Raw genomic sequence first — 56,983 nt, 5'->3', positions numbered from 1 at the left:
GCCAATGCGTCCAATGTCGTCGATCTTCAGGCGGCCTACGAGACGGAGATGGCGACCTGGGGGGCAGTGCTCGGCGGCGCGAACCTCGTCTATCACGCTGCCGGATGGCTCGAAGGCGGACTGACGGCATCCTATGAAAAACTCGTGCTCGATGTCGAGATACTGCAGAACATGATGAGTTTCCTTGAGCCCATGCCCTTCTCCGAGGACGATCTTGGCTTCGAAGCCATCAAATCGGTGCCGGCCGGCGGGCATTTTTTCGGCTCCGAGCACACGATGGCGCGATACGAGACGGCGTTCTATCAACCGATCCTTTCCAACTGGCAGAACTATGGCAGCTGGCAGGAGGCGGGGGGACGCGATGCGCTGGACCGCGCCACCGACGTCTGGCAGCAAGCCTTGCGGGAGTACGAGGAGCCGCCGCTCGACCCGGCCGTGCGTGAGGAACTCGATGCCTACATGGCAAGGCGACGCGTGGAGATCGGGGCGGGCGAACCCTAGCAGCACCGCGACCTTCCGGGCCGCTTCCGCGTTTGGGGGCTTGATGTCACGCATGTCGTTACCGCAAATCCGCTGCATGGTTTTGCGCGACATGCCCAGAGGAGACGAAGATGAAGGATACGCATGAAATCCGCTTTGCGGTTTTGATGTTTCCGAACTTCCCGCTGATGGCCTTCAGTTCCATCATCGAACCTCTGCGGGCGGCCAATACGCTTTCCGGCAAACGTCACTATTCGTGGATAACCGTTGCGGCGGCCGAGAAAATAAAGGCGTCGAACGGCATCAGCATCGAGCCGGACTACCATGTGCGCAATGCGCCTGAAGTCGATCGGATCGTCGTGTGCTCCGGCGGCGATGCCGAACACCTGGTTGCCGAGGAGGAGATGGCATGGGTCCGGAGGAATCTTCGATCCGGCGCGCGGCTCGGCGCCGTCGCGGACGCGGCTTTCTTCCTTGCCCGCAAGGGCCTGCTCGACGATCACGCCTGCACGCTCCACTGGACCAGCCAGCCGGCGTTCAAGGAGGCCTTTCCGCATCTCGATATGCGCACGGATCTCTATGTTATCGACCGCCGCCGCTTCACGTCGGTCGGCGGCATCGGCAGCCTGGACATGATGCTTGAGATGATCGCTCGGGACTATGGCGCTCAGCTCGCCGATAGTGTTGCCGGCTGGTACATGCACAGTCCACTACGGCCGGATGCCGATCGCCGGATGCTGACACTGCGCATCCGCAGCGGCATCGCCGACGACCTCGTGCTTTCGGCTGTTGCCATGATGGAGGACGCTATCGAGGACGTGTTGCGGATCGAGGATCTGGCCAGTCGTCTCAATGTCTCGCCCGACAAGCTCGGGCGCTCGTTCAAGGCGGAAGTGGGCATGTCGCCCAATGCCTACTACCGCACTCTGCGGCTCGGACATGCGGCGGGCATGTTGACGCATTCGAACCTTCCCGTGAATGAGGTTGCCGTCGCCTGCGGTTTCGAGAACGCGGCGAATTTTTCCCGCGCCTTCAAGCAGCAGTTCGGCTATGTGCCGCATAGCCTGCGCCGTCGCGTCTCGCGCGCGGGCGAGGCACCGCGCGTCATCGCGGGGCTGAAACAATGAGCGCGTGCGGATTCCAGCATAGAAATTGCGGAATTCACGCAACTGCATGCCTTGGCCATTCTCCATTCTGCTGGAAAAGGAGACCGTCATGAGCATTGTTGTATTTGACCCCGACAGCGTCGAAGATGTGGATTTCAAGGATCGGATGCGCCATCCGGCAGCGGCCGATCCGTCCGGCGGCATGTGGCTTTCGGACACGGAACCGTCATTCATCGACACGGATGCGCTCCGCAAGGGGCGGTTGAAGAAGCTTCGCGACTGGATGCGGGCGGCCGGCTATGGAGCCGTGGTCCTCTTCGATCCCTACAATCAGCGCTATGCGACGGGATCGCGCAACATGTTCGGCTACTTCCTGCGCAATTCCACGCGCTATTTCTTCATTCCCACGGAAGGCCCGATCGTCCTGTTCGAATATCCGCAGAGCTACCATGTCTCGATGGTTCTCGACACGGTGGACGAAGCACGCCCCTCGAAGCTCGTCTGGTCGTCGGTATCCGGCAAGGACGACGAGACCGCCGGCCCGTTCGCCGATGAAATCACCGAATTGCTGAAGCAGCACGGCGGCGGGTCGATGAAGCTCGGCCTCGACCGCTGCAGCCATCTGCAGGCTCTCGCGCTTGAAAAGCGCGGTTGCGAGGTAAAGGACTGCCAGGGCGAGATCCTTGCCGTCAGAGCCGTCAAGACACCGGAAGAGGTCAAGTGCCTTCAGGTCTCGATGGCCGGTGCGGAAGCGGCTGTTTCCGCCGTTCGCGAAGCGATCAAGCCGGGGGTCTCGGAAACCGAACTTTTCGCAATCATGTATCACGAGGTCATCCGGCAGGGAGGCGAGTTTATCGAGACGCGCCTTCTGAGTTCCGGCCAACGCACCAATCCCTGGTTCAACGAGGCGAGCGGCCGCAAGATCCGGCCGGGGGAACTGGTCGCGCTCGATACCGACACCATCGGCTGCTACGGCTACTATTCCGATTTCTCACGCACCTTCCGCTGTGGCCCGGGAAAGCCGTCGCCTTACCAGAAATCCCTCTACCGGATGGCCTACGAGCAGGTTCAGCACAATATGGCCCTGGTCAAGCCGGGCATGGCCTTCCGTGAGATCGCCGAAAAGGCATGGAAAATCCCCGACCGCTTTGTCGACCAGCGATATACGTCGGTCATGCATGGTGTCGGCATGCATGGCGAAACACCCTTCATTGCCCATGCGATTGACTACGATACCTACGGCCGCGACGGTCATATCGTCCCGGGCATGGTGATTTCCGTCGAAAGCTATATCGGCGAGAAGGGCGGGCGCGAGGGCGTGAAACTTGAAGACGAGATTCTCATCACGGAAAACGGCACCGAGCTTTTGTCGCGCTTTCCCTATGAGGATGAATTCCTGAGCGGGGAGATTTGATGAGGAAGCCGTTGCGGATCGAGCGTGCGAAGGTTGCGAGCCTTTTCATCGACCTCCAGGAGGAACATCGCCACGACGAACGTTATCTCGTCGAAGGATACGACACGATCCTTGGCAATGCTGCTCGCCTGCAGGAGGCCGCGCGCCGAAACGGCATCCCGGTCCTGCATTGCGCCTACATCGTTGATCTCGCCGATCATGCCCGTCCGTTCCATCCGCTCGGGCCGGACGGCCGCTCCGCGTTCAGCGACAAGGACGATCCGTTGACCGCGATCTGTCCCGAGGTCGCCCCGCGCGCCTCGGAGCGGGTGCTTGTCAAGAACGAAGCCAGCGCCTTCGGTAAAAGCCCGCTGATCGGCGAGCTGCGGGATGCCGGCGTCGAATGGCTGGTGATTGCCGGTGTCTGGACCGAAGCCTGTGTCGACGCGACGGTGAAGGATGCGATCACCCTTGGCCTGCGCGTACTGCTGGTCAAGGACGCCTGCGGCAGCGGCGGTCTTGCGATGCACCAGACGGGTATCCTCAATCTTGCGAACCGCCTCTATGGTGGCGCGGTCGTCGATACGCAAGCCGCATGCGCCCTGCTGGACGGACACACCGTCGAGGCGTGGCATATCGAGGGTTCGGTGCCCCTGCGCTTCACGTTCGAAAATGCCGTCAATCTGTATGCGGAACTCTAGGCAGGGAAAGGCAGGCGATAACGAATGGAGATCGTTCGATTCATCATCGACAATCTGGATATCATCGGCGCGCGGGCGATCGAGCATATTTCGATCGTCTTCTTGGCGGTCGGCATCGCTATCGTAACGGCGGTTCCCATCGGGATTGCCATCACGCAGTCGAAGAGCACGGCGGATACCGTTCTCTATCTTGCATCGATGATGATCACGGTTCCCTCGATCGCGCTGTTCGGCCTGATGATCCCGCTGTTGTCACCGGTCGGGCACGGCATCGGCTATGTCCCGGCGGTCGTGGCCGTCGTTCTCTATTCGCAGCTCCCCATCATTCGAAATACCTATACGGCGATCACCAATGTCGATCCAGCGCTGCGCGAGGCCGCCAAGGGGATGGGAATGAGCACCTGGCAACGTCTCAGGCAGGTCGAAATACCGCTCGCCATTCCGGTCATCATGGCCGGCGTGCGCACGGCCGTCGTGATGAACATCGGCGTGACGGCGATTGCGGCCTATATCGGCGCGGGCGGCCTCGGCACCTTCATTTCGCGGGGCATCAGCCAATCCGATCCCCGGCAGCTGGTGACCGGCGCGCTGGCGGTCTCGCTGCTGGCGATCGCTGCCGACCTCTTCCTCGCGCTGGTGCAGCGCCTTCTCACCTCACGCGGTATCCAGGGGGACGCTACGCAATGATCCGGCTTGAGAACCTGACGAAACACTATGGCCCCGCGCACGATCCCTTGGTCGCGGTCGACAATATCAGCCTCGATCTTCCCACCGGCGAGATCTGCGTGCTCCTTGGCCCGTCTGGCTGCGGCAAGACGACGACGATGAAGATGATCAACCAGCTGGTCCGTCCGACAAGCGGCAAGGTGTTCATCGACGGCAAGGATACCAGTACCGTCGATCCGATCGAACTTCGGCGGTCCATCGGCTACGTGATCCAGCAGATCGGCCTGTTCCCGAACAAGACGGTCGAGGAGAACATCTGTGTCGTGCCCGACCTTCTCGGCTGGGATCGGCGGAAATCTCGGGTCCGTGCGCAGGAACTCCTGGAACTCGTGGGTCTTCAGCCCGATCTCTTTCTCAAACGCTATCCGAAGGAGCTTTCGGGCGGGCAACAACAGCGCGTCGGCGTCCTGCGCGCGCTGGCGGCCGATCCGCCGGTCATGCTGATGGACGAGCCATTTGGCGCGATCGATCCCATCAACCGCGAAGTCATCCAGGAAGAGTTCCTGAAGATGCAGCAATCGATCCGCAAGACGATCATCTTCGTGTCGCACGATCTCGACGAGGCGGTGAAGATGGCGGACAAGATCGCAATCTTCCGCAGCGGAAAACTTGAGCAGTTTGCCGCCCCCGATGATCTTCTCGCACGTCCCGCCAACAGCTTCATCGAGGATTTCCTCGGCTCGGACCGGGCGCTGAAACGCCTCAGGCTCATCTCTGTTCGCGACGCCATGGAAACCGATTTCATCACGGTCCTGGCTTCGGATTCCATCGAGGACGCCGTCCGGCGCATGCGTGCGTCGCGCAGTGTCGCCGCCTTTGTCCTCAACGCGGACGGCGCTCCGCAATTCGTTCTGGGCGAGCAGGTGGCCGACACGCGCACCGGCACGGTCAGCGACCACGCCGAACCCGTGAAGTGCACGGTGCCGCGAACCGGCGATCTCCGGCAGGCGGTGTCGCTGATGTTCGCCCACGATATGCCGTTGCTGCCCTGTGTCGATGAAGACGGCAGGATGGCGGGCGTGATGAGCTATCGCTCGATCGTTCACAATCTCGGTCACGGGGAGGACGCATGAGCGCTCCCGCTACCCTGGCCGCACCCCGGCAAGGCCGCCGTCCCGCGGTCGCGCCGGTCCTCGTCCTGGCCGTGCTGGCCGGGGTGATCGCCTGGCTGTGGGCGAGCGGTATGGCGGCTGAGATTCTCACCTATTCCGACGATATTTCCTATCTCGCGATGCAGCATCTGGAACTCGTCGCCTGGGCTGGGGGACTGGCAATCCTTACGGCCGTGCCGGTGGGCATCGTGCTGTCCCGGCCTGCTTTCCGTTCCATTTCGGAGGCGGTGATGCAGGTCTTCAATATCGGCAGTACCGTGCCGACGCTGGCGATCCTTGCGCTTTCCATGACGCTGCTTGGCATCGGGACGGTGCCCGCGGTGTTCGGTCTTTGGGCCGCCACCCTCCTTCCGATCGTCCGCAACACCTATGCGGGCCTGCACGCCGTCCCGGCCCACCTCGTGGAGGCGGCAACCGGCATGGGCATGACCCCGCGGCAGGTTCTGTGGCGGGTTGAACTTCCAAATGCCCTCTTCGTGATGTTCGGCGGCATTCGCACGGCACTCGCGATCTGCGTCGGCTCGGCGCCGCTGGTCTTTCTGATCGGCGCGGGCGGGCTTGGCGAATTGATCTTCACCGGGATCGCACTGGACGAGCTCCCGATGATGATGGCCGGGGCGATACCCACGGCACTGATTGCGGTCGCGGTCGATTTCGTCTTCGGCCAGATCCAGTACCACCTCGTTCCACGGGGCATAAACCCACTGCGATAACAAAAAAGAGAGAGAGGAACTGAAATGACCTTCATGCCGAAATTTGCCAAGACCCTGCTGTCGGCGGCCGCCGTCGCCCTTGTCGCGACGTCCGCTTGGGCCGCGACGCTCACAGTGGGGGGGAAGAACTTCACCGAGCAGCTGATCATCGCGGAAATCACCAAGCAGCTCCTCGAGAGCAAGGGCTACACCGTCGACAAGAAGGACGGCATGGGCACCAAGATCGTCCGGGCCGCGCTTGAGAACGGCGAAGTCGATCTCTACTGGGAATATACGGGCACCTCGCTCATCACCTTCAACAAGGTGACGGAACGTCTTTCCCCGGAAGAGACCTACAACCGCGTAAAGGAACTGGACGGTGAAAAGGGCCTGGTCTGGCTGGCTCCGTCCACGGCCAACAATACCTATGCCTATGTCATCAAGCCGGACAATGCCAAGACCGAGGGCCTGCAGACGATCTCCGATCTCGCCAAGGCGTATAACGACGGCAAGGACATCCTCATGGGCACGACGGCCGAATTTCCGAAGCGCCCGGACGGCCTGATCGGCCTGGAGAAAGTCTACGGTTTCGAGACTGGCCGCGCCAATATCCGGCCGATGGATCTCGGCCTAGCCTATAACGCACTCGCCAACGGCGATCTCGACACGATCGCCGCGCAGGCAACCGACGGCCAGATCGCGGCACTCGGTCTGAAGACGCTCAAGGACGACAAGGGCTTCTTCCCGAACTATGCGCTGACACCCGTCGTGCGCAAAGAAGTGCTCGATGAGCACCCGGATCTCAAGGAAACGCTCGAAGCGGTTTCGGCCAAGCTGGACGATGCCACGATGCAGCGTTTGAACAGCGAGGTCGATGTCGAGAAGAAGACGATCGAAACCGTGGCCGCCGACTATCTGAAGTCGCTCGGCATGTAAGCAGACGCTATCGCGTCCTATCGAATAGCCCGGCCGCCTGCAGGTTTCCCGCAGGCGGGTGGGGAGAGGTGTGCCGGAACCGGCCGCCAAACGCATGGAGCCGGATAATGCCGGCCGTCTTTCGAGGAACTCCGGGAATGGTCAAGATATCAAGCATCCGCGTCCGTCCGCTGGTGCTGCCGCTGAAGCAGCCCTACCACTGGTCATACGGCATTCGTGAATCCTTTGCCGTCAATCTCATCGAGATCGAGGCGGATGATGGCACCGTCGGTATCGGCGAATGCACGGTTGCGCCGGACCAGACCGGTACCGCTGCGATCCTCCATCGCCTCGCAAAACATCTCGTCGGCCATTCGCCCCACGATGTGACGCCGCTCATTGCCCGCATCTTCCATCAGGAATATCTCGGGCACGGCGCCAACATCATGCGGGCCGCCAACCAGATGTTCGCCGGCATCGACATGGCCATGTGGGACCTTCAAGGCAAGCTTGCCGGCCTGCCCGTGCACCAGCTGCTCGGCGGCGCTCATCGGAAGGCAGTCGGTTACTTCTACTTTCTCCAGGGCGAGACGGCCGAGGATCTTGCGCGCGACGCTGCCGCCGGCCACGCCAATGGCGAGCGGATCTTCTATCTCAAGGTGGGTCGCGGCGAGAAGCTCGACCTGGAAATCACCGCTGCGGTCCGTCGCGAGATCGGAGATGCGCGCCTGCGCCTCGATGCCAACGAGGGCTGGAGCGTGCATGACGCGATCAACATGTGCCGCAAGCTCGAGAAATACGACATCGAATTCATCGAGCAGCCGACGGTGAGCTGGAGCATTCCCGCCATGGCGCATGTGCGCGAAAAGGTCGGCATTCCGATCGTCGCGGACCAGGCCGCCTTCACGCTCTACGACGTCTACGAGATCTGCCGCCAACGGGCCGCCGACATGATCTGCATCGGCCCGCGCGAGATCGGCGGTATCCAGCCGATGATGAAGGCCGCTGCCGTGGCGGAATCCGCGGGGCTGAAGATCTGCATCCATTCCTCCTTCACCACCGGGATAACCACCTGCGCCGAGCATCATATCGGACTTGCCATTCCCAATCTCGACGATGGCAACCAGATCATGTGGCAGCTCGTGCAGAAGGATATCGTCTCCTCGCCCGACCTCGCTCCGAAGAACGGCTGGATCGATGCCTTCAGGAAGCCTGGTCTCGGCTTCCAGCTCGCCGACGACCTCGTCGCCGATGGCGAAAGACGCTACGCGGCCAGTCGATGAGCACGATCGAGACATCCCGCGAAGCGATCGAGGCGGTTTGCCTATCGGCGCTGGTGCTCCACGGAGCGACCGCCGACAACGCCCGTCCCGTCGCACGCGCGATCGCCAGGGCGGAAGCGGACGGCAACCGTGTCTGCGGCCTGTACTACCTGCCGATCTTCTGCCGGCATCTGACGGTCGGCAAGATCGACGGAGGGGCCGCTCCCGACGTTGTCACGCGCGGTGGCACGGTGATGGTCGATGCGCGATCCGGCTTTGCGCATCCGGCGATAGCGGCCGGCACGCCGGCTTTGGTCGCCGCCGCCCGCCGATCCGGCATCGCCGCCATGGCGGTGCGCAATTCCTACAATTGCCTGGCGCTCGCCCATCACGTCCTCCCGCTTGCGGAAAGTGGCCTCATCGGCATCTGCCTGTCGAACGCGCCGGCCTCCGTCGCGCCGCCGGGGGCCACGCGGGCGCTCTTCGGGACCAATCCGCTCGCGTTTGCCGTCCCGACGAAAGACGGCGCGCCTCCCATCGTCGTCGATCAGAGCATGAGTGCTGTTACCAAGACGGAGATGATCCTGCGAGGCAATCGCGGCGAGACGATCCCCACCGGCTGGGCGCAGGACAGGAACGGGCAGCCGACGACCGATCCGGCCACCGGCCTGGAAGGTTCGCTACTGCCGGCCGGTGGCCGCAAGGGGGCAAATATTGCCTTGCTCATCGAAATTCTTGCCGCGGCGCTGACCGGCTCGGCCCTCAGCACGGAGGCGAGCGCCTTCGGAAACGACGAGGGCGGACCGCCGCGCGTCGGGCAGTTTCTCATCGCGATAGATCCCGGCCATTTCTCCGCGGATCACTTCACTGATGCCCTCGGCGGGCTGGTCGCAACGCATGAGGACGCGGGGGTGAGGCTTCCGGGGCGCTCCAGAGAAAATCACCCCGTCTGCGTCGATGCCGATCTCTGGGAAACGGCTTTGGGGCTTTCGAGCCCGGCAGACGCCCGGGAGCCTCGAACGAGCTGAACAACCACGGAACGAAGGAAGCAAGCAATGTCCATCATCGATATCCTCCGGAATGCCGTCCAGGCCGCTGTGGTCGCCGGTCTCGCCATGACAGGCACCAGCGCGGCGGCGCAGGACATCAAGGTCGGCGGCAAGGATTTCACCGAGCAGTTCCTGCTTGCCGAAATGACGACACAACTTCTGCAAAAGAACGGCTTCACGGTGAGCAAGCGGGACGGCATGGGCACCAATATCGTGCGTGCCGCATTGGAAAACGGCGAGGTCGATGTCTACTGGGAATATACCGGCACGGCGCTCGTGAACTTCAACAAGATCACCGATCGCCTGACGCCCGAGGAGACCTACAAGATCGTCAAGGAAAAGGATGCCGAGCGCGGCATCACCTGGCTGGCGCCGTCGCGTGCAAACAACACCTATGCGCTGGCGATCCGCAAGGACAATCCGACGACCGACGGCATGGTGAGCCTGTCGGACCTGGCCGCTGCCTACAGTGCCGGGAAGAGCCCGCTGATGGCGACGACCGCCGAATTTCCCAAGCGGCAGGACGGACTGCTCGGTCTCCAGGAAACCTACGGCTTCGAGGCGAAGCGGAGGAATATCAGGCCGATGGACATCGGACTGGTTTTTCCCGCCCTTCAGAACGGTGACGTCGATCTTGCCGTCGTCGCTGCAACGGATGGCCGGATTGCAGCCATGGACCTCGTCCTGCTCAAGGACGACAAGCATTTCTTTCCCGACTACGCCCTCGTGCCGACGATCCGGACCGAGACCCTGGACGCCAACCCCAGGCTCGGCGAACTGCTGGATCAACTTTCCGCCAAGCTGGACGATGCGACCATGCAGCGGTTGAACGGTGAGATCGATGTTGAAAGGAAGTCGGTCGAAGAGGTGGCAACCGCCTTCCTGACGTCGAGCGGCCTCCTCTAGCTCCCCTGTCGGGCGCTTTGCCCGACTTTCTCGCCGCGCTGACAGCAATGCCGGCGCGGCACTTTTCCCGGGAAAACAAGATGGATTATCGGCTCGACCCAGACCTCCAGGCCTTTGTGGACAGGGTGGCGGCATTCTATCCGCCCGACACGCTTGCCTTGCCGATCGGTGATAACCGTAGGATCTACGACGGCATGTGCGACGCCCTTCGTCAGCCGCATCCCGAGGGAGTGAGCCGCACCGATCGTCTGGCGGAAGATTCCGGGCGCAGGGTTGACGTCCGAGAATATCGGGCCGATGCGGAACACCGGTCGGATCGCCCGGTTATCCTGTACTTTCATGGCGGCGGTTTCATTCTTGGCGGCCTTGAAAGCCATGACGACATCTGCGCCGAATTCTGCGCGAGGACCGGCCTGTCCGTCGTTTCGGTGGACTATCGGTTGGCACCGGAACATCTTCATCCCGCGCCATTCGAAGATGCCCTGTGCGCATTCCGATGGGCCGGCAGGCATTTTGATGCTCCACTCCTCGTCGTCGGGGAATCCGCCGGCGGTAACATAGCCGCCTGCCTTTGCCATGCGATGAGGGATGCAGCACACCGGACAGTGGGTCAGCTTCTGATCTATCCGGCCATGTCCGTACCATGGATCGGTGAGAGCCATAAGCGGCATGCCAGGGCGCCCTTGCTCTCGCATGACGAGGTCAAGGCCTATGACGCCCTACGGTCGGGCGGCGTGGCGCCCTATGACGACCCGCGCTTCAGCCCCTTTGCGTCCGGTGATTTTCGCGGGCTGCCTCCGACCGTTGTTTTCACCGCGGAGTATGACCCGTTGGCATCGGAAGGAGCGGCCTACTGCGAGGCCATCGGCGTGGCCGGCGGCACGGCCGTGCTGGAACCGGGCGAGGCCCTCCCGCACGGTTACCTGCGTGCGCGTGGCCACTCCGCCCGGGCAAGTCGTTCGTTTGACCGGATCGTCAGCCAGATGGCACGGCTTGCGATCGGGCCGGTATTCTCTTCCGCAGACTAGAGATATTCCGCGCACATCAGGGCGAGGTCATCCCAAAGGGCCGCTGCAAAGCCGCGCAGGACGGTGATTTCGAAAGCCTCGTTATCGAGGCGCGTGAGGTGGGCCGAAACATGGCCGACCAGCGTCGCCGCCGTGGTGCCCGGCGGAAAGACGGTTGGATCGAGATCGACAGCCGTGCCCTTGGACAACACGGCGGCGGCCATGGGGCCTTCCATAAGCATGCGCACCCGGCCATGGCTTTGGTCGATGCCGCTGGCATCTGGTTCGAGCATGGCGAGCAGGCGTCGCATATCCTGGTGTGCTGTCGGCCGGTTTCCGACGAGAAACCATTGACCGGGTGCGATGGCGCGCGCCACGAGCCCCGCCTCCCCGGCGAGACGGGTAAGGTCGGGCGTTTTCGGGCCGGCGATCACCTGCAGCACCGTGCCTTCGGGAAGCGCAGACAGCGTGACCTGTGGCGACGTTAGGGGCCGACGGTCGGCAAGAGCGGGGAGGGAGCGGATGTCAGCCATGGAGCCTCTCATTGGCCGGATCGAAGAATATCGGCGCGCAGAGACGGGCGGCCGTGAACTCGTCGCGCAGTCCGTTCCAGATGGTAACCTCCTCGCCATGGCGCTCATTCCCGCGTTTGACGAGCGCCAGCCCGATGGTCGAGCCGATATGGGGGGAGAAAGCGCTGGAGGTGACGTAGCCCTGATCGTTCTCCAGCGTCGCGGCTGCGTGCTTGGCGAGAATATGCGCGCCGCTGCGGAAGGAGTGGCCCGGATCGAGCGGCACGACGCCGACGAGGCGCGGCCGGTCGGCCGCGGTGAGCCCCTCACGTTGCAGCATGGCCTTGCCGATGAAATCGGGCTTGGCCGTCGAGGCCATCCTGCCGAAGCCGAGATCGGTCGGCACGACGGTGCCGTTGATCTCGTTGTGGGTGACATGGCCCTTTTCGATGCGCAGCACGCTGAGCGCTTCGACGCCGTAGGGCATCAGGCCGTCCGTTCGGCCCGCCTCCATCAGCGCTTCCGCGACATCGTCGCCAAAGGCGGCAGGGACGGCAAGCTCGTAGGCGAGTTCACCGGAGAAGGAGATGCGGAAGAGCCGGCCCTGCAGCGCGCCGCCGAACAGGGAGACGTCCCGCGCGCAGAGATAGGGAAAGGCCTCGTTGCCGATATCCTCGTCGATGATGGTCTGCAGGATTTTCCGCGATTTGGGGCCGGCGATTGCCATCTGCGCCCATTGGTCGGTGACGGAGGCGAGGCGCACGTCAAGCTCCGGCCACAGTGTCTGGGCGCAGAATTCGAGATGGTTCAGGACGCCGGCGGCATGGGCGGTCGTGGTCGTCATGAAGAAACGGTTTTCCGCGATCCGGTTTGTTGTGCCGTCGTCATAGATCATGCCGTCCTCGCGCAGCATCAGCCCGTAGCGCGCCTTGCCGACCGGAAGTTTCAGGAAGGCGTTGCAGTAGACGCGGTTGAGGAGCTCGGCGGCATCCGGCCCGCAGATTTCGATCTTGCCGAGCATGGAGACGTCGCAGATGCCGGCATTGCTGCGGACGTTGAGAACCTCGCGATCGACGCTTTCGCGCCATCCCTGTTCTCCCTGGCGCGGGAACCAGGCGGAGCGGTACCACAGGCCGGTCTCGACGAAGACCGCGCCATGGCGCTCCGCCCAGCCATGCAGCGGCGAGCGTCGTACCGGCTGGAAGTGACGCCCGTGAGAGGCGCCCGACAGCGCACCGAAGGAGACGGGGGTATAGAAGGGACGGAAGGTGGTGGTGCCGACCTCGGCGGGTGAGACGCCGCGGGCTTCGGCGAGAAGCCCGATGGCGTTCAGGTTTGAAAGCTTGCCCTGGTCGGTTGCCATGCCGCTGGTGGTGTAGCGCTTGGCCAGTTCCACATGGCCGTAGCCTTCCTTTACGGCCAGTCCCAGATCCTTGCTGTGCACGTCGTTCTGGTAGTCGACGAAGGCCTTGCCCCTGGCACCGGGGGTCGACCAGAGCACTTTGGCGGGAGTGGCTGACGCATCGCCCGCGATCGCGCCGAAAGTAGCCGGGGTGGCCGCAAAGCCGAGCGAGACGGCCAGGTCAGCGCCCCGTTGCGCGCCATCGGCAAGGCAGGCTGCAAGATCGATGAGCCCGCAGGCCGCGCCGGCGGGCTCAAGGCCCTGCAGGCCGGCGGGGGGCAGGAAAGCAGAGGTTTCATCTGACCAGACCGGCTTGCCGCCGCGATGGCACGCAAGATGGATGATCGGGCTGAAACCGCCGGACATGGCGAGCGCATCGACCTTCAATCGTTCGGTGCCGTTGCCGGTGCGGATATCGATTGCCGAAAGGCTCTTTCCGCCATGGGCATCGGTGACCATCGCATTGCGCAGCAGGCGCGCCTTTCCCGTATAGGTCTCGCCGCCATTCTCGCGAGGATCGATGATGGCGGTGACGTCGATGCCTTTCTCTTCGAGGTTGCGGGCCAGCGCATAGCCGCTGTCATTGGTGGTGAAGATTGCCGTCGATCTGCCGGGCGCGACGGCGTGGCGGTTGAGATAGCTGCGCATGGCGCCGGCCATCATCACGCCCGGAATATCGTTGCCGCCGAAGACCAGCGGCCGTTCTTCCGCGCCGCTCGCCAGGATCGCGCCCTTGGCGATGATGCGCCAGAGGCGTTCGACCGGCACCGAAGAGACGGGCTCGGCGACATGTTTCTGCACCCGTTCAACCGCGCCGAAGACATTGCCGTCATACCAGCCGAAAACGGTGGTGCGGGTGAGCATGGTGACGTTCGGCAGGGATTGCAACTCGGCGATGCATTGCCGCGCGAAGGCGGGCGCCGGTTCGCCGCCGATGGTGGCGGTCTCGGAAAGCAGCGTTCCGCCGGCCATGGCCTGTTCGTCGGCGACGATGATGCGCGCCCCGGCACGAGCGGCCGTGAGCGCCGCGGCAAGGCCCGCGGGTCCGGCGCCGATGACGAGCAGGTCGCAGTGCGCCCAGCGCTTGTCGTAGCTGTCGGGATCGGCCTCGTGCGTTGCCTTGCCCAGACCGGCAGCCCTGCGGATGAAGGGCTCGTAGACCTTTTCCCAGAAGGCGGCGGGCCACATGAAGGTCTTGTAGTAGAAACCGGCGCCGAGGAAGGGCGAGAGGAGGCCATTCAGCGCGCCGATGTCGAAGGCGAGCGACGGCCAGCGGTTCTGGCTGCGCGCCTCGAGGCCCGCATGGAGTTCCTGCATGGTGGCGCGGATATTGGGCTCGGTGCGCGCGCCGCGACCGATGGTCATCAGCGCGTTCGGCTCGGCGGCCCCGGCGGTCAGGATGCCGCGTGGACGGTGGTATTTGAAGCTGCGGCCAACGAGCCGGCAGCCATTGGCAAGCAAGGCGGAGGCGAGGCTGTCGCCCTCGAATCCGAGCATCGGCTTTCCGTCGAAGGCAAAGGAGAGCGGCTTGCTGCGATCGATCAGGCCGCCCTGCGGCAGTCGATAGGAGGTCATGCGCCGTGCTCCTTCGCCGAAGCGGAGGCCGCATCGCGGCAGGATGTCACCTGGTGGGTCGCGGTGTCGCGGTCGACAATCAGCCAGCGGCGGCAGCCGGCGGTGTGATGCCAATATTCCTCGTAACCGCCGCGTGGATTGTCGCGCAGATAGACATAATCGAACCATGCGTCTGCTCCCGCCTCGGGAGAAGGGCGCTTCAGCGCCGCGCCCTTGACGGTGAATTCTTCTTTTGGTCGTGATCCGCAATGCGGGCAGGGCACGAGGCTTGCCATGTCAAGGCTCCGTCAATGAAGGTTGGGTTGGGCGCCCTGGCCCTTTTCGTCAATGAGATAGCCGCGCTGGAAACGGTCGAGGCGGAAGGCCGTCGCCGTCTCGTGCGGGGCATTGCGCGCGATGAGATGCGCGAAGCAGAACCCGGAGGCGGGTGTCGCCTTGAAGCCGCCGTAGCACCAGCCGGCATTGAGGTAGAGATTGTCGATCAGCGTGCGGTCGATGATCGGCGAACCGTCCATGGACATATCCATGATGCCCCCCCATGAACGCAGCACGCGCAGCCGCGACAGCGCCGGGATCATTGCCTTGCCGGCCTCGGCCACATGCTCGACGGTCGCCAGGTTGCCACGCTGGGCGTAGGAGTTGTAGCCGTCGATATCGCCGCCGAAGACCAGGCCGCCCTTGTCGGACTGCGAGACATAGAAATGCCCGGCGCCGAAGGTGATGACGCCGTCGATGAAGGGTTTCAGTCCTTCGGATACGAAGGCTTGCAGCACATGGCTTTCGAGCGGCAGCTTGAGATCGGCCATGCGGGCGACCTGCGAGGAATTACCCGCCGCCGCCAGTGCCAGCTTGCCGCAGCCGATGAAGCCGCGGCTGGTCTCGACGCCGGTGACGCGGCCGTTCTCGCGGCGGATGCCGGTGACCTCGCAGCCCTGGATGATATCGACGTCGCGGCTGTCGGCGCCACGCGCATAGCCCCAGGCGACCGCATCATGGCGCACGGTGCCGCCACGACGCTGCAATAGCCCGCCCTTGATGGGAAAGCGGGCATTGTCGAAATCGAGAAAGGGCACCATCCGACGCACCTCGTCGGTATCGAGCAGCTCGGCATCGACGCCGTGCAGGCGCATGGCATTGCCGCGCCGCATGTTGGCGTCGCGCTGCGCATCGGAATGGTAGAGATTGAGCACGCCGCGCTGCGAGACCATGGCGTTGAAGTTGAAATCCCGCTCCAGTCCTTCCCACAGCTTCATCGACAGTTCGTAGAAGGGGTTGTTGCCGGGCAGCAGATAATTGGAGCGGATGATCGTCGTGTTGCGGCCGACATTGCCGGAGCCGATATAGTTCTTTTCCAGCACCGCGATATTGGCGATGCCGAATTCCTTGGCGAGGTAATAGGCCGTCGCCAGCCCGTGCCCGCCGCCACCGACGATGATCACGTCATAATGCGGTTTCGGCTGCGGCTGGCGCCAGGCCGGCTTCCAGTCGCGATTGCCACGAAGGCCGTTCCAAAGGAGGGAGAGGGCGGAGTAGCGCATCGTTGTCGCTTTTCGTGAAGGATGCCGATGTGCCTGCATATCAAGGAATGGTTGGGTCTCATTGCATGAAGGAGACATTTTGAACTAGATTTAGGACATGCAAATATCCGATCCCCGCAACCTGCAACGCATCGGCTTCGTGCTGCTGCCGAATTTCGCGCTGATGTCCTATGCCTCGGCAATCGAGCCGTTGCGTGCCGCGAACCTCATTGCCGGAAGTCCGCTCTACGAGGTGGTGCCGCTGTCGGCAGATGGCCGGCCGGTCAGAAGCTCGGCCGATCTGGAAATCGCCTGCGGCCGGCTGTCGGATCTCGGTGGCGCCTGCCATACGCTCTATGTCTGTGCCGGCGGCAATCCGGCTGACTGGCAGGCAAGTTCCGCTTTGCACGCGCCCTTGCGGAAATTCGCGCGGGACGGCATTCGCATCGGCGGGATTTCGAGCGGTGCCTATGTGCTGGCGGCGGCCGGCCTGCTCGATGCCTGCGACTTCACCATCCACTGGGAGCATGCGGCCCTGCTGCGCGAAACATTCCCGCATCTCGTCCCGCATCAGGCGCGCTTCGTCGTCGGTGGCGAACGGGTCACCTGCGGTGGCGGGGTGGCGCCGCTTGACATGATGCATGCGGTCATCGCCGAGCGCATGGGTGCGGATTTCGCGCGCCGTGTCAGCGACTGGTATCTCCATACTGCGGTTGCCGAACCGGCCGATCCGCAGCGCGGTTCGGTGGCGGAGCGCTTCGGCACCAACCATCCTGCCTTGCTGAGCGTGCTCGAAAAGATGGAAACGGCCATCGAGAACCCGCTGACGCGGGCCGAGATGGCGCGACTAGCCGGCATCAGCTCGCGCCATCTCGGCCGGCTCTTCATCGCCCACCGCGGGCAAAGTTTCCTCGATAGCTATCGCATGATCCGCCTCGCGCACGGCCGGCGCCTGCTGGAACAGAGCCCGCTTTCCATCGCCGAGATCGCCTATGCCACCGGGTTTTCCAGTGCCGGACATTTTTCCCGCGCCTTCAAGGCTGCCTATGGGGAAACGCCCGCCAGCGCGCGACGGGGGCAGTAAGTTTGAAGCCGTTCAAAATTCTCTCCTGTTTCGACGTGCGCGGACCCGGTCTAGTTTCGTATTACTTGATTTTGCCGACGTGATGCTGCATTGCAAAATGACGACGCGGCAATCCGGCGGCGTGCTCTCAATGCGATAGCGGTATGAAACCGAGCGGACTGAACGTACTGGTCATAGACGAAAATCGCATCCGCGCGGCCATTATCGAGGATGGACTGCGCGATGCCGGTTATGACCGGGTCACCGTCATCGACAACATGCATGGCCTTGCGCGTTGCATTGCCAATCGCAACCCCGATGTCATCGTCATCGATCTTGAAAATCCCAACCGCGACATGCTGGAAAGCATGTTCCAGCTTTCGCGCGCCGTAAAGCGCCCGATCGCCATGTTCGTCGACAAGTCCGACGAGGCCTCCATCGAGGCGGCGGTCGAGGCGGGAGTTTCGGCCTATATCGTCGATGGGCTGAAACAGGAGCGGGTGCGGCCGATCCTGAAAATGGCGATCAGCCGCTTCAACGCCTTCTCGCGCCTCAGCCGCGAACTGGAAGAAACACGCGGCGAACTGGAAAACCGCAAGATCGTCGACCGTGCCAAGGGGCTCCTGATGCGTTCGCGCGGAATCTCCGAAGAGGAGGCCTATGCGCTGCTGCGCCGCACGGCGATGAACCAGAACCGCAAGATCGTCGAGATCGCCCAGAGCCTCGTCACTGCGGCCAGCCTGCTCGATCCGGGAGGGAAGGAATGACGACGCGCCACGCCATCACCGCTGGTTTCGTGCCCTTGCTCGACAGCGCGCTCCTCGTCGTCGCCCGCGAAATGGGCTTTGCCGAGGAACAGGCCATCGACCTCACGCTCTTGCGCGAACGCTCCTGGGCGAGCATTCGCGACCGGCTTGCCGTCCGGCATATCGATGTCGCGCACATTCTCGGCCCCATGCCGATCGCCTGCAATCTGGGGCTCAACGTCCCGGCTCCCGACATGATCGTGCCGATGGCGCTCGGGCTCGGTGGCAATGCGGTGACGGTCTCTTCCGCGCTCTGGCAGGCGATGGCGGACAATGGCGCAAAGGCGGATCTCGACGCGCGCGTGAACGGCGCGGCCCTGCGCCGGGTCATTGATCGGCGTGCAGGCCCGCCGCTGCGCTTCGGGGTCGTACATCCCTATTCCGGGCACAATTACGAACTGCGTTACTGGCTGGCGGCCAGCGGCATAAATCCGGATCGCGATATCGAGATCGCCGTCCTGCCGCCGCCGGATATGGGCAATGCGCTCGCCGAAGGCGTGATTGACGGTTATTGCGCGGGCGAACCCTGGAACAGTTTCGGCGTGCTTCGTCGCGGTGGGCATCTTGCGACCGTCAAGGCGGCGATTTGGCGGTCGAGCCCGGAAAAGGTGCTTGGCGTCGATGCACGCTGGGCCAAGACCAATCCGGAGGCGATGGCTGCCCTGCTTGTGGCGCTCCAGCAGGCCTCGCTCTGGTGTTCCCAGCCGGAGAACCATCCGGCGCTTGCCGCGCTTCTGGCAAAGCCAGCCTTTGTCGGGCTCGATGCGGATCTGCTCCTTCCTGCCCTTAGCGGCAATCTTCCGGTCGGCGGCGGGGTGGTGCAGACTGTCGGGGATTTCTTCGTTCCGAACGCGAAGGCCGCGACCTTCCCATGGAAGAGCCATGCCCTGTGGTTTTACACCCAGATGGTCCGCTGGCGGCAGATCGGGCACACGGCGGATCGCCAGCGCATTGCGGCGGAGACCTATCGGCCGGATATCTACCGCGCCGCATTGAAGGACCACGGCATTGCCATGCCGTCGGCAAGCGCGAAGGTTGAAGGCGCCTTGATCGTGACGACACCTGTAGGGTCCTCCGGTGCTTTGACGCTGGGACCGGATGGCTTCTTCGACGGCGGGCGCTTCGACCCCGACGACATCGATGCCTATATCGCTTCCCAATCGACCGGCTGACCAGGTCGCGCTTAATTTATGCGCACTGCACAAAAATTGGCTTTGCGTCTGCACGAACTAAACGCCGGCGCCAGTCTGCTTCACTGCGTGTAGTTTATTTTTTCTTTTAAAATCAAAAGACTGCCAAAACTGGCATGCCGATTGCTTATCTATAGGAAGGCCCTCGGGCCAGAAGATCGGCGTCCAATGACGGGCGCCTTGCCAGCAAAGCCGCTGATCAGGATTCCGTGCGCATGGACGTAGCCATGCCGCGTGCACCTGGCCAGCGGCTTTTTGTTTTCAATCCCAAGATGGAGCGGCACGACCTTGTCGGGCCTCGGAGAAGCCATGTCTGAGAGCAAGCAGTCTTTATCCGCCAGCGAACCTGGCACGGCCCTGTGGATGTCCACCTTCGCATTCACCATCTGTTTCGCCGTGTGGACGATCTTCGCGATCATCGGCATCAGCATCAGCCAAGATCTCGCTCTCAGCGAGGCGCAATTCGGTCTCCTTGTCGGCACGCCCATCCTGACCGGCTCGCTGGTGCGCATTCTGCTGGGGGTCTGGACGGGTCGTTATGGCGGTCGCCTCGTCTACACGCTGACCATGCTGGCCGCGGCGCTCGCCACCTTCCTGCTCGCCCATGCAACGACATATCCGCAGATGCTGCTCGCCGGCCTCGGTGTCGGTCTTGCCGGCGGCTCCTTTGCCGTGGGTGTCGCCTATGTCTCGCCGTTCTTTCCGCCGGAAAAGCAGGGCACCGTGCTCGGCATCTTCGGCGCTGGCAATGTCGGCGCGGCGGTGACGAAATTCCTCGCGCCCTTCGTGCTCCTCGCCTGGGGCTGGCAGGCGGTGGCGGAAATCTGGGCTGGCGTGCTTGTCATCACGGCGCTCATCTTCTGGTTCACGACAAGCGATGACCCGGCCTTCCGCGACCGCCGCCAGCGCCAGGTGCCACAGCGCAGCCTCGCCCAGGAGTTCGCGCCGCTCGGGAGCCCGCAGGTCTGGCGCTTCTCGCTCTATTATTTCTTTGCCTTCGGCGGCTTCGTCGCCCTGTCGCTGTGGCTGCCGCGCTATCTCGTCGGTGTCTATGGCTTCGATATCGCCGCAGCCGGGATGATCGCGGCCTGCTATTCCGTTCCGGGCAGCCTGTTCCGCGCCTTCGGCGGCGTGCTTTCCGATCGCAAGGGCGCCCGCAGCGTCATGTACTGGATGCTCGGCGTCTCGGCGGTGGCGACGCTCATCCTTTCGCTGCCGGTTGCGAGCGAGGAGGGCGGCTTCGGCATCACGCCGGCGATCTTCATCGTCACCGTCTTCGTGCTCGGCTTCGTCATGAGCCTCGGCAAGGCCGCCGTCTACAAGCATATCCCTGCCTACTATCCGGACAGCATCGGCGCGGTCGGCGGCATCGTCGGTATGGTTGGCGGGCTTGGCGGCTTCGTGCTGCCCATCGCCTTCGGACTTCTCAAGGATGCGACCGGCCTCTGGTCGAGCTGTTTCCTGCTTCTCCTCGCAATCGTCGCTGTGGCGCTCCTGTGGATGCATCTCTCGATCCGCCAGATGGAGCGCCGCGCGCTTTCCCTGCCGACGGCTTCGGCCGCATGAACAGACAAGGACAGACCATGACCGAGAAACTCGTCATCATCGGCAATGGCATGGCGCCGGGGCGCATGCTGGAGCACCTCCTCGAAAAGGCCCCTGGCCGTTACCAGGTCACCATCTTCAACGCCGAGCCGCGGGTGAACTACGACCGCATCATGCTCTCGCCGGTTCTTTCCGGCGAGAAGGAATACGAAGAGATCATCATCCACGGCGACGGCTGGTACATCAAACACGGCATCACCCTCTACAAGGGCCATCGCATCGTCGCCATCGACCGTAACGCCAAGACCGTCACCTCCGACCATGGCGTGACCGAGAGCTACGACAAGCTGGTGATCGCCACCGGCTCCGTGCCGTTCATCCTGCCCGTGCCGGGCAAGGATATGCGCGGCGTGATCACCTATCGCGACCTCGATGACGTGCAGGCCATGCTGCTTGCCGCCCAGTCGCGCGAAAAGGCCGTCGTCATCGGCGGCGGCCTGCTTGGGCTGGAAGCCGCCGCCGGCCTTGCCGGCCGCGGCATGGATGTCACGGTCCTCCATGTCATGCCGACGCTGATGGATCGGCAGCTCGATCCCGCCGCCGGCTATCTGCTGCAGAAGGAACTGGAAGGGCGCGGCATCAAGATCGTCTGCAAGGCAAATACCAAGGCCATCGTCGGCGATGGTAGGGTCGAGGGTATCGAACTGGACGACGGCCGCATCATACCGGCGACGCTCGTCGTCATGGCCGTCGGCATCCGCCCGAGCGTCGGGCTCGCGGTACAGGCCGGGCTCGCCGTCAACCGGGGTATTGTCGTCGATCACGGCATGCGGACCTCCGACGGCAGCATCCTGGCACTCGGCGAGTGCGCCGAAGTCTCAGGCCAGGTCTATGGCCTCGTCGCCCCGCTTTACGAGATGGCCCGTGTCGCCGCCTCGCATCTGGCGGGCGAAACCACGGCCGCCTTCGTGCATTCCGATACGCCCACCAAGCTCAAGGTCACGGGCATCGAGCTCTTCTCGCTCGGCGATTTCGCCGATGGTGACGACCGCGAGGAAATCGTGCTGCGCGATGCCTCTGCCGGTGTCTACAAGCGGGTGGTGCTGAAGGGGAACCGGATCATCGGCACGGTGCTCTATGGCGAGACCGCCGACGGGGCCTGGTTCAACGACCTCAAGAAGAAGGAGACGGACATCTCGCAGATGCGTGAGACGTTGATCTTCGGACAGGCCTACCAAGGGGGTGCTCCGCTGGACCCTATGGCGGCCGTTGCAGCCTTGCCGGATGATGCGGAAATCTGCGGCTGCAACGGCGTCTGCAAGGGCAAGATCGTCTCGACCATCACGGGCAAGGGCTTGACCTCGCTTGACGAGGTTCGTGCGCATACCAAGGCATCGGCCTCCTGCGGCTCGTGCACGGGGCTCGTCGAACAACTGATGACGCTGACGCTCGGCGAAAATTACAATCCCGCCGCTGTCCAGCCGATGTGCGGTTGCACCGATCTTAGCCATGACGACGTGCGCCGCCTCATCAAGGCGAAAAAGCTGAAAACCATTCCGGCGGTCATGCAGGAACTGCAATGGAAGACCTCCTGCGGTTGCGCCAAGTGCCGCCCGGCGCTCAACTACTATCTCGTCTGCGACTGGCCGGACGAATATGCGGACGACTATCAGTCGCGCTATATCAACGAGCGCGTTCACGCCAATATCCAGAAGGATGGCACCTATTCGGTCGTGCCGCGCATGTGGGGCGGAGTGACCAATGCGCATGAATTGCGTGCCATCGCGGATGTCGTCGACAAGTTCGAAATCCCGCTGGTGAAGGTCACCGGCGGCCAGCGCATCGACCTGCTCGGCATCGAGAAGGAAGACCTGCCGGCCGTCTGGGAAGATCTCGGCAAGGCGGGCTTCGTTTCCGGACAGGCCTATGCCAAGGGGCTGCGCACGGTAAAGACGTGCGTCGGTTCGGACTGGTGCCGGTTCGGCACGCAGGATTCCACCGGGCTTGGCATCCGTATCGAGAAGTTCATGTGGGGCTCCTGGACGCCGGCCAAGCTGAAGCTCGCCGTTTCCGGCTGTCCGCGCAACTGCGCCGAGGCGACCTGCAAGGACATCGGCGTGATCTGCGTCGATTCAGGCTTCGAGATCCATTTCGCCGGTGCGGCGGGCCTCGACATCAAGGGCACCGAGGTGCTTGGCCTCGTCAGGACGGAGGACGAGGCGCTGGAGCATATCGTGGCGCTGGCACAAATGTACCGCGAGCAGGCGCGCTATCTCGAGCGGATCTACAAATGGGCAAAGCGTGTCGGGCTTGAAGAGATCCGACGCCAGATCATGGGCGATGCGGTGAAACGCAAGGCCTATTACGATCGCTTCGTCTTTTCCCAAAAATTCGCCCAGGTCGATCCCTGGTCGGAGCGTGTCTCCGGCAAGGACAAGCATGAATTCAGGCCGATGGCGACCATCGGCTACGGTGAGGCGGCGGAGTAAGCCCATGGACACGAACTGGATCGCCATCGGCAACATCGCCGATATTCCGTTGCGCGGTGCACGCTGCGTGAAAACTCCGCAAGGCAAGATCGCGGTGTTCCGCACCGCCGAAAACGAGGCTTTTGCCGTCGAGGACCATTGCCCGCACAAGGGCGGCCCTCTGAGCCAGGGCATCGTCCATGCCAGGGCCGTGACCTGCCCGCTGCACAATTGGGTGATCTCGCTGGAGACCGGCAAGGCTCTTGGTGCGGACGAGGGGGCGGTGAAAACCATTCCGCTACGCAACGAGGATGGAGCGCTGTTCATCGCGCTCGAAAGCCTGATGATGGCGGCCGAGTAGATGGAGAAGGAGGTCAGGACGACCTGCCCCTATTGCGGCGTCGGCTGCGGGGTCATCGCGACGGTCACCGAGGAGGGCGCCGTTTCCATCAAGGGTGATCCGGAACATCCCTCGAACCATGGCCGGCTCTGCTCGAAGGGGTCGGCACTCGCCGAAACGATCGACCTCGATGGCCGCATTCTTCATCCCGAGATCGGTGGCCGGCGGGCCTCCTGGGACGAGGCACTTGACCTCGTCGCCGAAAGGTTTGCCGATACGATCGCCGAGCATGGCCCGGATTCCGTCGCCTTCTACGTCTCCGGCCAGTTGCTGACCGAGGACTATTACGTCGCCAACAAGCTGATGAAAGGGTTTATCGGCTCGGCCAATATCGACACCAATTCGCGGCTTTGCATGTCCTCGTCCGTTGCCGGCCATCGCCGCGCCTTCGGGTCGGATACGGTGCCGGGAACCTACGGGGACCTGGAACTGGCGGACCTTGTCATCCTCACCGGCTCGAATCTCGCCTGGTGCCATCCGGTGCTCTACCAGCGCATCGCCGCCGCCAAGGCGGCGCGGCCGGGCATGAAGGTCGTGGTGATCGATCCGCGTCGCACCGCGACGGTCGATATTGCCGACCTGCACCTGGCGATCCTCCCGGATGCGGATGTCGCGCTCTTCGTCGGCCTGTTCGCGCATCTGGCGTCGCAAAACGCAATCGATCAGAACTATGTCGCCGCCCATACGACCGGGTTTGCCGATGCCTTTGCGGCGAGCTCCGACGTTTCCTTTGCAGACGTCTTGGCGCAGACCGGATTGCCCGCGACGCAGTTGCGGGAATTCTATCGCCTCTTCACGACGACCGAAAAAGTGGTGACCTGCTACAGCCAGGGCGTCAACCAGTCGTCTTGCGGCACCGACAAGGTCAATGCGATTATCAACTGCCACCTCGCCACAGGCCGGATCGGCCGGCCGGGCATGGGGCCGTTTTCGCTGACCGGGCAGCCGAATGCCATGGGCGGACGCGAAGTGGGTGGACTTGCCAATATGCTGGCCGCCCATATGGCAATCGAGAACGCGGCAGATCGCGACCGGGTGCAGCGGTTCTGGCGCTCGCCGGCCATTGCGCGGAAACCGGGCCTCAAGGCCGTCGATCTTTTCCAGGCGGTCGCCGACGGCCGCGTCAAGGCGGTCTGGATCATGGCGACGAACCCCGTGGTGTCGATGCCGGATGCGGATGCCGTCGAGGCGGCGATCAAGGCCTGTCCCTTCATCGTCGTTTCCGACATGCAGAAGGAGACCGATACGACCCGTCACGCCGATGTGCTGCTGCCATCGCTCGGCTGGGGCGAAAAGGATGGGACGGTTACCAATTCCGAACGCCGTATTTCCCGCCAGCGGATGTTTCTCGATGCGCCAGGCGAGGCGCGGGCCGATTGGTGGCAGCTCGCCGAGCTTGGCCGCCGTATGGGATTTGCCGACGCTTTTTCCTATGACGGGTCCGCCGACATCTTTTCCGAACACGCGGCCCTGTCCGCTTTCGAGAATGCCGGCAGCCGGGACTTCGACATCGGCGACTATAGTGAGATTACAAGGGAGGCATATGACCGGCTCGCACCCTTCCAATGGCCGCAGCCGGCGGGGCAGGCGAGCATGGAGCGCCGCTTCTTTGCCGACGGTGGCTTCTACCACGCCGATGGCAAGGCCCGTTTCGTCGCCGTCGAGCCGGCGGAAACCGGGCGCACCAATGTAGATTATCCCTTTACGCTGAACACCGGCCGGATCCGCGACCAGTGGCACACCATGACCAGGACCGGCAAAAGCGCGCGTCTCTCTTCTCATATCGCCGAGCCTTTTGCGGAAATTAACCCGCGCGACGCGTTGGAGATGGGCATCGGCGCTGCCGATCTCGTCGAGATCGAAAGCGCGCAGGGCAAGGCCGTCGTGCGCGCGCTCGTCATCGGGCGCCAGGCGCGGGGCGGCATTTTTGCGCCCATGCACTGGAACGACCAGATCGCGGCCAGGGCCCGCATCAATGCCGTCGTACCGGCCATCACCGACCGGTTTTCCGGCCAGCCCGCATCGAAGAACGTCGCCGTCTCTGCCCGTAAGTTCAAGGTGGAGCAGTACGGTTTTGCGGTTTCGCTGGCCAAGCCGGTAAATCCGGATGCCGCCTATTGGGCGCTGGCCAAGGCCGAGGGCGGCTGGCGGCTTGAATTGGCTTTTGCCGCGCCGGTCGGAGATTGGGCGGACTGGTGCCGTCGTATCTTCGCCATCCCCGATCGTGTCGAGCCGCTCGGCTATGCCGATGCGCAGACCGGCGATATCCGGCTTGCCTTCTTTGATGGCAGCCGGCTTCTCGCAGCCTTCTTCCTGGCGCGCGAGCCCGTCGCCGTCGCCCGCAACTGGGCGATCGCGCAGCTTGGCACCGACCATGCGGATCTTCGCCGGCGCTTTGCGCTCGTTGCCGGCCGGCCGGGTGCGGGCAAGCCGGATCCCGGCGCCACCGTCTGTGCCTGCTTCGGCGTCGGCGTCAACCAGATCGTCGCCGCAGTCGGCGGCGGCTGCCACAGCGTCGAGGCCATCGGCAAGGCGCTCAATGCCGGAACCAATTGCGGCTCGTGCCGTGCCGAAATCAGGGGGATCGTCGATGGATGTCTTGCAGATGCCGCGGAATGAGGCGCCGGCCCGTGTGGGGGCCATTTTTCACACAGCGGGAGCGCGCTGATGCCGGTTGCCGCGGTCCTGCTTTTTCTCGCCCTCATGCTCAGCTGGCCACGCTTCGCGGTGATTTTTCGCACCGGAACGGCCAGCGCGCTTGCAACCGCGCCGCTTACCATTATCGCCAGTGCGATCAGTCTCTCTGCCGCCGGCCTGGCCTTCGCCAATCACGGGCTTCTGTTCGGCGCGCCGCTCATATTCCTCGGCGCGGCTTTTGCCCGGACCGTGCCGGCGCCGTTGTCGACCTCTGCCGTTGTGCCAGCGGGGCTCTGCCTGCTCGCCTATCTGCAGATCACCGGAATGGCTGCTGCTTAAGCCGCCCTTCCGGCATGGACATCAGCCGGATCGACGACAACGGGCGCTTATTGCAGTTGCCGGCCGGCGGGACATCTCAGACGGGTGCGGAACGTAGAAACAGGGGTCTGAGAAAATCCCGTGACAACAGAAGTTCCGTGTCGATCAGGTGATGCGCGATAATTCCCCGGGGGGCGATTTCTCCCTCGTGCAGCATTGCGATAAGGCTGGCCGCATAACCGGAGGCGACCGAGGTCAGCGCGTTGAACGGTGCCGGAGCGATGCCGGGGGAGAAGCGATAGACGACCGTCCGTCCCGTCGGCTGCCGCCCGATATATCCGCGCGCGGTCGCGACCAGCATCAGCACATCGTCTTCCACCAGCGGCAGGCCGTTATAAAGCAGCGATTTCAGCATGTCGCGCCGCTGCCGCAGGCCAAGATCGTCGAGAAGAAAGCGCATGTAATCCAGGTGTCCGGGATAACGCAGCGTCTTGAACGTGACGTTGCGCAGCGCGGGACCGGAGAAGATTTCCAGATCCTCGACGCCGCCCGAGGTGGTGAACTCCTCGTAGGTGACGCCGTCGATGGCGATCTGCCCGTATTCCTCGAGAGGCGAAATCGGCGTGATCCTGCCGTCCCGGATCGCCACGCCGGGCCGTGTATATTCGTCGATAAGCCCGTCGATGTTCCAGATCTGCCCGTAGCCCAGCCGATTGGTCGCAAAGCGGGGTAGGGCGCCGACCCGCAGCGTCAGGTCGGCGACGTCGGAGCAGCCTTGCAGCAGACCGCAACCGACATTGCCGATAAATCCTGGCGAGACTCCGCAGCCCAGCAGGACGGCGCGACGCCCGGATAGAGGCTCCAGTATTGTTCGGGTCTGCGGATCCGTGCACACGAAGTCAAGGTAGTGCGTCCCGGCACGGGCGGCCGCGGCGGCGATCTGGGCAACCGAACCATCGGGCACCGCGGCAACGGCAAGATCCTGGCCCTCAAGGAGCAGGTGGAGGTCACCCCCGGCCGGGAAGGCCCGGATGGCGATATCGAGGTCGAGCCGCCGAAACCGTTCCAGGGCGTCCTCGGACGGGTCGATCATCTGTACCGCGAACACGCCGGTCTTGTTGAGCGCGACGGCCAAGGCGGAGCCCAGGTTGCCCGCTCCGAATATCGTGACCTTGAATTTCGTCATGCACTCAGCCTTTGAACCGGGCGACGAACCCCTGCAGCCGCGGATTTTGCGGGTTGAGGATGACATCGTTGGGTGTGCCGGTCTCGGCGATCACACCGCCGTCGAGAAAGAGAACGCGGGAGGATACTTCTGCCGCAAAGGCCATTTCGTGTGTTACGATGGCCATTGTCATGCCTTTGTCCGCGAGTTTGCGGATGACTTCCAGGACTTCGCCGACCAATTCCGGGTCAAGCGCGCTGGTCACCTCGTCGAGCAGCAGGACATCCGGTTCCATGGCAAGGGCGCGGGCAATCGCGACCCGCTGCTTTTGTCCGCCGGAAAGATGGTTCGGATAGGCGGCTTGCTTTTCGGCGAGCCCCACCTGGCCAAGAAGATCCAATGCCAGTTCTTCGGCCTCCTTGCGGGAGCGCTTGCAGACGATCATGGGACCTTCCGTCACGTTCTGCAGCACCGTCTTGTGCGGGAAGAGATTGAAGTGCTGAAAGACCATGCCGACATGGCGGCGAAGCGTGCCGATGCCGATCCTCTCGCCCTGGTCGCGAAATGTATCGGCGACCTGGCGCTCGCGGAACTTGACGACGCCGCCGGTCGGCTCTTCCATGCGATTGAGACAGCGGATGAAGGTCGATTTGCCCGAACCGGAGGGGCCGATCAGTGCGACGATCTCGCCTGGAGCAAGCGACAGGTCAAGCCCCTTGAGGACATCGAGAACGCCGTAGCTTTTTCTCAGTCCGCGCGCCTCCAGAATCGGCGCCTCGGTTGCGGGCGTTGCTGTGGTGATCATGGCTCTCTTCCTTTAATCGCTGACCCGCAGGCGTCGCTCGATCCAGTCCGCGGCCTGGGTGATAGGCAGCAGCATGAGGATGTAGAGACCGGCCATGACGGTATAGGATTCCAGTGGGCGATAGGTTTGGCCATTCACGACGGCGGCCATGTAGGCGAGGTCGGCCACGGAGATGACCGAGACCAGCGAGGTGTTCTTGAACTGGATGACCGACTGGTTGATGAAGGACGGCAACATCCGCTTGAGGGCTTGCGGCAGGATGATGCGGGTCATCGCCTGCTGGGGGCTCATCCCGATCGCGGCAGCCGCCTCGCGTTGGCCCTTGTCGATGGAGACGATGCCGCCGCGGAAGATTTCCGCGTAGAAGGCGCCGACATAGAGCGACAGCGTCAACAGGGCCGCGACACGATTGTCGATCGAGCCGCCGACCAGAAGCGGGAACGCATAGTAGAACCACAGCAGCTGCACCAGGAGCGGCGTGCAGCGGAAAATCTCCTGGTAGATCCGTGCGATCCCGTTCAGCACCCTCCACTGGGAAAGGCGCGCGGCGCAGGTGACGAAGCCTATGATGATGCCGAAGAAGACGGAGCCGAACGTATAGACGACGCTGATCCACAAGCCCCACAGGAAGAGATCATAATATTGCCAGACTGACTGAAAATCCCAGTTATAGGTCATTCTTCTCCTCCGCCAGAACCGAATGCATCGGGCTCTTTCTGTAAGCAAAACAGCGGCTGCGGCATTTTTTTGCCATTAAAATGTTCCCCTTTTTTGGGGCCGAACCCCATCAAGGGAGCCGACGCTGGAATAGTCCTATGGTCCGAACTCTCGAACAATGCAAAGCTAGCCGCTCGCCTTAGCGGATTTCTTGGAAGGCGGAGGCAGCGGAATTGAAGCGGCCGAGGATGCCGGCCAGCCTGTCGCGGTTGGCGTCCGATACCGGAACCATCGGAAGCCGCATTTCCGGGCCGGCGAGATTGGAGAGCGCCAGAGCCGCCTTGACCGGCCCGGGATTGGACTCGATGAACATGCCGTCGGTCAGTTCGGCGATCAGTTCGTGCAGTTTCAGCGCGGTGGCCGTATCGCCCTTACGGAAGGCGTTGACCAGGCCGACCATTTCCCTTGGTGCCACGTTGGCGACGACACTCGTCACGCCGATGGCGCCGAGCGACAGGAAGGGCAGGGCGAGGCCGTCATCGCCCGAATGGATGATCAGGGCGTCCCCGGCCGCCGCGCGGAGGCGGGTGATGCGCTCCGGTGCGCCGCCGGCCTCCTTGATGGCGACGATGTTCGGGCAGGCTTTCATGAGCGTCGCGCAGGTTTCAGGTTCAATCTCGACGCCGCAGCGGCCCGGCACCGAATAGAGCATGACCGGAAGCCTGGTCGCCGACGCGGCTGCCTTGTAATGGGCGGCGAGGCCCGCCTGGGTCGGCTTGTTGTAGTAGGGCGTGACAATCAGGAGGGCATCGGCGCCGGCCGCTTCGGCGCGCTGGACCTTTTCGACGGTTTTCTTCGTGTCGTTGGCGCCGGCACCGGCCATGACCAGGACACGGCCGGCCGCTAGTCTGACGGTGCGGGCGATCAGGGCTTCGGCCTCGTCGTCGGAAAGGGTTGCTGCCTCGCCGGTGGTGCCGACCGGAACGAGGCCGGCGACACCGGCTTCGATCTGGCGTTCGACCAGGGCGTCATAGGCGGCGTAATCGATGGCGCCATCCTTGAATGGCGTAATCAACGCGGTAAAAATGCCGCGGAAGCGTTCGGTCAGATCGGTCATTCGTTCGGTCCTTTGTGTTCAGCCGTTCAGGCTGTCTTCAAGCGAGTAGCGGCCGGCTGGCCGCTTTTTGGAAACAAGCCATTGCGCGGCGGCAATTGCCCCTTCCGCATAGGCCGCGGTCGTATGCACCCGGTAGGTGAACACGGCTTCCGCCGATCCCAGGTCGAAATGCACCTCGTTATTGCCGGCGACGGTTCCCTCGCGATGGACGTCGATCGCGACATCCGGCGCGGCAAATCCCATCGCACGGCCGCGTTCTTCGGCAATCAATCGAGCAAGCAGCCGGGACGTTCCGGATGGATCCGCCTTTTTGCGGGCATGATAGGTCTCCACCACCCTGGCTTCGCCGCCCGGCATCTGCCGGGCGAAGGACAGGGCGGATTGCTTGAACGCCTCGAAGCCACGGGCGAAATTGGCACTGATGAGCATGGGTCGATAGGCGCAAAAGCTTGCCAGTTGCTGTTCCTCGTCCGTGGTGAACCCGGTTGTCCCGATCACCATCGGGATTGATTTCATGGCGGTCTGCTGCTGCAGGTGGAGGCTTGCAGCCGGGGTCGAAAAATCGATCATCACATCGCAACGGCTGTTCATGGCTGCATCGGCGGCGCGGTATTCCACGCCGCTCCCGGCCACCGGCGTCCCCACCAGTCTGGACGAGGGTGAGACGAGCGCCGCCGCAAGTTCAAGGCCGGGATTGGCGAGGATGACCGCAATGAGCTGCGTGCCGACCCGACCGGACGCTCCAAGAATGCCGATGCGCATCATCTCTCTCCTCAGTCGATCACCACTTTCGTTTCGGACATTTCGCGCAGGGCGATCCGTACGCCTTCACGGCCCAGGCCGCTGCGCTTGACACCGCCGAAAGGCACGTGCTCGGCCCGGAAGTCGGGCCCTTCGTTGATCATGACGCCACCGACGATGAGATCGCGCGAGAACATCTTGATCAGCGCATGGTCGTTGGTGAACACACCGGCCTGCAGGCCGAATTCTCCGGCATTGACCTCGTCGATGGCCTGTTTCGCATCGGTGAAGCTGCGGATCGCGATGATCGGGCCAAACGTCTCGTCGGCGATTACCGGCGAGGTGGGTTCGATCCCGGAGATGACTGTCGGGGCGAAGACGGTTCCGTCATGGGTGCCGCCGGCAAGCAGTTTCGCACCGCCTGCAATCGTCGCATCGACCCGCGCGGCAACCGCCTTGGCGGCGGCAAGGTCGATCACGGTTCCCATGTCGGTATCGTCTCGGGCGGGATCGCCGAACTCGACCGCATCGACGGCGGCAAGGAGTTTTTCCGTGAAGACCGCCTCGATATCCTTGTGGAGATAGAGTTTCTTGACGGCGGCGCAGCTCTGGCCTGCAATCTCGAAACGGTGGCCGATCGTGGTTGCGACCGCCTTGTCCAGATCGGCATCAGGCATCACGAAAAGCGGATCATTGCCGCCCAGCTCCATCAGGCAGCGCACTAGGCCGCTGGCGTTCTTGAGCGCAAGTCCCGCAGCCGGACCGCCAGTAAAGGAAAGCAGGTTGATCGGCGAGCGCGCAAGCGCGATTGCCGCCTCGGCTTCGCCATGCACGATCTGGAAGAGGTTTTCAGGCCAACCGGCCTTGATCGCCAGTTCGCAAAGGCGGGCCGCCGCCAGCGGCGCCTTCGGCGAGGGCTTGGCGACGACGGCATTGCCGGCGGCGATCGCAGGGCCGAGTTTGTGGCAGAGAAGGTTCAGCGGATAGTTGAACGGTGTGATCGCGCCGACGACCCCGACCGGCTCATAGGTAATCGTCGCAAGCCGGTCCGCCCCGCCTTCGACGATGGCGCAGTGGAGGGCCTCGCCGTCGAGAAATGTGGCGGCATCGCCGGACAGCTTCAACGTGTTTTGGGCGCGACGCACCTCGTTGCGGGCCTCGCGGATCGTCTTGCCCATCTCACTGGAGATGATGCGCGACAGATGTTCCGCATCGCCGGCAATTTCAGCGGCCAGCGCATTGAGAAGTGCGCGACGGACCGCCGGTGTCGAGCGGCGGAAATCCGCCTGGGCTTTTTTCGCACGAGCGACAGCGGCGTCGATGGCGGCAGCGCTGGTCTCGGCCACCTTTCCGACCACGGATTCATCGAAAGGATTGCGTACGGCAATTTCTGTCGATCGGATAACAGCCGTTTTCTGAGCGAACGTCATGGGAACCTCTTAGTCTTCACAATTGTCTTCGGGGGCGGCCCGGGTTAGGGCGCCGATGGAAACGGGTCTGATCGGCCAGCGCTGACCGGTCAGGCCGTCGGGTGTGGGTTTGGACGCGTCGGGACGCAGGAGGGCGACGAGTTCGGCGACGTTCGAGGCACAGAAGCGGCCCTGGCAAAGGCCCATGGCAAAGCGCCCATTGTGCTTGATTTCGCGGTCGGAAATCGGGTCCGGGCGATCCAGTAGCTGCCGCAGATCGCCAACAGTGCGGCCTTCGCAACGGCACAGAAGGGTCTCGTCCGGCAGCGACGCAAGATGTGAGCCACCGGCCACCGGCATGAAGCTCCGGGTGATCAGTGCCTGGGCCTGGCGCTGGCGGGCGATTGCTCTTTCGGCAACGCTGATGTCCGTGGCGATGCCGGAAAGCAATGAGACCGCAAGCAATCCGGCGCGTCGCCCGTCCGCTTCGGCAGCAACGGCGCCGAGCGCCTCGCGGCAATCGCCGGCCCTGACGACGACCGGCGCGCTGCCTGTTCGCGTTTGCTCGGCGGGGAGGCCGATCCGGTTGGATTGGATTCCGTCGTGCAGTCCTATTCGGTCGACCAGGATTGTTCTGACGGCATCGTGCCGATCGCAAAGCGTTGCCTGCAGGGCGCCATCCACTTTCTCGATCCGGGTGAGGCGCGTGCCTCTGAACCACGGCGTGCCGGCCCGGTAGATATCCTTCAGATAGACTGCAGCCTCCGCCAGCAAGGCAGGGTGAGACAGAAGCCCGACATTGGAAAGGGCGGCGGCGCGTAAGGGATCGCCGGCTTCGACGATCCCGGCTGGCGGATTGCCAAGACGGATCAACTGGGCGGCGACGGCGAGAAGCAGCGGGCCGTTGCCGGCGAGCAGCACGCGGCCCTGCGGCGCGCGGCTGGTCTCCTTCAGCATGACCTGCAGACCGCCGGCGGTGGAAACGCCGGGCAGTTCCGAACCCGGGCGCGGCAATATCCGTTCGACGGCACCGGTCGCCACGATGATGGCACGGCTGCGGATCAGCTCGATCCGCCCGATTTGCCGGTTCTCGATGAGCACGAAACCATCGGCATCAAGCCCAAGGAAGACCGAGGAGAAGCGCATATTGGCCGATATACCCGCGAGAGCCGTGGAGAGCCTTGCAAACCGTTGGCGCGCCATCTTCGATTGCACGGGTGAGGTGCCGCCATCTGCCTGCTGCCGATAGATGGCGCCGCCGAGCGTCGGGCGTTGCTCGACGAGATCGACTGACAGGCCAGCGAGTGCGGCTTCGATCGCTGCCGCCATCCCGGCAGGGCCGCCGCCGATCACGATGACGTCACGCTCATTCATGATCCGCTCCCACCAGCTCGATATGCGCCCCGGCGCGGGCCGGCGTCACGCAGGCTTCGCGGATGACGCCGTCGATGCGGACAAGGCAGCATTGGCAGGCGCCGATGCCGCAAAAATAACGAATCTCGTGACCGACAGCGTCCCTGCCGAACTGCCGAATGCCAGCGGCTTCAAGAGCGGCGGCAATGCTTTCGCCCTCGTTGAAGGGGATGTTTTTGGAAAGGAAGCGAAAACTGTTCATGCGGCAACCTTGCCGGCCATGAAACGGGCCGGGTCGAAATCGGAAAGATCGAATTCGGGTGTCTCGCCGCAGATCATTTGGGCGATCGTCTTTCCTGTGAGCGGGCCAAGGCAGATGCCGTCGCCCTCAAAACCCGTTGCCACATAGGCGTTTTCGCGCCCCGGCAGGCGGCCGATGAGCGGCAGTCCGTCGATGACGGCGGTGCGGACGCCGGCAAAACTGCGCAGCAACCGGACGTCTGCAAGGCCGGGCACCAGGTCGACCGCAGCCAGAAGGATGCGCCTGACGGCGTCGATGTCGTTAGTCTGCCGGTCGCCGAAGTCCTCGCGTGTCCCGCCGATCAGGAACTGGCCGGTCCGCAACGGGTCGATGACGAGGCCGAGGCCACGGGACGGGAGCGCGCCGGTGCCCTTCTGGCTGCCCTTACTGAGCAGGTAGCGACCCGACATGATCGCCCCCGGCATGGCCCGGTTGAGCGCCGGGGCACGTTCGGTAACGAGAAGCTGTCCCTTGCGCGGGATGAGGACATTGTCCAGATTAAGCAGGTTTGCCGACCCGCCGCCGGCGGCAATCACCATGGCATCCGCCGTCATGACGCCCTTCGGGGTGACGACACCGGCGACACGGCCGCCGGCCTCGACGAATTCGCGGACAGGCGTGTCACGATGTACGAAAGCGCCGGAAGCCTTCACCAGCCGATGAACGATCTCATAGCCGATCGCGTGGCCCTCGTCGTGGACCTCGACGCCCATCAGCGCGTTGGGAGAAAGAACCTGGAAGCGTTTTTGGAGGGCCTGCCGGGACAACGCCACGGCCTTCACGCCCGCGTCCAGCAGCGCTTCGCGATGTTTTTCCAGCAGTTCGCATTCCGCCTGGCTCGCGGCGATGATGAAGGTCGAGCGGGTCTTGTAGAGGTCGGCGAGCAATCCATCGCGCGCGAGGTCCCGGTAGAGAGCTACGCCACGCAGGGCAGCGGTCATCATCGTGCCGGGCCGCTTGCTGGCAACGGAAACGGCACCGTCGGCTGCGCCCGAGGCCTCGGCTGCCGGCGCGGTGGCCTCGAGCAGATGTACCGCCACGCCGCGCTTGCCGAGATAATAGGCGGTGGCCGCTCCGACGATGCCGGAGCCGATGACGATCGCCGTGGACGGTGGCGAGCCGGATATCTCATGTAAACGGATCGATTTCATGAGATGAATATTGGTGGCGGGCAGGGTGTCCCGTCGATACAAGATGACGGCCTTGCCTGCCCATGATTTTTGTATCGGTTCCTCCGCCGAGGTTCCCTATTCCTGAGAAAAGGCGAAAGAAGACCCTATGGCGCAGATCAGCCTCACACTCATCCAGACGTTCTACCAGGTCGCCCGGCACGGCTCATTTTCCGGCGCCGCACGCGAACTCAACCTCAGCTACCAGTCGGCCGCCAATCATGTGCGGCGTCTGGAGCAACTGCTGGCGGGCAAACTGATCGATTCCGAGCAGGGCGCCAAACGCATTGCCCTCACGCCCCGCGGGCGCGCTCTTTACAATCTGTTGCATCCCGAGCTGGACATCATGCTGGAGCGGCTGAGCAAGCTCATCGAAAGTCAGCGCTCGTCCTTGAGGGTGGGCATGCCGCAGGCGATCTTCTTCTATCTCTTTCCGCGCGTGCTGGCCGCCTTCCGGGAGCGCTTTCCGGATATGGAGTTCGCCGTCTACGAGCGCGACACCGTGCTTGCCGAACTCGTCAAGAACGGCAGCCTCGACGTCTGCATCTCGGAGCGCTATTTCGGCGACCCGGTCGTGCCGCAGCGGCTGCTCGGCAGTTATCGCCTGAGTTTCGTTTACCCCCATTCCTGGGGCGAACCTCCGTCCCAGAAGGACATTCCGGAATGGGTTGAAGGGCGGCCCTTCATTACCTACGAGCCGGGCCAGACGCTCCGGAATTTCGCGGTCGACTTCCTCGGACGCAACGGCGCCATCGTGCAGCCGGCAATTTCCACTTCAGGCAGTTCCAGTGTCATGCGCTGTGTGGAGGAGGAACTCGGCTTCTCGATCATCCCGTCCTGGTGCGTGCAGCCGGGTGAGACAGCAATCCGCAGCGTGAAACTGTCGAACCTGCCGGAGGTGCGGGTCTATTTCGGCACGGCCGGCTTCCTTCAGAAGCACCCTGCGGTGCAGCAGCTCTACGAGGATTGCCAGCGCGAACTGGTCGGAACGGTGCTGGACCCGCCGCCTGCCGGCGAACTTGCCCAGATGGCCCTGTGAACGTCCGACATACAAAAAATGAGATAAGGGCGTCGCGGTCTCTAGCATTGTTCACGGTCGATTACGGAATAGGCTGATGGTGGCATGAGGCTCGGACGCTTGGTCGTCCGGGATCTTGTGAACGCAAAGAAGACCGGGGAACTTAGGAGGTCCTGAACAATGAAACTTTTTACAAGCCTATGTGGTGCAGCCGTCGTTGCCATGTCTCTGCTCGGAACATCGGCATCTGCCGGTACGATCGACGACATCCGGGCGCGGGGCGTTCTGCGCGTCCCGGCCATCCTGAATGAGGTCCCGTATTTCAACAAGGACGTCCGCAGCAATGAATGGCAGGGCTTTGCCATCGAAATGGCGAAGGATATCGCCAAGACGCTGGACGTTAAGCTCGAAATCGTCGAATCCAGTTGGGCGAATGCGATCCTCGACGTCCAGAGCGGCAAGGTCGATATGGCGTTTGCGGTGACCGCGACCCCTGTGCGGGCCATGTCGGTGTCGTTCTCCGCGCCGACCTATTACAACAGCTTCGTCATCGTTTCCTCCAAGGAGGAGGTCGATAACAAAACCTGGGGTGAACTGAACGACCCGAAATACACATTTGCGGTCGACATGGGTTCGGCACAGGACCTGATCACCCAGCAATATCTGCCGAAGGCCAATATCCTGCGCTTCAAGACGCGTGACGAGGCGATCGTCGCCGTGACCACCGGCAAGGCCGACGGCCTCGTCAACACGATGCTGAACGGCCTCGTCATCGCCAAGAAGGCTCCCGGCATCGGCGAAGTCAAAGTTCCGACGCCGGTTCTGTCCACCCCGTCGGTCATCGCGCTCAACTATTCAGCAGACGAAACCTTCAAGAGCTTTGTCTCGGCCTGGGCCGAATATAATCGCCGCATCGGCAACAACCAGACCTGGATCGTCAAGAGCCTGGAGCCCTCCGGCATTACCCTCGAAGACATGCCGATCGGCTTCGGCTTCGGCGGCTAAAGATCCGCCCGCGATCAGCAGAAGTCCCGGAGGTTGGGACTTCTGCTTCGCGCCCGGCATTTCGGTCGCAAGAGATTCCCTGACGGCGGCCAGGCATGCACGCAGCCTTCGATGCGCCGGATCGGCGCAGCCAGGGCTTTGGCTGCGACAAAACAATCCATTTCGGAATAAAGCCGATATTGGAGCGGCGCTCGGCGCGCCGCCGGCAGTGGATCGGCGATGATTTTTTGTGCCAGCCCTGTACCCGCTGTCGCTAATCCCATAAGATGCTATGGAATTGATGGTGGTCATCATATTATGACTCCGGTCCAAGCAGGTGTGGAGAGTTTGCTTTGCCCAGCGTGAAGAAGGCGGGCGGTCGCCCGTCCCTATCGTCTCAGGTCGCAGAGGCGATACGAGGACAAATCGAGGCGGGTTATTATGCGCCGGGTGATAAACTGCCGACCGAGCCTGCTCTCGTCGACAAGTTCGGTTTCAGCCGGACGGTGGTGCGCGAGGCGATTGCCGCGCTGCGCGCCGACGGTATGGTGGAATCCCGCCATGGGTCTGGTGTGTTCGTGATCGGGCCGCGGCAGGTCGATCCAGGGCTCAGGCTTTTTACCGCGGAAACGAACCGGATCTCCGATATCATCGAGGAACTTGAGCTTCGCATCGGCATTGAAGTGGAGGCGGCGGCGCTCGCCGCAGTCAGGAGTTCCCCGGCGCAAGAGGCCGAGATCGTATCGCAGGTCGAGCACTTCGCGGACCTTGTCGCCGAAGGCAAGCCAACGGACGAGGCGGACTTCCAGTTCCACATGGCAATCGCCACGGCAACGAACAATGCGCGCTTCCGCACCTTTCTCGAGCATATCGGCCGGCGCATGATCCCGCGCGTGAAGTTTCGCACGGTCATGGGTGGAGTGGATCCGCTGCCCAGCCGGGACGAGCCCATCCTTCTCGAGCATCGGGAGATCGCCGAGGCCATTCTGGCGCGCGATCCGGACCGGGCGCGGGAGGCCATGCGCCGCCATCTCGTCACCGGTATCAAGCGATATCGCTCGCTGACGTCGTGGAGGCAGGATAAAAAAGACCAAGACATCGGTTGACTACAAGAAAAAGTCATCATATGAATTTTCCGGCGCCATTCTAGGCGCAAGGAGGAAATTCATTGTCGCCTGAAGAAATCAAGTCACAAGTCGGTTCGGGGCTCCTGTCTTTCCCGGTTACGCATTTCACGTCCGACTACGAGCTCAATCTGGACAGCTATCGCCGGCATGTGGAATGGCTTTCGGGCTTTGGAGCTGCCGCCCTGTTTGCCGCTGGCGGCACCGGCGAATTCTTTTCACTGACACCGGCGGAAGTGGGTGAGGTCACCCGTGCGGCAAAGGACGTATCCGGCCAGGTTCCGATTGTTGCGGGCTGCGGATATGGCACGTCGCTTGCCATCGAGACGGCAAGGATCGTCGAAAAAGCCGGTGCCGACGGCATCCTGCTCCTGCCGCATTATCTGACCGAGGCGCCCCAGGAAGGCATCTTTGCCCATGTGAAGGCTGTCTGCGATGCAACAGGCCTTGGCGTCATTCTCTACAATCGCGCCAATTCGGTCGCGAATGCCGATACGGTTGCCCGTCTGGCAGAGGCTTGCCCCAACCTGATCGGGTTCAAGGACGGAACCGGCAAGGTGGATCTCGTACGCCATGTCACAGCCAAACTCGGCGACCGGCTCTGCTATATCGGCGGCATGCCGACGCACGAGCTTTTCGCGGAAGGTTTCAACGGGGTCGGTGTGACCACCTATTCCTCCGCGGTTTTCAATTTCGTCCCGGATCTGGCGGTGCGCTTCTACCGCGCGATGCGCGCCGGCGACAGGGCCGTCATGGAGGGGATTCTTCAGACGTTCTTCTTCCCGTTTGCCGCTTTGCGCGATCGCAAGGCTGGATATCCCGTTTCGATCATAAAGGCGGGTGTCGATCTCGTCGGATACGGATCCGGTCCTGTGCGTCCGCCCTTGGTGGACCTCACTGGCGAGGAGCGGGAAATGTTGCGGGACCTGATCACAGCCGCTCGCGGCTGAGCAGAAAGCCGGGCTGGCGCCGGGAGGATGGCGCCAGTCTCCATATCTTCATAATTCATCTGGGAGGAATGCAATGAGAAGGACGTCTATTCGCATTATCGCCGGGGCTGTCGCGATTGCCGGCTGGACCGGTTCGGCCGCCGCGCAGAATGCCGCCGAAGTCAACATCGTTTTGTCGGAACAGCCGGCAAATCTCGAACCCTGCGGCACGATCATCACCAATGTCGGCCAAATCCTGAGCCGCAATGTCGTCGAACCGCTGACCATTATCGATCCGGCCAGCGGTCAGCCGACGGCGGGCCTTGCGACCGAATGGACGCAGACCGACCCGAATACCTGGCAGATCAAACTGCGCGAGGGCGTGAAATTCCAGGACGGCGCCGCGTTCGACGCGAAGGCGGTCAAGTTCTCGATCGAACGCATGACGAGCGGCAAGGTAACATGCAGCAACATGGCCAAGTTCGGCGATGCCAAGCTCACCGTCACCGCGGTCGATGACCATACCGTGGAAATCAAGTCGGATAAGCCCCAGCCCATTCTGCCGACGCTCTTGAGCGTGATCATGGTCGTCTCGCCGAACACGCCGGCCGACAAGGCCGTCAACGACCCGGTCGGCACGGGGCCATTCAAGCTTTCGAGCTTTACGCAGCAAACCGTTGTTCTGGAGGCCTTCGACGGTTACTGGGGCGAGAAGCCGTCCATCACCAAGGCCAGCTATGTGTGGCGTCCGGAATCCTCGATCCGCGCGGCCATGGTGGAAACCGGCGAGGCCGACCTGACGCCGTCCATCGCGATCCAGGATGCGACCAATCCGGAAACGGATTTCGCCTATCTGAATTCCGAAACCACCGCAATCCGCATCGATGCCGGCTTCGCACCCCTCGATGACGTCCGGATCCGCAAGGCGCTGAACCTCGCCATCGATTGGGAGGGCCTCGCCCAGTTGTTCGGCGCGGATGCTCAGCGCGCCTCGCAGATGGCGGTCAAGGGCATCAATGGTCATGACGACACGCTGGCACCTTGGGCCTTCGATGCCGAAAAGGCGCGCGCGCTGATCGCCGAAGCCAAGGCCGCGGGTGTCCCGGTCGATACCGAGATCGAACTGATCGGTCGCAACGGCATCTATCCGAACGGCGCCGAAGCCATGGAAGCCATGATGGCCATGTGGCAGGATGTCGGCCTCAACGTGAAGCTCACAATGCTCGATGTGAACGACTGGCTGCGCTACCTGCAGAAGCCTTTCCCGGAAGGGCGTGGGCCGAACCTCCTGCAGATGATGCATGACAACAATAAGGGTGACGCGGCGTTCACGATCCCGATTTTCTACAGTTCGGCAGGCAGCTATTCGACCATGGACGATGTCGCGCTCGACAAGGAAGTCGCCGATGCCATGGCCGCGACCGGTGAGGACCGCACTGCAAAGTTCAAGGCGATCTTCAACAAGGTTCACGATGACCTTGCTGTCGACATTCCGATGTTCCACATGATTGGCTATACACGGGTAGGAACACGTCTCGACTGGAAGCCGGATATCACGACCAACAGCGAAATCCCGCTTGCAAATATCGGCCTCAAGAACTGAGTCAAAACGACGAAATGCGAGCGCGGAACCGAGTTCCGCGCTCGCATGCACTCCAGATGAATTCAGAGGCTCCGCATGATGCTCGGCTATATCGGTCGGCGGACATATCACAGTGCAATTTCCGTGATCGGTCTGCTGACACTTGTCTTTTTCCTCACGCGCCTGACCGGTGACCCGTCGGCGCTCTATCTGCCTCTCGACTCGAGCCTCGAGGCTCGCGAAGCCTTTGCACGGCTGAACGGCCTGGACCAGCCGATCCACGTGCAGTTCCTGGACTATCTGCAAAACCTCCTTTCCCTGGACTTCGGCCAGTCGTTGCGCCAGAACCGCTCGGCGATCGAGGTGGCGCTCGAGGCGTTCCCGGCAACCCTGAAGCTTGCCTTCGTTGCCATCACGCTCTCGACGACGCTTGCCGTGATCTTCGGCGCGCTGGCCGCAGCCCGCCCGGGAAGCCTGTTCGACCGCGCCGTCAGCCTGATATCGCTGGCCGGCGCCAGCACGCCCGATTTCTGGATCGCGATCGTCGGCATTCTCGTCTTTGCCGTCGGCTTCGGTATGCTTCCCACCTCCGGCACGGGTACGGCGCTGCACTGGATCATGCCGATCGTCGTGCTGATGCTTCGCCCGTTCGGCCTTCTGGTGCAGGTGGTGCGCGGCACGATGATCTCCGTGCTCGCCTCCCCCTATATCAAGACGGCGCGTGCCAAGGGCATGAAGCGACGCCGGATCATCTTCGGTCATGCGCTCAGGAACTCCCTGCTGCCGGTCATCACCGTCGCCGGCGATCTCACAACCGGCCTCATCAACGGCGCGGTCGTCGTCGAAACGATTTTCGGCTGGCCGGGGATCGGCAAGCTGATGATCGACTCGATCATCCAGCGCGACTTCGCCGTCGTGCAATCGACGATCCTCGTGACGGCCATCGCCATTTTCATCGTCAACATCGCGATCGACCTTCTCTATGTCGCTCTCGATCCGCGCATTCGCTACTGAGGGAGGCGACAATGGTCGATATTCTAATGCCCTCCACAAGGACGCCCGGCAATCTGCGGCAGCTCACGATCTATCTGAGGCGTGACAAGCTGGCCCTTTGCGCGGCGTTCTTCCTTCTCCTGCTTATCGTCTGCGTGGTGTTCGGTCCGCTGCTGGTCGGCGAGGCGGCTGGAAAGCTTGGCCTGAGGCAGCGCAACCTGGCGCCTTTTTCGCTGGAGCAGGGGTTCATCTACATTCTCGGGGCGGATACGCTCGGCCGGCCAATTCTCGCGCGGCTGATCGTCGGGGCGCAGAACACGCTCGGCATCGCCGCCGCCGCCGTGTTCTTCTCCATGTTCGTCGGCGGCATGCTCGGGCTTGTCGCCGGCTATTCGGAGCGCTGGTACAGCCATGTCATCCTGCGGCTGGCCGACGTCGTGATGAGTTTTCCCTCGCTTCTGCTTGCACTGATCGTGCTTTATACGCTTGGACCGAGCATGACGAACCTTGTCATCGTCCTGGCGATCACGCGCATGCCCATCTTTATCCGGACGGCGCGAGCGGAAGTGCTTGAATTGCGCGAGCGCATGTTCGTCAGCGCCGCGCTGGCCATGGGCGCAAGCTCCGGCCGCATCCTGTTCCGGCATATCGCGCCGCTCGTTCTTCCGACGCTGGTGACGATCGCGGCCATCGATTTCGCGACCGTGATCCTGGCCGAATCCTCCTTGAGCTTCCTCGGCCTCGGCATCCAGCCGCCGGATTTCACCTGGGGTGCGATGGTGGCCAACGGTCGCGGCTATCTGGCATCCGCATGGTGGATCGCCTTCTGGCCCGGACTGGCCATCCTGCTGACGACCCTTTCCCTGAACATCCTCGCCAGTTGGGCCCGGACCGTTGCCGATCCGCTCCAGCGCTGGCGCCTGCAATCGCTGCGAAAGGCTCCCCGATGACCGGAGCGAACACACCCATTCTCCAGATCGACGATCTGACTGTGGACTTTCTGTCAGAAGGTGACCCGGTGCGCGCCGTGGACGGCGTCTCTTTCCATGTCTGCCCGGGTGAGACGCTGGTCATCCTGGGCGAGAGCGGGTCCGGCAAGAGTGTCAGCACCGGAACGGTCATGGGCCTGATCGACTGCCCGCCGGGCGATATCGTCTCCGGCTCGCTCATATTCGACGGAACGGACCTGTCGAACCTCGATGAGGAGGGCCGTCGCGGCTTGAACGGCCGGCGCATCGCCATGATCTTTCAGGATCCGCTCGCCTATCTCAATCCGGTCTACACCGTCGGCCGGCAGATTGCCGAGGTCTTCGAGAGCCATGACGCGGGCGCGGAAGGACCAGTGCGGGACAAGGTCATTCAGCTCATGCAACGAGTCGGCATTCCGGAGCCGGAAACGCGGATCGACTATTACCCGCACCAGTTCTCCGGCGGCCAGCGGCAGCGCGTGATGATCGCCATGGCGATCGCGCTGAAGCCGGACATTCTGATTGCCGACGAACCGACGACCGCGCTCGACGTCAGCGTCCAGGCGCAGATCCTCGAACTGCTTGGTGACCTGCAGCGGGAAACCGGCATGGCACTGATCATGATTACCCATGATCTCGAGGTGGCGGCGGTCATGGCGGATCGTATCATCGTCATGAATGGCGGCAAGGTTGTAGAAAGCGGCAAGGCCGAGGAGGTCTTCACCAATCCGGACCACGCCTATACCCGCCGGCTGATGGCAGCGGTGCCGCATGGGAGCTCGGGGAGGCGCCATCCGCGCCCGGCGGTCGAGGGCGAGACATTGTTGCAGGTCGAAAACCTCAGCAAGCATTATATGCTGAATGCCGGCCTTTTTTCGCCCAAGATCGAGTTCAAGGCGGTTGACGATGTCAGCTTTGTCCTGCGTCGTGGGGAAACACTTGGAATTGTCGGCGAATCCGGGTCTGGAAAATCCAGCATCGCGCGCATGCTTCTGCGACTGAACGATCCGACATCGGGCAGGGCGCTGTTTGCCGGGGACAATATCTTCCAGCTGGAAGGCAAGGCACTCAACGGCTTCCGAAGGCGAGTCCAGATGGTGTTCCAGGATCCGTTCGGCTCCATGAATCCGCGGATGAATGTGCGCGCAATCATTTCCGAACCGCTGGTGATCCATCGGGACATCCTGCCACGTGCGCGCTGGAACGATCGCGTGGTCGAATTGCTGGAGCTTGTCGGTTTGAAGGCAGAGCATGCAGACCGTCATCCCCACCAGTTTTCCGGAGGACAGAGACAGCGTATCGCCATCGCAAGGGCGCTTGCCAGCGATCCGGAACTGATCGTCTGCGACGAGGCCGTTTCCGCGCTGGACGTTTCGATCCAGATGCAGGTGATCGAACTTCTGAGCGAGTTGAGGCAGCGCCTGGGCTTGTCCTATCTTTTCATCACGCATGATCTGCCCATCGTGCGTGCGTTTGCGGATCGCGTGCTTGTGATGCAGAACGGAAGGGTCGTGGAAGAGAATGAGACCGAAGCTTTGTTCGCTTCCCCTCGCCATCCGTATACGCAGGCGCTCCTGAGTGCGGTGCCGAAGCCGAAATGGACAGTTGTCGAGCCGGCCGACAGCGTCATCTGACCTGTTCCGGCTTGCAAAATCCCTTTCCTCATCGGGCCTTTGGCAAAATCTGCATAAGATCGCTGAAGCGGTCGCCCTGGACGACGATATGATCGCGTAGCCGTTTGCGAGCGTTTTCTGTATCGCCTGCCAGTATCGCCGCTATGATGCCCGCATGTTCGTCGAGTGAGACTTTCATTCGGTTTCGCACCCGTAGTTGAAGACGCCGGTAGGGGCGCAGCCTGCGGTGAAGGGCGATGCACTGGTCCTCCAGAAAGCTACTGTGGCTCGCTGCATAAATCGCGAGATGAAACCCTTCATTGTCGTAATAATAGGCGTCGGCATCCTGGCTGGCGGCCGAGTGCTCGCAACTGGCATGCGCCGCAAGCAAGGCATCTCTGTCGACTTCCGTATGGCGGCGGGCGGCAAGCGCTCCCGCCATGCCTTCCATTTCCGCCATCACTTCGAACATCTCGAACACGCGCTGCGGTGCCGGATCGACCACGACGGCACCCCGTCGCGGCCGGATTTCGACGAGGCCGATCGCGCTCAACTGCATGAGTGCTTCCCTGATCGGTGTTCGCGAGACACCGAAGCGCTTGGCGAGTTGTACCTCGTCGAGCCGTTCGCCGGGTTCGAACACACCGGTGACGATGCCGTTCTCGATTTCGTCCCGCAATTTCTGATGGGTATTCTCAGACATTCCAACTCCGAATTCCGCAGGTATGCACCTACTAGTATTCTTGTATACATAAATATTGACTTTGTGCGCAATATGCCGCCACTATTCTGCCAGTTCGGCTGGAGGGCCGAAATACCAGGGAGGAAAAAATGAAACATTACGCACATATGTTGAGGGTGACGATGGTCGCCGCCATCGGTGGTTTGCTGGCCAGTACCGCGATGGGGCAGACCGTGCTGAAGGCGTCGCACCAGTTTCCGGGTGGAAAAGGGGATATTCGCGACGAAATGGTGCAGATGATCGCCCGCGATGTGGCGGCCGCCAATGTCGGTCTGGAAATCCAGGTTTTCCCGGGTTCTTCGCTCTACAAGCCGAACGATCAATGGAATGCCGTGACCCGCGGGCTTCTCGACATGACGTCGTTTCCACTTGATTATGCCTCAGGCCGCTACCCGATCTTCTCGGCGACGCTGATGCCCGGCCTGGTCGGCAACTTCGATCGGGCCGTGCGCCTCAATGATTCCGAATTCATGACGGACATCAAGAAAGTGATCGAGGATGCCGGGGCGATCGTCATTTCGGACGCCTGGCTTTCCGGCGCCTTTGCATCGAAGAAAAGCTGCATCACTTCGCCCGAAACGATCAAGGGACAGGTCATTCGCGCCGCCGGCCCCGCCTTCGAGGAGATGCTGGTCGCGGCCGGTGCCTCGATTTCGTCGATGCCGTCCTCGGAAATCTATACCGGCATGCAGACCGGCGTTCTGGACGCGGCCAACACCTCGTCGGCAAGCTTCGTTTCCTATCGACTGTTCGAACATGCCAAATGCCTGACGGCGCCCGGCGACAATGCGCTTTGGTTCATGTACGAGCCCGTTCTCGTCTCCAAGAAGATTTTCGACGGGCTGACGCCGGAGCAGCAAAAGGCGATCCTTACCGCCGGCGAGAAAGCCGAAGCCTTTTTCAACGAGGAGGTTCGCAAGGGCGACCAGACGATGATCGACGCCTACAAGAAGGCGGGTGTCGAAGTGGTGGAGATGTCGAAGGAGGATTATGATGCCTGGCTCGCAGTGGCCAAGGAATCCTCCTACAAGAACTTCGCCGCGAAGGTGCCCGACGGCGACAAGCTGATCGAGAAGGCCCTGGCCGTAAAATAGGCCGAACGAACGGCGGCGCGCCTGGTCGCGCCGTTCTCTCCTTTGCAGATAAGGATATCCGAATGGTCAAGGCCTATATCCGGGTTGTCGGCAATCTGTCCCGCGCGCTCGCGGCCCTGTCGACGGCCCTGATCATCGCGGCAATGCTTGTCGTCTGCCAGATGATCCTCATGCGCTACGTGTTCCGGGAGCCGACGATCTGGCAGACCGATTTCGTCGTTTTCTCCGCAACCGCCGCCATGTTCATCGGCGCGCCCTATGTCTTGCTCAAGGGCGGGCATGTGGGCGTCGATGTCATCGAACTGCTGCTCGCGGAGAAGGCGCGTGCCCGACTCCACCTGGTCGGAAGTTTTCTCGGCCTGTTGTTCTGCGCGCTCATGCTGATCGCGACATGGATCCAGTTCCACGAAGCCTGGCTCGGCAACTGGAAACACGCCAGCGTCTGGGCGCCGCCGCTCTGGATTCCCTTGCTGGCGCTTCCGCTCGGCTTCGCGATGCTCTGCCTGCAATATGTCGCGGAGATTCTTGTCCTGCTATCCGGAAAAGCGCTGGTGGCGGAGAACCATTCACCTTTGGCCTCTGAACTGCCGACCGGACTTCTCAATGACGATACCTCAGTGAAGGGACCGACCCTATGAGCCCGACCGTTTCCGGCCTGCTGATCATCGCAGCTCTTTTCATTCTGCTCGGAACGGGCATGCCGATCGCCTTTGCGCTTGGCCTGGCAGCCTTCGTGGCGCTCTATCTGCAAAGCGGGATCGATATCTTCTACATACTGGGCGACACGATGTTTTCCGGTATCGCCAATCTCGCCTATGTCTCCATCCCCATGTTCGTCCTGATGGGGGCGGCGGTCGCCTCGTCGCCGGCCGGCTCGGACCTCTATTCGTCGCTTGACCGCTGGCTCAACCGCGTGCCCGGCGGCCTCGTCCTGTCCAATATCGGTGCCTGCGCGATCTTTTCGGGCATGACCGGCTCGTCGCCCGCCACCTGTGCTGCGATCGGGAAGATGGGCATCCCCGAAATGCTGCGGCGGGGCTACCCCTCGTCGGTTGCGACAGGCTCGATTGCGGCCGGCGGCACGCTTGGCATATTGATACCGCCGTCGGTGACCCTCATCGTCTACGGGATCGCGACGGAAACCTCGATTGGCCGGCTTTTCATGGCGGGGGTCATTCCCGGCATCATGCTGACATTCATGTTCATGGCCTGGGCGATCATCGACTGCAAGCGCAAGGGTTATGAGTTTTCCTCTCGCTCGGTCCGCTATAACCTGAAGGAGAAGCTGAGCGGGCTTCCGCGTATCCTGCCTTTCCTCGTCATCATCGCCGGTACGCTCTACGTGCTCTATGGCGGCATCGCCACTCCGTCGGAAGCGGCCGGCGCCGGCGCGCTGCTGACGCTGCTCGTCGTCGTCATCGCCTACCGTCTCTTCCGGTTCCGTCCGGTCGCCAACATCTTCGGTTCGGCGATGCGCGAGAGCGTCATGATCATGATGATCATGGCCGCCGCCGAACTCTTCGCGTTCGCCCTTTCTTCACTCTTCATCACGCAGACGGTCGCGACCGTGATCGCCGACATGGAGGTCAATCGCTGGGTGCTGATGGCGATCATCAATGTCTTCCTTCTCGTCTGCGGCATGTTCCTGCCGCCGGTCGCCGTCATCGTCATGACGGCGCCGATGCTTTTCCCCATCGTTACCCAGGCCGGCTTCGATCCCTACTGGTTCGCAATCGTGCTGACGATCAACATGGAGGTCGGGCTGATCACGCCGCCGATCGGTCTCAATCTCTTCGTCATCAACGCCATCGCCCCGACGATCAAGACGAAGGACATTCTCTGGGGCGCGCTTCCCTATGTGCTCGTCATGTTCCTCGCCATCTTCATTCTCTGCCTCTTCCCCGACATCGCGACATGGCTGCCCAATCAGATGCTCGGAGTGGTCGAATGAACACGACGTCGTTCTTCGGCGACATGCTTCAGAGCATAACGGAGCGCGGCCGCCGCTTTCTGTCCCTTGGTCCGCGCGACGAAGGGACAGACCCGCTCCGCCACATGGAGAGCCTGTGCGAGACCTTGCTTTCAAGCCGGGGAGAAGCCTCCGGCATGGCTCTTGCCGAGGAAATTCTCGGCCGCTGGCAGCAGTTCGACCCGGCCATGCAGCACGAATTCATGAGAACGCTGCTGCAGCGGTTCGGGCCGGGAATGGAGCGCCTGGAAAACGCCATAGAGGCCTATCGTGCGGATCAGAGCCCGGCGGCATTGCTGGAATTGCATGTGGCCGCTGAACCCCGCCGGCAGGAATTGATCCGCCGTCTCAATCTCGCGCCGAACGGCATTGCCACGCTGGTGCGGATGCGCGAGACGCTGCTCAGGCTGAAGGTGGACAATCCCGATCTCGAGGCGGTCGATTCCGATTTTGCGCATCTGTTCTCGTCCTGGTTCAACCGCGGTTTTCTGGTCCTTCGGCCGGTGAGTTGGTCGACGCCTGCCGATATCCTGGAAAAGATCATTCGCTACGAGGCGGTGCACCATATCGGAGGTTGGGACGAGCTGCGGCGGCGACTGGCGCCGGAAGACCGTCGCTGCTTTGCATTTTTCCATCCGCAACTCGTCGATGACCCGCTGATCTTTGTCGAAGTGGCGTTGACGCGTGACATTCCCGGCAACATCGCCGACCTTCTCGAGGAGGACCGCAAGGAGATCAAGGCCTCCGAGGCGACAACCGCTGTTTTCTACTCCATCTCGAATTGCCAGGAAGGCCTGCGTGGCATTTCCTTCGGCAACTTCCTGATCAAGCAGGTCGTCGAGGACCTCCGGCGCGAATTGCCGAAGCTCGACAGTTTTGTCACGCTTTCGCCGGTGCCCGGTTTCTCGGCCTGGCTTTCCCGTGAACGCAGATCTGAACCCTCCGAGGTTCTGAGCGAGGCGGACAAATCCAGGCTCGCGGTGCTGGAGGAGGCGGATTGGGCGGATCGGCCTGATGCGGTGGCTGCCGCTCAGCCCATCATGACGGCCGCCGCCGCCTGGTATTTCATCCGTGCCCGCAACCCGCAAGGCAGGGTCGTCGATCCGGTGGCGCGGTTCCATCTTGGCAATGGCGCGCGACTGGAGCGGATCAATTTTCTTGGCGATCGGTCTTCGAGAGCGATGCGCCAGGCGTTCGGTCTCATGGTGAATTATCTCTACAAGCTCGACGACATAGAGACCAATCACGAGGCGTTTGCCGGCCGGGGCGAGGTGGTGGCGGCACAGGCGATCTGCCGGCTGGTGCCGGCAGCCAAGGGCGCGCGCAGCCTCGTGCCGGTAGCCGGGACAACCGGTTCAAAAGACACAACCAGTTCAAAAGACAAGGCCACCGATGATGGCGAGAAGAAAAGCAGCAAGGAGTTCAGTCAATGAGCAATCATCTGTTCGATGCCATCCGCCGCGCCGCGCGCGTGGATGCCGTCTTCATCGAGACGGCGGAAGGACGGGTCCTGACCTATGGAGAGATGCTCGATCAGTCAGGCCGTATTGCCTCGGCCCTCCATGCGCTTGGCGTGCGCCCCGGCGACCGGGTGGCCGTGCAGGTCGAGAAAAGCCCTGAGGCGCTGATGCTCTACCTTGCCTGTGTTCGGGCGGGTGCCGTCTACCTGCCCTTGAACCCTGCCTATACGCTGACGGAAGTCGATTATTTCATCGGCGATGCCGAGCCGCGGCTGGTGGTCTGCCAGCCGAAAACGCTTGAAGGCGTGACCACCGTCGCCACACGCCACGACGCCCGTGTCGAAACCCTTGACGAGAGCGGTGGCGGTTCATTGATGGATCTGGCGCGGGAGGAGGAACCCGAATTCCCCGACGCGGAACGAGGCGCGGACGATCTCGCAGCCATCCTCTACACGTCCGGCACGACGGGCCGTTCGAAAGGCGCGATGCTGACGCACAACAATCTGCTTTCGAACGCATCGACGCTCTGCGACTACTGGCAGTTCAGCGCCAGCGACCGGCTGATCCATGCCTTGCCTATCTTTCATACGCACGGCCTGTTCGTGGCATCCAACGTGGTCCTGCTCTCCGGCGCCTCGATGTTCTTCCTGCCGAAGTTTGATGCAAACGAGGTTTTGCGGCTCATGCCGTCCTCGACCGTGATGATGGGTGTTCCGACATTCTATGTCCGGCTGACGCAGCAGGAGGCACTGACGCGGGAGGCGGCTGCCAATATGCGGCTCTTTGTTTCCGGCTCAGCCCCGTTGCTTGCCGAGACGCACCGGGCCTTCCAGAGAATGACCGGTCTGGCGATCCTCGAGCGCTACGGCATGACCGAGACGAATATGAACACGTCCAATCCCTATGATGGCGAACGTATTGCCGGTACGGTCGGTCATCCCCTGCCGGGCGTCTCGCTTCGCATCGCCGATCCGGAAACCGGAAATCCGCTCCTCGATGGTGAGACCGGAATGATCGAGGTCAAGGGTCCGAACGTCTTCAAGGGCTATTGGCGGATGCCGGAAAAGACCCAGACCGAATTCAGGGCCGACGGCTTCTTCGTTACCGGCGATCTCGGCAAGATAGACGATCGCGGCTATGTGCACATTGTCGGGCGCGGCAAGGATCTGGTGATCTCGGGCGGCTACAACATCTATCCAAAGGAAGTCGAGGCCGAGATCGACCAACTGGCAGGCGTCATCGAAAGCGCCGTCATCGGCGTCCCGCATCCGGACTTTGGCGAAGGTGTAACTGCGGTGGTCGTCAAACGGGCGGATTCGACGCTGGATGAACGGAGTATTCTTGACGGGCTGGCGGATCGCCTTGCCCGATACAAGCAGCCCAAACGGGTGATCTTCGTTGAAGACCTTCCCCGCAACACCATGGGAAAAGTGCAGAAGAACAGGCTGCGGGAGCTCTGTGCGGACCTGTATTCCGGGTGAGGCGAGAGGTTCGGCGGGCTGACCTGCCGGGCGCCGTAATTGCCTGCGGTATGACACCATTATTTTGATCGGCCAATCCTGACGCTTTCCGGGCGAAATGATCGATGCCAGATAGCGCGCCCGCGCGGATCGTTCTGCGGGGGCGACCGCATTGGCGTTTGGAGGGACGGACCTTTCACAAGCGGTCGGCGTCTGCTTGATGCGTCGCAGCGTAGCCTTTGGCGGCCTATTTCCTGATGTTATTTTCCGCCGGTAATGGTGCTATTGGCTCTTGTCCGAGCGACGCCGCCTCGCCTTTAATACCAAGGCGAAAACACAGCCCGCCGGCAAAATATAGGTCAGTATTGTTGACTAAATAAAGCTGGCATGCTGTGCTCGGCCAGAAGCATTATCTGAGGAAATTTTCATGCTGGACTGGGAAAATATCTTCGCGACGCGGTCTTCGCGGATGCGTGCGTCGGAAATTCGCGAACTTTTGAAGCTGCTCGACCGGCCCGACATCATTTCCTTTGCCGGCGGCATTCCCGACCCGGCGCTGTTTCCCGACGAGGCCTTCAAGACGGCCTATGCCGATATCTTTGGCGGCCCGACCGTCAGCGCGGCGCTGCAATATTCCGTCAGCGAAGGCTATCTGCCGCTGCGACAATGGCTTGCCGGGCGCATGGGCGCCATCGGTATCCCCTGCGAGCCCGAGAATATCCTGATCACCTCCGGTTCGCAGCAGGCGCTCGACTATCTCGGCAAGCTCTTCCTTTCGCCCAACGATACGGCGCTCGTCACCTGGCCGACCTATCTGGGCGCGCTACAGGCTTTCAATGCCTATGAACCAACCTATGACCAGCTCTCGCCTTCCGGCAACCGGACGCCGCAAGCCTATCGCGACGCGGCGGTGCAAGCCGGTGGCCGGGTCAAATTCGCCTATATGTCGGCCGAATTCGCCAATCCGACGGGCGAGACGCTCGATCTTGCCGCGCGCGAAAAGGCGCTCGATCTTGCCGAAGAGCTGGATATTGCCCTGATCGAGGACGCCGCCTATCAGTCGCTGCGCTATGACGGCGAGACGGTGCCGCCGATGCTGGCGCTCGAGATTGCCCGCAAGGGCGGTATCAACGATACCCGGACCATCTATTGCGGCAGCTTCTCCAAGACGCTGGCGCCTGGCCTTCGCGTCGGATGGGTCTGCGCCTCCAATACGGTCATCCGCAAGCTGGTGCTGATGAAGCAGGCGGCCGACCTGCATTCCTCCACCATCAACCAGATGGCGATCTGTCTGGTTGCCGAGCGTGGTTTCGACGCGCAGGTCGACAAGATCCGCACTGTTTACAAAACGCGTCGCGACGCCATGCTGGCGGCGCTTAAGAAATACATGCCTGAGGGCGTCTCCTGGACGGAACCGCAGGGCGGCATGTTCGTCTGGCTGACGCTGCCCGCCGGCATGGACGGCGCCGACCTGCTTGCCAAGTCGCTGGTCAGCGCGAAGGTCGCCTTCGTGCCGGGCAAGGCCTTCTTTGCCGATGGCTCCGGCGCCAATAGCTGCCGGGTCAGCTTCTCCTGCGCCAACGAGGCGATGATCGAGGAGGGCATTTCCAGGCTCGGCGCCCTGATCGCCAGGGAATCGGCTGCCGCTTAGGCCTCCGGTTCGAGGCAGGCCAAGGCCGTCTCGTAGATGATGTCCGGGAGCGCATCGAAGGCGTAAGCCATGTGGACGCGCTCCCATTTCTGGTGATAGTCGCGCCCCCATGGGCCGATATTGACGACGGGATAGGCAAGTGGCCTTTCCCGTTCCTCATCGACGAAGGCTGCACAGGGCGTGTTGTCCGACAGCAGCCGGGTCTGTCCCTCGGCCGGTCGGTGGCCGAAGAAGCTCATATCGGAAATGCCGGCGAAGAACTGCTTGGTCTTGATGCTGGTCGCGTGCCGGCTTGCTGCCTTGCGGGCGGCCGATACGGCTTTTTTCTCGAAGGCAAGGCCCGGCGCGCCGGCCGTGTCGAGATGGACCCGCGGGTAATGCAGGGTGGAAAATCCGATAACGACCAGCGGTCCCTCAAGACCCGCCTCGGCCAGCGTCGCGGCGACGATCCGGCGGGTGGTCGCAAGCGGATCGTCATCCTCCGCCAGTTCGGCGCCGAGAGCGGAAAGCCGCGCGAGCGCCGCCTGTCCGCCGCGGGCAAAGGCGAGATCGCGCAATTCGGCATAGGCGAGAACCTGCCCGTCGGGAATGACCGCGTGGCCGCTGCCCTGCCGCTCGAAAAAGGCCTTGGCATTACGCGCCTGCGCATCCAGCGCCGTTTGCATCGCGGTTTCGACGATCTCGCGGAACTGCGACAGCATCTCTTCCGGCGTGCGGCGATGGGTCAGCCAGTTGAAGGACAGCCAGACATGGGCTGGCGTAGTGACCTCGTAGCCGTGGCGGACATCCTTGGCTTCAAGGCAGACCGGCGCCGGCGAGACCTCGCCATGTGCCTCGTCGCAGAGCGCGCTGTTGCCTTCCATGGCACGCATGATTTCGGCGCCGATCAGATGGGCGCTGACGCCGTTGAAGGCATAGCCGGCATGGGTCGGCCGGCCGGCGACGAAGGCGAAGGGCGAGAATTTTCCCACCGAGCCGAGATAGACGGCGCGGCCTTCCTCTCCGTCGCCATCGTCGCCGCTGGCATCCAGATTGATGCCGCCGACAATATCGAGATCGAATTTTTCGGCGATCGCGGGCAGGGCGTCGCGCAGGGCCCGCATGCCCCGCGAGCGGTTCTCCTCATCGGGCGTGGCGACGAAGAGGAGATTGCCCGGCGGTTCGTCCAGTTCGGCGAAGCGTTCGAGCGCGGCGATGCCGGCCGCAAGCCCGCTCTTCATGTCGAGTAGCCCGCGCCCGGCGAGAAAATCGCCGCTCAGAAGGTCGGTGAGCGCCTTTTCCTCGGCGGGCGTGCGGGCTTTTTCGCGCAGTTCCGCAATCAATGCTTTGGTCAACTCTTCCGGTTCGCAGGCGAGCGAGGTGAGCGAGGTGTAATTGGCGATCGAAACCGTATCGAAATGGCCGGCAAGAATCAGGCAGCGGCGCCCCTTGCCGCGCACCAGCGCCAGCACGTTCTGGCGGGCCGGCTTGCCATGGGTGTCGAGCGCCAGGAGGTTGCCGGGATGTTTTTGGAAATAGGGCGTGGCAGCCAGAAGCGCCATCAGCCGCCCGGAGAAGGCCGCCTCGTCGTCGGTTTCCGTCACGCTTGGCCAGCGTGTCATTTCGACGGACAATTGTCCGGCGCGCGACAGGGAGGAGAGGGTGGGCGGGCGGTCTGCAACTGGCATGAAATTCCCCTGACGGTTTTAGCTGTGCCGGTTTGGTCCGGACAGGCAAACTCTAGCGAGCGACAGAATGAAGCGAAATGGCAATATGTTGGGAATATGCTTGATAAATCCAGCAGAATGATATGCCCTGCTGGCAGAATGTTTAAGGCGAATGCGAGGAGGGCAGGGCGCCATGGACCATACCGACCGGCGATTGCTGGCGATCCTGAGATCGGATGGTCGCGCCTCGGTCTCGAAGCTCGCCGACATGTTGAAAATATCGCGTGGGACGGTTCAAAACCGCATCGACCGCCTGATTTCGCAAGGCGTTATCGCCGGCTTCAGTGCGCGGATCACGGCCGCTAGCGACCCGCATGAGGTGCGCGCCATCATGCTGATCGAGATTACCGGAGGAAGAACCGTCGCCCTGGTCAATACCCTGCGCGGCATTCCCGAAATCCGGGCGCTGCACACGACGAATGGCGCCTGGGACCTCGTTGCCGAAATCCAGACGGAAAATCTCGCCGAGTTCGATCGCGTGCTGCGCCATGTGCGGGCACTGGACGGGGTTTCGAAATCGGAAACGAGCCTGCTGCTGACGACGATCTGATCCGTCTGCGCGCTTGCTCAGTCCCTCGCCAGCACGATCACCCGGTCTTTCTCGTCATAGAGAAGCTTTTCGGATTTCGGCGGATTGACGATGACGCCGCCAAGCTTGCGCGGATCGTCGGTGTGGCGCTGGCGGCGATAGCCGATGGCCACTTCGCCGCGACGCAGGGCGGCAAGGCAGAGCGTGTAGAAGGTCACGGGCTCGCCGATCGCCACATAATCGCTGACCGGTCGCATGTAGATTTCCGAGCCGTCCTCGTCGAGCAGTTCGTCGAAGATCGCCGCCATGCGCTCGTTCTCCGAAGCCTGTGCCAGCATCAGGCTGACCAGCTTGTTGCTGACCACGAAATCGTCGGCGCGCGTCACTTCGGCGAGTTCGCGGTTGCGCACATCGGTCATTTCGCTGACGACACTGATATGGCGGCCGGCCTGTTCGGCGATCTTGCGCAATTGCAAAAGCGTGACCAGCGTTCGCGTATCGGCCGGCTGGGCGGCCATGTGATCGCTGTAGCCGAGCACCAGCACGTGATCGTAGCCGGGCACGTCGAGCGCGTCGAGATCGGCGCGGCTGCTCGTGTCGATGATGCGGTAATCGACGGCCATGTTGGCGCCCGCCACCCTCAGCGCGCCGATTTCCACCTCGAGTTCCGGCGTGTCGGCGGCGATGGTCAGTTGCGAACCGGGCGCCACATAGCGAGACAATTCATAGGTGATGATCGGGCCACGGCGATTCCAGCCGAGGATCAGGGTGCGTTCCGGCCCCTGTTCGCGCGGCGCAACCGGCAGGATGGCATCCTTCTCGATGCGGATCTCGTGGTTTCCCGATCTGATCGCGGCATCGTCCTCGGCGATGATGATCGCATGTTCGCCGGGCTGGAAGATGCGGCCTGGCGCCGGGTTGAGATGCACCTTGCCGTCCGCGTCGCAGAGCCCGATCAGCGTCGAGGTCTCATAGGCCATGACGGCGGCGGCAAAGCTCTTGCCGGTAAGTTCGGGCTGTTCGAGCGTATAGATTTCGCAGCCGTCGAAATCGAGCAGTTCGGAATAGACGGCGCTGAGGCCCAACTGGCGGCTGGAATGGACGACGATGCGCGAAATCAGGTCGTCGGCGAGGATCAGTTGCAGTTCGGCGCCACCGACGATGCGGGCGACCTCGGCATTCCGGCCGTCGCGGATTTCAGCGGCGATCTGATAGGGCTTTGCCCGGCGGTTGGGGTCGTTCACCAGGGCCAGGACGCTCTTGATCACCTGCGAATCCGGATCGTCGCCTTCGGGCGAGAGCACGATGACCGAGCGCGATGTCTGCGGGTTGACGATGCTCAGATCGTAGAGATCGGTCGGGTCGCCGCTGCGGCAGATGATTCTGGTATTCTTCAGATCGGCCACCTTGGTGGCGATCTCGTCCTCCATCTCCACCTTGTCCTTGTTGGCCATGATGACGATGCGCGGCTTCTTGCGGCTGGTATTGGCGACGACCAGTTCGGAAATCACGTCGAAGATCGAGGGTGACCAGTTGAGGATGATCGTCTGGTCGTTTTCCAGCACCTGCGACCGGCCCTTGCGCAGGTCCTCCAGCTTGTTTTCGAGGCCGGAGCTGAGCACGCCGATCAAGGCGGAAAAGACAAAAATGCCGGCGACGGTG

The 56,983-nt window shown here is 62.5% G+C and carries 51 protein-coding genes (2 of these 51 cut by a window edge); 35 read left to right on the top strand and 16 right to left on the bottom strand.

Going from position 1 to position 56,983, the window contains the following annotated elements; genetic code table 11:
- The 12 genes from ASD31_RS01840 to ASD31_RS01785 all read left to right on the top strand — a co-directional run.
- On the top strand, positions 1-501 hold the end of the coding sequence (locus ASD31_RS01840; protein WP_056328495.1) for a trimethylamine methyltransferase family protein. Its footprint begins 1,035 nt before the window's first position; only the last 501 of its 1,536 coding nucleotides appear in the window; its start codon lies beyond the left edge, outside the window; the stop codon is at positions 499-501.
- A 110-nt stretch (positions 502-611) separates the two neighbouring features.
- Entirely contained in the window at positions 612-1,607 is a 996-nt protein-coding gene (locus tag ASD31_RS01835; protein WP_056328493.1) for a GlxA family transcriptional regulator, read from the top strand.
- A gap of 88 nt (positions 1,608-1,695) precedes the next feature.
- Positions 1,696-3,000 carry a M24 family metallopeptidase gene (locus tag ASD31_RS01830; protein WP_056329302.1) on the top strand — a complete coding sequence of 435 codons (1,305 nt, stop codon included), beginning with the start codon at positions 1,696-1,698 and terminating at the stop codon, positions 2,998-3,000.
- A complete protein-coding gene (locus ASD31_RS01825) occupies positions 3,000-3,680 on the top strand; it encodes an isochorismatase family protein (protein ID WP_056328491.1) in 681 nt (226 codons plus the stop codon). The genes ASD31_RS01830 and ASD31_RS01825 overlap by 1 nt, the downstream gene beginning before the upstream one ends.
- Positions 3,681-3,704: 24 nt before the next feature.
- Positions 3,705-4,367 (top strand): ABC transporter permease, encoded by a 663-nt coding sequence (locus ASD31_RS01820; RefSeq protein WP_056328490.1) that lies wholly within the window; start codon positions 3,705-3,707, stop codon positions 4,365-4,367.
- Positions 4,364-5,479, top strand: a complete 1,116-nt coding sequence (locus tag ASD31_RS01815) for an ABC transporter ATP-binding protein (protein ID WP_056328488.1) — start codon at positions 4,364-4,366, stop codon at positions 5,477-5,479. Before ASD31_RS01820 ends, ASD31_RS01815 begins: the two co-directional genes overlap by 4 nt.
- Positions 5,476-6,231 carry an ABC transporter permease gene (locus tag ASD31_RS01810; RefSeq protein WP_056328486.1) on the top strand — a complete coding sequence of 252 codons (756 nt, stop codon included), beginning with the start codon at positions 5,476-5,478 and terminating at the stop codon, positions 6,229-6,231. The genes ASD31_RS01815 and ASD31_RS01810 overlap by 4 nt, the downstream gene beginning before the upstream one ends.
- Before the next feature lie 24 nt (positions 6,232-6,255).
- Positions 6,256-7,146 (top strand): glycine betaine ABC transporter substrate-binding protein, encoded by an 891-nt coding sequence (locus tag ASD31_RS01805; protein ID WP_056328485.1) that lies wholly within the window; start codon positions 6,256-6,258, stop codon positions 7,144-7,146.
- Between the two features lie 137 nt (positions 7,147-7,283).
- On the top strand, positions 7,284-8,408 hold the full coding sequence (locus tag ASD31_RS01800; protein WP_056328483.1) for a mandelate racemase/muconate lactonizing enzyme family protein: 1,125 nt from the start codon (positions 7,284-7,286) through the stop codon (positions 8,406-8,408).
- Positions 8,405-9,415, top strand: a complete 1,011-nt coding sequence (locus ASD31_RS01795) for an Ldh family oxidoreductase (RefSeq protein ID WP_056328482.1) — start codon at positions 8,405-8,407, stop codon at positions 9,413-9,415. The genes ASD31_RS01800 and ASD31_RS01795 overlap by 4 nt, the downstream gene beginning before the upstream one ends.
- Before the next feature lie 27 nt (positions 9,416-9,442).
- Positions 9,443-10,342 (top strand): glycine betaine ABC transporter substrate-binding protein, encoded by a 900-nt coding sequence (locus tag ASD31_RS01790; protein ID WP_056328480.1) that lies wholly within the window; start codon positions 9,443-9,445, stop codon positions 10,340-10,342.
- A 47-nt stretch (positions 10,343-10,389) separates the two neighbouring features.
- A complete protein-coding gene (locus tag ASD31_RS01785; protein ID WP_320409368.1) occupies positions 10,390-11,370 on the top strand; it encodes an alpha/beta hydrolase in 981 nt (326 codons plus the stop codon).
- On the opposite strand, the gene ASD31_RS01780 is transcribed toward ASD31_RS01785, so the two are convergent.
- Genes ASD31_RS01780 through ASD31_RS01765 form a run of 4 tightly spaced genes read right to left on the bottom strand, consistent with a single transcriptional unit; the run spans position 11,367 to position 16,376 of the window.
- Positions 11,367-11,882 carry a sarcosine oxidase subunit gamma family protein gene (locus ASD31_RS01780; RefSeq protein WP_056328477.1) on the bottom strand — a complete coding sequence of 172 codons (516 nt, stop codon included), beginning with the start codon at positions 11,880-11,882 and terminating at the stop codon, positions 11,367-11,369. The genes ASD31_RS01785 and ASD31_RS01780 overlap by 4 nt on opposite strands.
- Positions 11,875-14,838 (bottom strand): sarcosine oxidase subunit alpha, encoded by a 2,964-nt coding sequence (locus ASD31_RS01775; protein ID WP_056328476.1) that lies wholly within the window; start codon positions 14,836-14,838, stop codon positions 11,875-11,877. The genes ASD31_RS01780 and ASD31_RS01775 overlap by 8 nt, the downstream gene beginning before the upstream one ends.
- Positions 14,835-15,113 (bottom strand): sarcosine oxidase subunit delta, encoded by a 279-nt coding sequence (locus ASD31_RS01770; RefSeq protein WP_056328474.1) that lies wholly within the window; start codon positions 15,111-15,113, stop codon positions 14,835-14,837. The genes ASD31_RS01775 and ASD31_RS01770 overlap by 4 nt, the downstream gene beginning before the upstream one ends.
- Before the next feature lie 12 nt (positions 15,114-15,125).
- On the bottom strand, positions 15,126-16,376 hold the full coding sequence (locus ASD31_RS01765; protein WP_056328473.1) for a sarcosine oxidase subunit beta family protein: 1,251 nt from the start codon (positions 16,374-16,376) through the stop codon (positions 15,126-15,128).
- A gap of 97 nt (positions 16,377-16,473) precedes the next feature.
- On the opposite strand from ASD31_RS01765, the gene ASD31_RS01760 reads away from it, so the two are divergent.
- The 8 genes from ASD31_RS01760 (at position 16,474) to ASD31_RS01725 (ending at position 26,803) form a co-directional block, all read left to right on the top strand.
- Entirely contained in the window at positions 16,474-17,439 is a 966-nt protein-coding gene (locus tag ASD31_RS01760) for a GlxA family transcriptional regulator (protein WP_056328471.1), read from the top strand.
- A gap of 143 nt (positions 17,440-17,582) precedes the next feature.
- Complete coding sequence (locus tag ASD31_RS01755) at positions 17,583-18,185, top strand: ANTAR domain-containing response regulator (protein WP_056328470.1); 603 nt, start codon at positions 17,583-17,585, stop codon at positions 18,183-18,185.
- A complete protein-coding gene (locus ASD31_RS01750; protein ID WP_056328468.1) occupies positions 18,182-19,396 on the top strand; it encodes a CmpA/NrtA family ABC transporter substrate-binding protein in 1,215 nt (404 codons plus the stop codon). The genes ASD31_RS01755 and ASD31_RS01750 overlap by 4 nt, the downstream gene beginning before the upstream one ends.
- Before the next feature lie 327 nt (positions 19,397-19,723).
- Positions 19,724-20,980 (top strand): MFS transporter, encoded by a 1,257-nt coding sequence (locus ASD31_RS01745; RefSeq protein WP_056328467.1) that lies wholly within the window; start codon positions 19,724-19,726, stop codon positions 20,978-20,980.
- 17 nt (positions 20,981-20,997) lie between these two features.
- Positions 20,998-23,448, top strand: coding sequence for a nitrite reductase large subunit NirB (gene nirB / locus ASD31_RS01740; protein WP_056328466.1), 2,451 nt, complete (start codon positions 20,998-21,000; stop codon positions 23,446-23,448).
- A 4-nt stretch (positions 23,449-23,452) separates the two neighbouring features.
- Entirely contained in the window at positions 23,453-23,788 is a 336-nt protein-coding gene (gene nirD, locus ASD31_RS01735) for a nitrite reductase small subunit NirD (RefSeq protein WP_056328464.1), read from the top strand.
- Positions 23,789-26,446 carry a nitrate reductase gene (locus tag ASD31_RS01730; protein ID WP_056328463.1) on the top strand — a complete coding sequence of 886 codons (2,658 nt, stop codon included), beginning with the start codon at positions 23,789-23,791 and terminating at the stop codon, positions 26,444-26,446.
- 48 nt (positions 26,447-26,494) lie between these two features.
- Complete coding sequence (locus ASD31_RS01725; protein ID WP_056328461.1) at positions 26,495-26,803, top strand: hypothetical protein; 309 nt, start codon at positions 26,495-26,497, stop codon at positions 26,801-26,803.
- A gap of 76 nt (positions 26,804-26,879) precedes the next feature.
- Here the strand turns inward: ASD31_RS01725 and ASD31_RS01720 are convergent, their stop codons facing one another.
- The 9 genes from ASD31_RS01720 to ASD31_RS01680 all read right to left on the bottom strand — a co-directional run bounded on the left by ASD31_RS01720 (position 26,880) and on the right by ASD31_RS01680 (position 35,523).
- On the bottom strand, positions 26,880-27,968 hold the full coding sequence (locus tag ASD31_RS01720) for a saccharopine dehydrogenase family protein (RefSeq protein WP_056328460.1): 1,089 nt from the start codon (positions 27,966-27,968) through the stop codon (positions 26,880-26,882).
- A 4-nt stretch (positions 27,969-27,972) separates the two neighbouring features.
- The gene (locus ASD31_RS01715; protein WP_082520365.1) at positions 27,973-28,752 is read right to left on the bottom strand and encodes an amino acid ABC transporter ATP-binding protein; all 780 of its coding nucleotides are present in this window, start codon (positions 28,750-28,752) and stop codon (positions 27,973-27,975) included.
- A gap of 12 nt (positions 28,753-28,764) precedes the next feature.
- Entirely contained in the window at positions 28,765-29,430 is a 666-nt protein-coding gene (locus ASD31_RS01710) for an amino acid ABC transporter permease (RefSeq protein ID WP_056328459.1), read from the bottom strand.
- Positions 29,431-29,608: 178 nt separating this feature from the next.
- Positions 29,609-30,526: a 4-hydroxy-tetrahydrodipicolinate synthase gene (gene dapA / locus ASD31_RS01705; RefSeq protein ID WP_056328457.1), complete on the bottom strand. Its 918-nt coding sequence runs from the start codon at positions 30,524-30,526 to the stop codon at positions 29,609-29,611.
- Between the two features lie 18 nt (positions 30,527-30,544).
- Positions 30,545-31,288, bottom strand: coding sequence for a 4-hydroxy-tetrahydrodipicolinate reductase (locus ASD31_RS01700; RefSeq protein ID WP_056329297.1), 744 nt, complete (start codon positions 31,286-31,288; stop codon positions 30,545-30,547).
- Positions 31,289-31,299: 11 nt separating this feature from the next.
- The gene (locus tag ASD31_RS01695) at positions 31,300-32,697 is read right to left on the bottom strand and encodes an aldehyde dehydrogenase family protein (RefSeq protein WP_056328455.1); all 1,398 of its coding nucleotides are present in this window, start codon (positions 32,695-32,697) and stop codon (positions 31,300-31,302) included.
- A 9-nt stretch (positions 32,698-32,706) separates the two neighbouring features.
- Positions 32,707-34,050: a (2Fe-2S)-binding protein gene (locus tag ASD31_RS01690; protein ID WP_056328453.1), complete on the bottom strand. Its 1,344-nt coding sequence runs from the start codon at positions 34,048-34,050 to the stop codon at positions 32,707-32,709.
- A complete protein-coding gene (locus ASD31_RS01685) occupies positions 34,043-34,291 on the bottom strand; it encodes a 2Fe-2S iron-sulfur cluster-binding protein (RefSeq protein WP_056328451.1) in 249 nt (82 codons plus the stop codon). The genes ASD31_RS01690 and ASD31_RS01685 overlap by 8 nt, the downstream gene beginning before the upstream one ends.
- Positions 34,288-35,523, bottom strand: coding sequence for an NAD(P)/FAD-dependent oxidoreductase (locus ASD31_RS01680; RefSeq protein WP_244483727.1), 1,236 nt, complete (start codon positions 35,521-35,523; stop codon positions 34,288-34,290). The genes ASD31_RS01685 and ASD31_RS01680 overlap by 4 nt, the downstream gene beginning before the upstream one ends.
- 85 nt (positions 35,524-35,608) lie before the next feature.
- Here ASD31_RS01680 and ASD31_RS01675 point away from each other — a divergent pair, with 85 nt between their 5' ends.
- The 8 genes from ASD31_RS01675 to ASD31_RS01640 all read left to right on the top strand — a co-directional run bounded on the left by ASD31_RS01675 (position 35,609) and on the right by ASD31_RS01640 (position 44,731).
- The gene (locus ASD31_RS01675; RefSeq protein ID WP_056328450.1) at positions 35,609-36,538 is read left to right on the top strand and encodes a LysR family transcriptional regulator; all 930 of its coding nucleotides are present in this window, start codon (positions 35,609-35,611) and stop codon (positions 36,536-36,538) included.
- Between the two features lie 159 nt (positions 36,539-36,697).
- Positions 36,698-37,522 (top strand): transporter substrate-binding domain-containing protein, encoded by an 825-nt coding sequence (locus tag ASD31_RS01670; RefSeq protein WP_056328448.1) that lies wholly within the window; start codon positions 36,698-36,700, stop codon positions 37,520-37,522.
- A gap of 332 nt (positions 37,523-37,854) precedes the next feature.
- Positions 37,855-38,607 carry a FadR/GntR family transcriptional regulator gene (locus ASD31_RS01665; RefSeq protein ID WP_056328446.1) on the top strand — a complete coding sequence of 251 codons (753 nt, stop codon included), beginning with the start codon at positions 37,855-37,857 and terminating at the stop codon, positions 38,605-38,607.
- 62 nt (positions 38,608-38,669) lie between these two features.
- Positions 38,670-39,575: a 5-dehydro-4-deoxyglucarate dehydratase gene (gene kdgD, locus ASD31_RS01660; RefSeq protein ID WP_056328444.1), complete on the top strand. Its 906-nt coding sequence runs from the start codon at positions 38,670-38,672 to the stop codon at positions 39,573-39,575.
- A gap of 73 nt (positions 39,576-39,648) precedes the next feature.
- Positions 39,649-41,157, top strand: a complete 1,509-nt coding sequence (locus ASD31_RS01655) for an ABC transporter substrate-binding protein (protein WP_056328443.1) — start codon at positions 39,649-39,651, stop codon at positions 41,155-41,157.
- 78 nt (positions 41,158-41,235) lie between these two features.
- Positions 41,236-42,150: an ABC transporter permease gene (locus ASD31_RS01650; protein ID WP_056329292.1), complete on the top strand. Its 915-nt coding sequence runs from the start codon at positions 41,236-41,238 to the stop codon at positions 42,148-42,150.
- An 11-nt stretch (positions 42,151-42,161) separates the two neighbouring features.
- Positions 42,162-43,079, top strand: coding sequence for an ABC transporter permease (locus tag ASD31_RS01645; RefSeq protein WP_056328441.1), 918 nt, complete (start codon positions 42,162-42,164; stop codon positions 43,077-43,079).
- On the top strand, positions 43,076-44,731 hold the full coding sequence (locus tag ASD31_RS01640) for an ABC transporter ATP-binding protein (protein ID WP_056328439.1): 1,656 nt from the start codon (positions 43,076-43,078) through the stop codon (positions 44,729-44,731). The genes ASD31_RS01645 and ASD31_RS01640 overlap by 4 nt, the downstream gene beginning before the upstream one ends.
- A gap of 28 nt (positions 44,732-44,759) precedes the next feature.
- Here the strand turns inward: ASD31_RS01640 and ASD31_RS01635 are convergent, their stop codons facing one another.
- A complete protein-coding gene (locus ASD31_RS01635; RefSeq protein ID WP_056328437.1) occupies positions 44,760-45,413 on the bottom strand; it encodes a GntR family transcriptional regulator in 654 nt (217 codons plus the stop codon).
- A 146-nt stretch (positions 45,414-45,559) separates the two neighbouring features.
- On the opposite strand from ASD31_RS01635, the gene dctP reads away from it, so the two are divergent.
- The 6 genes from dctP (at position 45,560) to ASD31_RS01605 (ending at position 53,086) form a co-directional block, all read left to right on the top strand.
- A complete protein-coding gene (dctP, locus tag ASD31_RS01630; protein ID WP_413813785.1) occupies positions 45,560-46,546 on the top strand; it encodes a TRAP transporter substrate-binding protein DctP in 987 nt (328 codons plus the stop codon).
- Positions 46,547-46,608: 62 nt separating this feature from the next.
- On the top strand, positions 46,609-47,184 hold the full coding sequence (locus tag ASD31_RS01625; RefSeq protein ID WP_082520363.1) for a TRAP transporter small permease subunit: 576 nt from the start codon (positions 46,609-46,611) through the stop codon (positions 47,182-47,184).
- Positions 47,181-48,497, top strand: a complete 1,317-nt coding sequence (locus ASD31_RS01620) for a TRAP transporter large permease (RefSeq protein WP_056328434.1) — start codon at positions 47,181-47,183, stop codon at positions 48,495-48,497. The genes ASD31_RS01625 and ASD31_RS01620 overlap by 4 nt, the downstream gene beginning before the upstream one ends.
- Positions 48,494-49,948, top strand: coding sequence for a malonyl-CoA decarboxylase (locus tag ASD31_RS01615; RefSeq protein ID WP_056328432.1), 1,455 nt, complete (start codon positions 48,494-48,496; stop codon positions 49,946-49,948). The genes ASD31_RS01620 and ASD31_RS01615 overlap by 4 nt, the downstream gene beginning before the upstream one ends.
- Positions 49,945-51,456 (top strand): malonate--CoA ligase, encoded by a 1,512-nt coding sequence (locus ASD31_RS01610; protein WP_056328431.1) that lies wholly within the window; start codon positions 49,945-49,947, stop codon positions 51,454-51,456. The genes ASD31_RS01615 and ASD31_RS01610 overlap by 4 nt, the downstream gene beginning before the upstream one ends.
- A 406-nt stretch (positions 51,457-51,862) precedes the next feature.
- Complete coding sequence (locus ASD31_RS01605) at positions 51,863-53,086, top strand: PLP-dependent aminotransferase family protein (RefSeq protein WP_056328429.1); 1,224 nt, start codon at positions 51,863-51,865, stop codon at positions 53,084-53,086.
- On the opposite strand, the gene ASD31_RS01600 is transcribed toward ASD31_RS01605, so the two are convergent.
- Complete coding sequence (locus ASD31_RS01600; protein ID WP_082520362.1) at positions 53,083-54,753, bottom strand: M20/M25/M40 family metallo-hydrolase; 1,671 nt, start codon at positions 54,751-54,753, stop codon at positions 53,083-53,085. The genes ASD31_RS01605 and ASD31_RS01600 overlap by 4 nt on opposite strands.
- Positions 54,754-54,925: 172 nt before the next feature.
- Between ASD31_RS01600 and ASD31_RS01595 the strand changes: the two genes are divergently transcribed.
- Positions 54,926-55,342, top strand: coding sequence for an Lrp/AsnC family transcriptional regulator (locus ASD31_RS01595; RefSeq protein WP_056328426.1), 417 nt, complete (start codon positions 54,926-54,928; stop codon positions 55,340-55,342).
- A gap of 17 nt (positions 55,343-55,359) precedes the next feature.
- Here the strand turns inward: ASD31_RS01595 and ASD31_RS01590 are convergent, their stop codons facing one another.
- A protein-coding gene (locus tag ASD31_RS01590; RefSeq protein WP_056328424.1) for a CASTOR/POLLUX-related putative ion channel crosses the window boundary here: on the bottom strand, positions 55,360-56,983 show its 3' portion. 275 nt of this gene lie beyond the right edge of the window; 1,624 of the gene's 1,899 nt are visible here — the last part of the coding sequence; the start codon falls outside the window, past its right edge — the gene reads right to left on this strand; its stop codon occupies positions 55,360-55,362.

It is taken from the genome of Rhizobium sp. Root482 (assembly GCF_001426565.1).
Taxonomy (GTDB): domain Bacteria; phylum Pseudomonadota; class Alphaproteobacteria; order Rhizobiales; family Rhizobiaceae; genus Pararhizobium.
The sequence above is the reverse complement of the archived record's forward strand: the minus strand, read 5'-3'. Positions and strand labels throughout refer to the sequence as shown.

What these genes read in the sequence shown, in the direction of transcription:
- ASD31_RS01610 (WP_056328431.1), top strand. Translation starts at nt 49,945, where the DNA reads ATGAGCAATCATCTGTTCGATGCCATCCGCCGCGCCGCGCGCGTGGAT.
- ASD31_RS01815 (WP_056328488.1), top strand. Translation starts at nt 4,364, where the DNA reads ATGATCCGGCTTGAGAACCTGACGAAACACTATGGCCCCGCGCACGAT.
- ASD31_RS01730 (WP_056328463.1), top strand. Translation starts at nt 23,789, where the DNA reads ATGGAGAAGGAGGTCAGGACGACCTGCCCCTATTGCGGCGTCGGCTGC.
- ASD31_RS01595 (WP_056328426.1), top strand. Translation starts at nt 54,926, where the DNA reads ATGGACCATACCGACCGGCGATTGCTGGCGATCCTGAGATCGGATGGT.
- dctP (WP_413813785.1), top strand. Translation starts at nt 45,560, where the DNA reads ATGTTGAGGGTGACGATGGTCGCCGCCATCGGTGGTTTGCTGGCCAGT.
- ASD31_RS01655 (WP_056328443.1), top strand. Translation starts at nt 39,649, where the DNA reads ATGAGAAGGACGTCTATTCGCATTATCGCCGGGGCTGTCGCGATTGCC.
- ASD31_RS01750 (WP_056328468.1), top strand. Translation starts at nt 18,182, where the DNA reads ATGACGACGCGCCACGCCATCACCGCTGGTTTCGTGCCCTTGCTCGAC.
- ASD31_RS01835 (WP_056328493.1), top strand. Translation starts at nt 612, where the DNA reads ATGAAGGATACGCATGAAATCCGCTTTGCGGTTTTGATGTTTCCGAAC.
- ASD31_RS01795 (WP_056328482.1), top strand. Translation starts at nt 8,405, where the DNA reads ATGAGCACGATCGAGACATCCCGCGAAGCGATCGAGGCGGTTTGCCTA.
- ASD31_RS01770 (WP_056328474.1), bottom strand. Translation starts at nt 15,113, where the DNA reads ATGGCAAGCCTCGTGCCCTGCCCGCATTGCGGATCACGACCAAAAGAA.
- ASD31_RS01625 (WP_082520363.1), top strand. Translation starts at nt 46,609, where the DNA reads ATGGTCAAGGCCTATATCCGGGTTGTCGGCAATCTGTCCCGCGCGCTC.
- ASD31_RS01695 (WP_056328455.1), bottom strand. Translation starts at nt 32,697, where the DNA reads ATGACGTTCGCTCAGAAAACGGCTGTTATCCGATCGACAGAAATTGCC.
- ASD31_RS01690 (WP_056328453.1), bottom strand. Translation starts at nt 34,050, where the DNA reads ATGAATGAGCGTGACGTCATCGTGATCGGCGGCGGCCCTGCCGGGATG.
- ASD31_RS01780 (WP_056328477.1), bottom strand. Translation starts at nt 11,882, where the DNA reads ATGGCTGACATCCGCTCCCTCCCCGCTCTTGCCGACCGTCGGCCCCTA.
- nirB (WP_056328466.1), top strand. Translation starts at nt 20,998, where the DNA reads ATGACCGAGAAACTCGTCATCATCGGCAATGGCATGGCGCCGGGGCGC.
- ASD31_RS01600 (WP_082520362.1), bottom strand. Translation starts at nt 54,753, where the DNA reads ATGCCAGTTGCAGACCGCCCGCCCACCCTCTCCTCCCTGTCGCGCGCC.
- ASD31_RS01605 (WP_056328429.1), top strand. Translation starts at nt 51,863, where the DNA reads ATGCTGGACTGGGAAAATATCTTCGCGACGCGGTCTTCGCGGATGCGT.
- ASD31_RS01685 (WP_056328451.1), bottom strand. Translation starts at nt 34,291, where the DNA reads ATGAACAGTTTTCGCTTCCTTTCCAAAAACATCCCCTTCAACGAGGGC.
- ASD31_RS01805 (WP_056328485.1), top strand. Translation starts at nt 6,256, where the DNA reads ATGACCTTCATGCCGAAATTTGCCAAGACCCTGCTGTCGGCGGCCGCC.
- ASD31_RS01700 (WP_056329297.1), bottom strand. Translation starts at nt 31,288, where the DNA reads ATGCGCATCGGCATTCTTGGAGCGTCCGGTCGGGTCGGCACGCAGCTC.
- ASD31_RS01645 (WP_056328441.1), top strand. Translation starts at nt 42,162, where the DNA reads ATGGTCGATATTCTAATGCCCTCCACAAGGACGCCCGGCAATCTGCGG.
- ASD31_RS01810 (WP_056328486.1), top strand. Translation starts at nt 5,476, where the DNA reads ATGAGCGCTCCCGCTACCCTGGCCGCACCCCGGCAAGGCCGCCGTCCC.
- ASD31_RS01635 (WP_056328437.1), bottom strand. Translation starts at nt 45,413, where the DNA reads ATGTCTGAGAATACCCATCAGAAATTGCGGGACGAAATCGAGAACGGC.
- ASD31_RS01820 (WP_056328490.1), top strand. Translation starts at nt 3,705, where the DNA reads ATGGAGATCGTTCGATTCATCATCGACAATCTGGATATCATCGGCGCG.
- ASD31_RS01765 (WP_056328473.1), bottom strand. Translation starts at nt 16,376, where the DNA reads ATGCGCTACTCCGCCCTCTCCCTCCTTTGGAACGGCCTTCGTGGCAAT.
- ASD31_RS01725 (WP_056328461.1), top strand. Translation starts at nt 26,495, where the DNA reads ATGCCGGTTGCCGCGGTCCTGCTTTTTCTCGCCCTCATGCTCAGCTGG.
- ASD31_RS01640 (WP_056328439.1), top strand. Translation starts at nt 43,076, where the DNA reads ATGACCGGAGCGAACACACCCATTCTCCAGATCGACGATCTGACTGTG.
- ASD31_RS01675 (WP_056328450.1), top strand. Translation starts at nt 35,609, where the DNA reads ATGGCGCAGATCAGCCTCACACTCATCCAGACGTTCTACCAGGTCGCC.
- ASD31_RS01720 (WP_056328460.1), bottom strand. Translation starts at nt 27,968, where the DNA reads ATGACGAAATTCAAGGTCACGATATTCGGAGCGGGCAACCTGGGCTCC.
- ASD31_RS01745 (WP_056328467.1), top strand. Translation starts at nt 19,724, where the DNA reads ATGTCTGAGAGCAAGCAGTCTTTATCCGCCAGCGAACCTGGCACGGCC.
- dapA (WP_056328457.1), bottom strand. Translation starts at nt 30,526, where the DNA reads ATGACCGATCTGACCGAACGCTTCCGCGGCATTTTTACCGCGTTGATT.
- ASD31_RS01775 (WP_056328476.1), bottom strand. Translation starts at nt 14,838, where the DNA reads ATGACCTCCTATCGACTGCCGCAGGGCGGCCTGATCGATCGCAGCAAG.
- nirD (WP_056328464.1), top strand. Translation starts at nt 23,453, where the DNA reads ATGGACACGAACTGGATCGCCATCGGCAACATCGCCGATATTCCGTTG.
- ASD31_RS01620 (WP_056328434.1), top strand. Translation starts at nt 47,181, where the DNA reads ATGAGCCCGACCGTTTCCGGCCTGCTGATCATCGCAGCTCTTTTCATT.
- ASD31_RS01715 (WP_082520365.1), bottom strand. Translation starts at nt 28,752, where the DNA reads ATGATCACCACAGCAACGCCCGCAACCGAGGCGCCGATTCTGGAGGCG.
- ASD31_RS01800 (WP_056328483.1), top strand. Translation starts at nt 7,284, where the DNA reads ATGGTCAAGATATCAAGCATCCGCGTCCGTCCGCTGGTGCTGCCGCTG.
- ASD31_RS01615 (WP_056328432.1), top strand. Translation starts at nt 48,494, where the DNA reads ATGAACACGACGTCGTTCTTCGGCGACATGCTTCAGAGCATAACGGAG.
- ASD31_RS01830 (WP_056329302.1), top strand. Translation starts at nt 1,696, where the DNA reads ATGAGCATTGTTGTATTTGACCCCGACAGCGTCGAAGATGTGGATTTC.
- ASD31_RS01670 (WP_056328448.1), top strand. Translation starts at nt 36,698, where the DNA reads ATGAAACTTTTTACAAGCCTATGTGGTGCAGCCGTCGTTGCCATGTCT.
- ASD31_RS01760 (WP_056328471.1), top strand. Translation starts at nt 16,474, where the DNA reads ATGCAAATATCCGATCCCCGCAACCTGCAACGCATCGGCTTCGTGCTG.
- ASD31_RS01710 (WP_056328459.1), bottom strand. Translation starts at nt 29,430, where the DNA reads ATGACCTATAACTGGGATTTTCAGTCAGTCTGGCAATATTATGATCTC.
- ASD31_RS01755 (WP_056328470.1), top strand. Translation starts at nt 17,583, where the DNA reads ATGAAACCGAGCGGACTGAACGTACTGGTCATAGACGAAAATCGCATC.
- ASD31_RS01825 (WP_056328491.1), top strand. Translation starts at nt 3,000, where the DNA reads ATGAGGAAGCCGTTGCGGATCGAGCGTGCGAAGGTTGCGAGCCTTTTC.
- ASD31_RS01785 (WP_320409368.1), top strand. Translation starts at nt 10,390, where the DNA reads ATGCCGGCGCGGCACTTTTCCCGGGAAAACAAGATGGATTATCGGCTC.
- ASD31_RS01650 (WP_056329292.1), top strand. Translation starts at nt 41,236, where the DNA reads ATGCTCGGCTATATCGGTCGGCGGACATATCACAGTGCAATTTCCGTG.
- ASD31_RS01790 (WP_056328480.1), top strand. Translation starts at nt 9,443, where the DNA reads ATGTCCATCATCGATATCCTCCGGAATGCCGTCCAGGCCGCTGTGGTC.